Below are 47430 nucleotides of genomic sequence, written 5' to 3'. Positions count from 1 at the left end.
CGGCCCCGGCCGCGAACATCTCCGCTGCGGCCAGCCGCACCTGCTCACGCCGCGCACGCTCCTGGCCGGTCAACCCGCCCCCATCGGGATATCTCATGCCACCGAGGTAACCAATACCCGCCCATCCCAGACCGGCACACTCACCTATGTAACCCCGACGCTTAAAGTCCTCTAGTGTGCCGCGCTCGACACCCCATCCGCCGGCCGGATGCGTCGCGCTTTGCCGGCATGTCGCGCTTTTTCTCTTGACCTGCGACGTCGCGGCCTGGCGTGGGTTTCTGGGGGTCGTTAGGGTGCTGGTGTGGGGAGGATTCTGGTCGGCACCGCCTCTTGGACGGACAAGACGCTGCTCGCGTCGGGGTGGTATCCGCCGGGGGCGAAGACCGCCGAGGAGCGGCTTCGGTATTACGCGACGCGGTTTCCGCTCGTCGAGGTGGACGCGACCTACTACGCGCTGCCCGCCGAGCGGACGGCCGCCCTTTGGAGCGAGCGGACGCCTGCGGGCTTCACCTTCAATGTCAAGGCGTTCTCGCTGCTCACCGGGCATCCCACGCAGCGCGCGAAGTTTCCCAAGGATCTGCGCGACGAGGTGCCGGACAAGCGGAACGTCTATCTCAAGGACGTGCCGGACGAGGTCGCCGCGCAGGTGTGGGGGCGGTTTCTCGGCGCGTTGGGCCCGTTGCACGAGGCGGGCAAGCTGGGGCTCTTGCTGTTCCAGTTTCCTGTGTGGTTCCCGGCCGGACGGCGGAACCGCGAGTACATCCTTTCCGTCAAGGAGCGGTGCGCGCCGTTGCGGATCTGCGTGGAGTTCCGCAACGCGACGTGGATGGACGACGAGCACCGGGAGGAGACGCTCGGCTTTCTGAGCGACCACGACCTTCCTTACGTGGGCGTGGACATGCCGCAGGGCCATCCGTCCTCGATCCCGCCCGTCCTGGCCGCGACCAGCGATGCCGCCGTCGTCCGGTTCCATGGTCACAGCGACAGGTGGAACAGCCGCGACATCTACGAGCGGTTCGCCTACCTGTACGGCGAGGACGAGATGCGCGCCTGGGCGGAGCGGATCGAGGAACTCGCCGCGCGCATCGAGACGACCTATGTCATCTTCAACAACTGCTGCGCCGACCACTCGCAGCGCAACGCCGAACGGCTCGCGGAACTGTTCGAAGAGCGGCGCGCGTAAGCGGCGGCCGGGGCCGTCCCGGGCCCGTGTGGGCTCCAGGACGGCCCCGGCCCGGAATCAGCGTCGCGTCTTGAGGCCGTGGCCATAGGGGAACAGGGGGTCGTAGTTTCGGTCGCCGATGTTGATGGGTTCCTGGGCTTCGCTGCGCGGCCAGGTCACCGGGAGCTTTCCGGTGAAGGGGCGCTTGCCGAACAGGACGTCGGAGACGCCGGCGCCCTCACTGCCGGGCAGCCAGGACATGACGAGCGCGTCCATCTTCGGGAGCAGGTCGGTGACGATCTGCGGGCGGCCCGCGACGTCCAGGACGACGCAGGTCTTGATCGCGCCGCAGACCTTGCCGATGGCGGCCCGGTCGGCGGCGGACAGGTCGAGGGTGTGGCCGTTGCCCACGTCGCCCACGCCCTCGGCGTACGGTTTCTCGCCGACCACGACGACGCCGACGTCGCTGCCCTCGGTCGGCGCCGAGGCGTCGGCGCTGTAGGTGACGTGCGGCGCGTTCTGCCGGATGCCCTTCAGGATCGTCGTGCCGGGGATCGTGGCGCCGGACGAGCCCTGCCAGGTGACCGTCCAGCCGCCCGCCTGGTTGCCGATGTCGTCGGCGTTGGCGCCCGCGACGTAGATACGCTGCGACTTGCTGAGCGGCAGCGCGTGCCCGGAGTTCTTCAGCAGGACCTGCGACTTGGCGACGGCCTCGCGGGCCACCGCGCGGTGGGACGCGGAGCCGATCGTCCTGGCGTTGGAACGGTCGGTGTAGGGGTGCTCGAACAGGCCGAGCTCGAACTTCGCCTTGAGGATCCGGCCGACCGCGTCATCGACGCGGGACATCGGCACGCGGCCCGCCTGCACCTCGGCGAGCAGCGTCCGCTCGAACTGCGGGGCGCTGTAGGGCTCCATGAACATGTCCATGCCCGCGTTCACGGACGTGCGGACCTGGGTGGCGTAGTCGCCGGGGATCTGGTGGATCGCCTCCCAGTCGCTGATGAGGAAGCCGTCGAAGCCGATCTTCTTCTTGAGGACGTCGGTCAGCAACTCCCTGTGGGCGCTCATCTTCAGGGGGTTGCCGACACCGTCCTCCTTCCAGTCGACGCTGGAGAACGACGGCATGATGCTGCCGACGCCGTACTTGCGCACGGCCGTCACGTACGGGGCGAGGTCGATCCTCCCGAACGTCCCGCGGTCGGTGATCGTCACGCCCTGGTCGATGGTGTAGGTGCCGCTGGTGGACGAACCGAACGCGGTGTCGCCGTCACCGGCGAAGTGTTTGGCGGTGGCGAGGACGTGGCGCGGGCCGGAGAGGTCCTTGCCGCGTCCCTGGAAGCCCTCGATTCCGGTCTCCATCTTGATGACGAGGCCGGGGTCCTCGCCGAAGCTCTCGTACGTGCGGCCCCACCGGGCGTCGCGGGTGACGCAGACGCAGGGGGCGAAGACCCACTGCGGGCCCGTCGCCTTCGTCTCCTCCGCAGTGATCTGCTCTTCCCTCTTGACCAGGCCCGGGTCGCGGGTCGCGCCCATCGCCAGGTTGTGCGGGAAGACGGTCGCGCCGACGAGGTTGTTGTGGCCGTGCACCGAGTCGACCCCGTACAGCAACGGGATCTTCAGTCGGGTGGCCAGGGCACGCGCCTGGTAGCCGTCCACCATGTCCGCCCAGCCGGACGGGGTGTTGCGGGCGGGCGTGGAACCGCCGCCGGACAGCAGCGAGCCCAGGTTGAGGGAGGTGATCTGGCCCGGGTCGGCGTCGACGGCGCCGCGCTCGGCCTGCGTCATCTGGCCGATCTTCTCTTGCGGGGTCATGCGGCCGAGCAGGTCGGCGACTCGCTTCGCGACCGGCAGCCCGGGGTTCAGGTACGGCGCGGCGTGCGCGCCGGGCGCGGCGTGCGCGGGCTGCGCGGCGTGCGCGGGCTGCGCGGCGTGCGCGGGCTGCGCGGGCTGCGCCGCGATCACCGGCGGCAGGGCCGCGGCGACCGCGACGGCGGTCATGATTCGCCTGGTCCGGGCGGCGATGGGGGGTCTGTGGGGGTGTCGCAACTCGTCCCTCCTCGGGGAGCGCCTCGACACCGTGCGGCCCCGGCTGGGCCGCGCACCGGCCGGGGTCACGGCACGCCCGGACGGCCATGACCCCCACGCCGGCTCGGCGTCACCAGGAACCTCCCCCGCCCCCGCAGACCTGTCAAGGAACGCGGCCCGCCATGGGGCGGCCTTTCACAGAACGCGGGCCGGGGCAGGGCGCGACCCGGCCGACGGTGGGTGAGCGGTCGGCCGGGCGCGCGGTTCATTTCGGGATCGTCCGGCGCCGCGCGGTCGTCCGGCGCCGGGGCGCGGGGTCAGGACTTGGGGCGGCGGTCGCCTCCCGTCCCGTCGTCGCGCGTGACCTCGATGCGCTCCTTGCGGATCTCGCCGCGGACGGTCTGCTCGTCCCGGACCTGCTCGGTGCGCACCAGGACCCGCTCGACGGGCACGGTCTCCTTGGACAGGACCGGGCGCTCCTCGTACAGGACGATCACGCGGTCGTCCTCGGAGAGCGTCACGTTCTGGGACGGCCGTCCGCCGACGATGGGCTCGCGGTCGATCTTGACCTCCTCGTGCGAGACGGGGATCGTGCGCTCGACCATCTCCGTCTCGACCCATTTGCGGACGTGAACGCGGCCGGACTCGTGCCGTTCCGTGCCGATGCGCAACTGCTCCTCGGACCGGGTGATCTCGGTCATCGGGGCCTCGGCGCCCTCGCGGGCCGACTGGGGAGGCAGGTCCTGGCCGCGCTTGCCCTGCCGGTCGGAGTGCACGGCCATACCGGCCGCCCCCGCCGTGCCCGCGGTGCCGGTCGTGCCGCCCTTGCCGGTCGCGGCCTGGCCCCGCGTGCCCGCCGCGCCCCGGTCGCCGGCGGCCTCGCGCGAGCCGTCCTGCCCGCCGGCCGAGGGGCGGCCGCTCGGGGGACGCACGCCGTAGTGCCGGTAGAGGTCGACGATCTGGGCGTGCGACAGGTGCTCGTCCGCGTCCACGTTCGGGGCGCCCTTGATGGTCTCCTTGTCGTAGGGGACCTGGAGCATGTCCTGGTTGTTCTTGCGCGCGCCGGACAGCGGGACGAAGCTCTCACGCATCCCGAACCACCCGGTGTGGACGGTCACCCACTCCGGGGCGCCGGAGTCGTCGTTGAGGTAGACCTGCTTGATCGTGCCGACCTTGGTGCCGTGGGTGTCGGTCACGCTCATGCCCATCAGTTCCCGCACCTGTGTCTGCGTCTGCACGTTGAACACCTCTGCTCTCGTGTCCGCTTCGGGGTGGCGGGGTGGGGGAGGCGGCCCCGGCGCGCCCTTCGTGGTGTTGATCCCGAGTTGCCTGATTACCCACTGCTTTTCCGGACCGGACCACAGTAAACCCATTTACCGGACTATGGTAAACAATTTACTCGATACTTACGGGCGTCGCGCGCAGCCCACCCACGCACGCCACATATACCCATTGCTGCCCATTTATGAATGGCCAGCGGAGGCGAAATAGAGATCATTTTAGAAAGCGGCGGTTTGCCTTTTCCCCGAACGCGCAAGACTGACGACTGGAGTGCGGAGGAAACGTTCCCACACATCGGAGAACTGGCATGGAGGACTGCTCACCCGAAACGCGCCGGCACCGGCGCGCGGCCGCGATACCGGCGGTGGCCGTCGCGGCCCTGGCGCTCGGGGCACCCCTTTCCGCGGAGGCCGGCGTCCACCGGAAGCCTCCGTCCTGGTGCAAGCCGCGCGGCGCCCTCGCCGCCCGCGCGATGCCGTCGCGGATCAGGCTCGCCGACTGCGACCTGCGCGGCCGGACGGTGCGCGGGGCGAACGGCCTCGCGGCGGTCGTGCCGAAGGACGGCACCTCGGTGACCGCGCACGCGCTGCGGACGGACGGCTCCGCCGAACTGCGCGTCCGCGTGGACCGCCGGGCCAAGACGATCACCATCACGACGCGGGGCGCCCGGGAGCCGCAGGGCAGGCCGCGCCAGTTCCGGGCACCGCTCGATCCCTGCCGGGACGGCGCGTACCGCCTGGAGCCGAGCAAGTGGACGAAGGGCACCACGGTCGAGTGGCGCTACCACCCGGGAACGGGCGGACAGCCCGGCACGAGCGTGTCCACGGGCGTTTCCAGCGTCGTGAACGCCGGCACCGACTGCACAGCGGACCACCGGTTCTCGCCCGCCCCGGCCATCACCGCGCGGTACGCGGGCGAAACGGGCACCGAGCCGAACGTGGACGGGCAGGCCGGCTGCGGGCAGCGGGACCGCGCGAACATCTTCGGCTGGATCCCGCTGCCGGACGCCGAGCCCGAGGTCCTCGCGGCCACCTGCATCTGGTTCAACGGCCCCACGACCGTCGAGACCGACATGGCGCTCCAGACGCAGGGCAAGAAGTGGTGGGCCGGAAAGGCGTCCGGCGGCACGTGCCCGGCGGGGAGCTACGACGCCTCGGCGGTCGCGACGCACGAGGCGGGGCACGTGTTCGGCCTCTCGCACATCGAGGGCTCGCAGCACGCGAAGCTCACCATGGCACCGTCCGTCGCGGCCTGCGACGACGGCCCGGCCACCCTCGGAAAGGGCGACTATGACGGATTGATCGCCCTTTATGGCGGCCGCTGAACGGAATTGCCGTTCCCACTCGGGAAGGGTCTGAAACAAAGGACGTGACGCACGGAGTGTCCCGTGCCCCGGCAATGCGCGGCGGCCTAGGGTCGTACCGTGGTCAGCCATTTCTTCGGGGGATACAGCCGGTGGCAGGAGCGGGGCCGTCCCCCGCTCTTCCGGGATGTCCCGCACGAGCGGCCCGCGCTGCTCGCGCTGCACGGCGTGGCGCGGCGGCTCGCCGGGGTGATCGCCGAGGCCGGGCCCGCGGGGACGTCCGGGCTCGTCCGGCGCGGCGAGCTGTCGCACCTGCTGGCCGGCGTCCGGCACGTCACCGTCGTCGGCGACGCGACGCTGCGGTCCTGGGAACCGGCCGGCCTGCGCCCCGACGAGATCCGCGGCCTGCTGGCCGGCGCCGTCGGCTGCGTCCTGGCCGCCGTCATCGACCGCGACGGCGGCGCCGCCCTGACCCACACCCGCAACATCGAACTCATGGTGGATTGCGGTACCTATTCAATCCCGGCCCTGGGCTGCTCGCCTAGCGGCTCTGTTTAAGCAATCCCGGCCCAAGGCACTCGCCTAGCGGCTCGCACCTTGACCGTGCTTTGGCGAGACGCGGCATCGCTTCGCGATCTTCCCGGGGGATGCTCGCCTTCGGCTTCGCATCCCCCGGTCAGCCCACGCGCTCGCGTGATGATTGCGGCCTGTTCGGAACAGACTCCGGCCCCCGGCCGCGTGCTCAGCGGGTGTGCTTTGTGGTGTGGTGGAGGGTGCCTACTACGACTAGGCGTTGTCGGTCTGAGCCCTTCGGGTGGCAGGTGATCAGCGTGATGTACCGGCCGTGCGGGGTGCTCTCGCGCTTGAACGGCACCGCCTCCAGGGCGCGGCGGTCCGTTGGCCTGATGATGCGCGTGGCCTTGACCTTGTAGACGTAGGACGTGCGGCCCACGCGCAGGACGATCGGGTCGCCGCGCCGCAGCTCGTTGATCCGGCGGAACGGGGCGAGCCAGGTTGTGCGGTGCCCGAGCAGCACCGTGTTGCCCTCCCGTCCTGGAAACGCCGTCCCGGGATAGTGCCCGGCGCCCTTCTGGAGTTGTCCCCGCGAGATCCCCCGCAGGACGCGCGCCTTCAGGCCGATCCGCTTGATGCCGATCTTCCCGATCACCTCCCCCTTCGCCGGCCGGGACGGCGCGGCGGGGGTCGCCGTGACGACGGCCGGACGGGCCGGTTCGGCGTGGGCCTGTGGCGCGCCCGTGGCGGCCAGGCAGCTCGCGGCGGCGGTCACCAGCGCGGGCAGGGATCTACGGTCGAGCATGGTTCGCCTCCAAAGGGCCCGGCGCGGGAAGGAGGCGGCACGTCTGCCGCCCCCTCGTCCCATACGTGGGTCGTTCATGTTGCGTCCGGCCGCGCTAGCGACGGCCGGCGGACGGCGGCGGCATCCGGCCCGCCGCGCACCGTCCGCGCGTCGTCATCGCGTGCGAGGTCAGCCGAGGCCCGGCGCGCCCTTCGGAACCGGCAGTCCCTGCGGCATCAACACCCCCGGACGGACGGCGGCCAGGTCGCCCTGGACGGTGCGCGTGAGCCCGTGCAGGGCGTCCGGCCGCGGACCGGCCGACCGGGTGGTCGAGGGCAGCTTGTGGTGCCCGGCCGCCGGGCGGTGCTTGGACGCCTTGCGCGGCTTGACGGGCTTCGCCGGGTCCTTGGGCGTGGACGGCCGCGGGTCGTGACCGCCGTTGACGACGTGGGCGCCGCCCTTGCACCATGCCTTCGCCAGCCCGACGACGGCGGCGGAGTTGCCGCAGATGCTGACCGGCGCGGAGATCGGGGCGGCGAGCTGGTTGCCGCTGAGGGCACTGGACGTCCCGGAGGTCTGCATTCCGCCGGCTTCGGCCGCCGCGGCGGGGGCGAAGGCGGCTCCGAGGGCGATGAATCCCGCGGCGGCCAGGGCCGCCGCGCGACCGGTGTTCTTTGGCCAGATGCGCATCGTGTTGCTCCTGTCTTGTTTTCTCGGCGATTCGGTGGTGGGAATCGCCGTGCGGCACCGTCCGGTGCGAGCACGGCGGATGGCGATCGTCGGGGCGGGCGCTCACGCCCGTGCCCGGTGTCCCGCGCTCGGCGCGCGGAGCCGGCGGCGTCCTAGTCGGGGACGACCGCGGGGCTGCCCGGCGCGGCCATGTCCGCCAGCGCCGTGCGGTGGAAGACGGCGGGGCCGATGGCCGGCGGTGCCGCGGCGTGCTGGGCCGTCCGGAGGGCCGCGACGGGCCCGAACGGATGGCCGCCGCCCGGCAGGGAGCCGCTGCCGGGGTTGTCCTGCCCGGACGGCAGGACGGGACTGGGCACGCCGGGCAGCGGGTGCTCGCCCCGGCACTGCCGGCAGGAGCCGGTGAGCCCGTGCATGCCCGGCCCTGCGGACGGGACGGAGGCGAGACGGTCACCGCCACCGGACGCCCCGGACGGGACGAGCGGGCCGCCGGTCCAGCCGGGCCGCGATGGCGTGTGCGCCTGGGGCAGCAGGCCACCGTCCAGGACGGGAGGCGACGCGGCCACGTCAAGGACGGGGCGGCCGATGGGCCCGTCAGGGCGGGCGCCGGCGAGCGGCAGGCTGCGGACGCCCGAGGACGCCAGCGTCTTCACGGCGCGGGCGGCGCGGTCCTTGTCGTCGAGGGCGTCGTGCCCGAGTACCCGCACGTACGACATCGGGTGCTCGCCGACCTCGTGCACGTCACCGGCGACGACCGCCGCCGCGCGCCTGACGGGCCGCTCCCTGCCGGGCGCGAAATGCCGGACGGTCGAGAAACGCTCCAGGCGGGCGAGTTTCCCGGCGCTGGGCACCTCTTCCCCGCCGTGGAATCTCTCGGCCGCCGTGCGGCTTATGCGCGAGGCAGGGCCGCCGGGGCCGGGATCGTTACCGGCCGCGAACGCGGTGTCGTGGAAAGCGGCGAGGACGAGCCAGCCCGCGAACGCGAGCCCGGCCACGGCGGCCAGCCGCGCGAGGATGCGGGTATGCCGCTGCCGATCCCGGGGGCTTTGCGCCCCGCTGCGGATCGGTACGGGCTCCATTACCGGATCTCCTTGGCGGCGTCGATCTATTTCGGCCGACACCAGGCCGATTCGTTCGACCGTAGCATCGCGTCGCATGTAATCACGGTTTCATGGTTTCCGGTCGGTGCATGTGCCGATCGTTTACCCGGCCATGAATTCGGGCTTGCCTACCGCCCATTTTCATGGCTACAGATGCGACTTCGCCGGACTTTGATCCCTTTTTCGGGACTTGGCAATTCGCTATGTCCGCAGAGGCGCCGGATGACCGTCTTGCCCCTTGACACCGCCCGCGCGAACCGGACGACCGGATACCTCGGGGAGAAGGATGGCGGACGGTATATTTTACGCTACTGTCAGTGACGAACACTTCGGCGACCAGTGTCCGGAGATGGTCGTCTCCCCGAGGAGCAAGCCGATGCCCGTCCCCTCGTCCGCGATCACGCGTCTGCGGCCGCCGCCGCGAAGCCTCGGCCGCCGCTTCGTCAGCCGTCCCACCGGCCTCACGGGCCTGGCCGGTCTCGCCGGGCCCATCGGCGAGAACCGGCTGTCGCGGCCCTGCTCCGCCTGGCGCTGGACGCTCTACTCCCGCTGGCAGTGGAGCATGGCGACCGCGCGGGCGGAACGCCAGCGCCGCAGGGCCCGCCCGCCCTGGCGGTAGGCGCGGAGCCCGGGATGGGCCAAGGCGCTTCTTATGGGTCTTGTTCGTTGTGAGCGTCGCGCGACAGAACGGAGATCCATAAGAAGCGCCCCAGGTGTCACCGCCCGCCGGCGTCGCTCTCCAGGACGCTCTCCAGCCGCCGCGCGGGCACGCGCGTGCGGGGCGTCCGGCGGATGATGTGGTGCGCGATGCGGCGCCCGGCGAAGTCGGCGCCGTGGACGAAGCGCATGACGGGCCCGAACGTGGCCGCCGCGGCGAGGCCCGCGAAGTACAGGCCCGGCAGCGACGACTCGAAGTCGCGGGTGAGGATCGGCGAGCCGAGCCGAGTGTCCACCCGGACGCGCAGCTCGGGCGAGAGCATCGTCAGCCGCTGCACGTCGGGCACGAACCCGGTGGCGGCGATGACGTGCTCCGCCTCGGTGACGAGGCGCCGCCCGGTGCGGTCGACGGTGGTGACGGCCACGCCGTCGCCCTCCTCGGCCGCCTTGGCCAGGTGCCGGCCCGTCGTCACCTGGACGCGCTCGTCCAGCCGGTCGCGCAGCCACCACGCGCCCGCCGGCGGGAGCGTCTCCCGGACGATCCGCTGCCGCGTCCGCTGCGGCAGGTGCCGCACGAGGCCGGGCCGCTGGGACCACAGCCACGTCCGGTAGCCGGTGCCGAGCCCCGACCTCGGGCCGCCGAGCAGCAGCGACCGCGGTGACCGCCGGGCGCTCGGCACGGTGTTCCAGTCGAGGGCGGCCCGGCGGGCGATGAGGTGCGGGCTGGCGCCGGCGTCGGCCAGCAGCACCGCGGTCTCCAGCGCGGACTGCCCCGCGCCCACCACGGCGACCTCCTTGCCCGCGAACAGGCCCAGGTCGCGGTGGGCGCTGCTGTGCGAGACGAGCCAGGACGGCATCCCCGCCAGCTCGTCCGGGATGTGGGCGAAAGGTCCGACGCCCACGGCGACCACGACCGTGCGGGTCGCGATCGTCTCCCCGGTGGACAGCGTGACGACGTAGCCGGACGGGCCGCCCCGCTCGACGCTCGTCACCTGGCCCGGCTCGGTGCCGGGGACGGCCTCGGCGGCGAACCAGCGGCCGTAGGCGACGAAGGTCTCCAGCGGGATCGGCTGCCCGATCCGCCATTCGGGATGGCGGTCGGTGAAGGCCATGCCCGGCCGGGGCGCCCCCAGGCTGGAGGCGAAGGGCTCGGATTTCAGGAACATGCCCTCCGGCATGTTCTCGTCCCAGAACCGCATCGGCGTGCCGATGACCCTGACCTCCAGGCCCAGGTTCTGCAGGTGGGCGGCTGTCGACAGGCCGTAGGGCCCGGCGCCGACGATCACGACGTCGCTGGACGAGTCGTTCATTCTCGTTCCCCCGTGTGTGTTTCCGTGCTTGCTGGTGGAGCCCCGGTCGGCTGCGGCGGCCCGCCGTCAGCCCCGGCGCCTCGTGCGGATCCGCGCGACGGCGCGGACCACGCTCTGCCGGCCCATGGCGAGGAACGGCGGCAGGTCGTCGCCCGCGTACCAGGCCAGCTCGTCGGCCTCGCGCAGCGGGCGGAGCCGCCCGGCGCGCAGCAACGGCCGTCCGATCGACTGCTGGAGGTAGTGGTTCTCCACCAGCAGGTTGCGCCCGAACGCGGGGCGGGCCCGCGGGACCCGGCGGCCGGACTGGTCCAGGTGCAGGACGTGCGCGAGGTCGAGGCCCTGCCGGTCGGCGAACAGCCGGAACTGCGCCCCGATCCGCGGGTTGAAGTCGAGGAGGTGGTAGTCGCCGGTCGCGGCGTCGAGCCGGAAGTCGAGGTCGACGAGCCCGCGGCAGCCGAGCAGCCGGACGGCCCGCACCGCGAGCCGCTCCAGCTCGGGGTTGGACACCCACTCACCGGAGACCGTGTGCCCGGCCTGCGGCGGATGCGCGAGGTGCTTGCGGCCCGTCCCGCCGAACAGGCAGGTGCGGTCCGCGTCGAAGTAGCCGTGGAAGAACCAGTCGCCGCCGGCCGGCGGGATGCGGCGCTGGAGGACCAGCGGGCCCGCGCCGCCGTCCGGCTCGCGGTCGCCGTCCAGGGCGGCGGCGAACAGGCGGTGCGCGTGCTCGCGGGTGCGCACGAGCGTCGTGCTCCGCCGCCCGGGCCCGAGCCGCCAGGGCCGGGCCCACTTGGCGATCAGCGGCAGGCCCAGCGCGCCCGCGGCGTCGTCGACCTCGGCAGCCGTGGCGGGCGTGCGGCTGTCGGGGCAGGGGACGCCGTGCGCGACGCAGGCGGCGGTGAGGCGCGACTTGTCCGCGACGAGCCGGGGGACGCCCGGGTCCTGCTGGGGGAAGACGAAGTGGGGCGCCAGGGCGTCGGCGTGCTCGGCGACGAAGATGGCGCCCGCGTCGTCCATCGGGACGAGCAGCGCGGGCCCCCCGACCCGCTCCGCGATCACGCGCAGGTGGCTCAGCAGGGCGGACGGGCGCTCGGCGGGCGGCGCCCAGGGGTGGCCCCGGTGGAGGTAACGCGACCGGGACGCGGGGTTGGCGGGCCCTTCGAGGATGGCGTGCACCGGCACCCCGGCGCGGCCGAGGGTCCTGATCATCCCGAGCGTGCCGTGGTGGAGGAAGTTGTGGTTGGTGCGCAGCAGCAGGACGGGAAGCTCCGGATCGAGCCGCGGCGGCGTCCCGCTGCCGTGGGACGTGTCGCGCAGCGTGCTGGGGAACGTGTCGTGGGACATCCGCGTCAGCCGGCCCGTTCCCATGGATTGTGGCGCACAGCAGCCTTTCTAATCGCCGGGTAAAGTTTGCGCTCGGCCGCTTGGCCGATTTGTTCGCGGCGGGCGCCAGAGGGCATACGATACGCATGCGAGCTGCGGATATCCATCCAGCCGTGCGGCCATTCCGGCGGGGCCGTGGAAGGCTCGTTCCCTTCTGCCCGCTCCCTCCCGTTCTGGCCGCCTCCGCGCTCGTGCTCGCGCTCGCCGCGTCCACCATGGCGACCTGGCTCCAGCCCCAGTCGTCGCACAAGACGATGGGTTATGTTCCGTTGGGCGCCTTTCTGGGTTCCGGTGCGGAAGGCGTGGAAAGAGTGGGTCATTTCCAGGAATGGCTGGGCTCCACGGTGACCGTCGGGCGCACCTACCTGCCGGGCGAAGACTGGCGCGACGTCGAGGGCGCGGAGGGCATCCTCGGCCCGTGGGCGCGCTGGCGGAGCGCCGACCCGCGGCGGATGCTGGTGCTCAACGTGCCGATGGTGGTCCCCAATGAGGCGGGGCTGCCGCGTCCCGTCCTGTCCTCGCTGCTGCGGGGCGGCGCCGCGGGCGCGTTCGACTCGCATTACCGGATCCTCGCCGGCCATCTCGTCTCGCTCGGCGCGGCCGACTCGGTCATCGTCCCCGGCTGGGAGATGAACGGCGACATCTACGGCGGCCGCTGCGCCCCGAACCCCGAGGCATGGAAGGCGTACTGGCGGCGCATCGTGGGCGCCATGCGCGCGGTGCCAGGCGCGCGTTTCCGTTTCGATTTCGCGCCGACGCGCGGGGCCGACGCGATTCCCTGGACGGAGTGCTATCCGGGCGACGACGTCGTGGACATCATCGGCTCCGACAGCTACGACCAACCCTCGGGCGCGTCGTTCAACGATTACGTCAACGAGCCGTACGGGCTCAGGGCGCAGGCGGATTTCGCCACGGCCCGGGGAAAGCCCATCTCGTTCCCTGAATGGGGGCTGTTCCGCAACTCCGACAACCCCGAATATATCCGGGGAATGCATGACTGGATGGCGTCCCACGAGGTCGCCTACCAGTCGATCACGGACTACTGCCCGCACGGCGTGTGGGGATGCGACCACAATCCGCGCTCCTCCGACGCCTACCGGGAGCTGTTCGGCGGGGTGACCGCCCCGCCGCCCGGGACGACCTCCGGTCCCCCGCCGGGAACGACCTCCGGCCCCTCGCCCGGGACGACCTCCGGCCCTCCGCCCGGACCGACCGGTCCCCCACCTGGCGCGACGCCCGGCGCGACACCCGCCTCCCCGGCGGGCAGCGGCACGCCGTCCACCACACCGAGCCCGGCGCCCGCGCCCACGCCTGCACCCGCTCCCGCGCCTGCCCCCGCGCCGAGCCCGGCACCGGCTCCCTTCCCGGTGCCGAGGAGCGCACCGGCCACGGCGAGGGGGTCGGGCAGTTCCTCCTCGGCCTCGCCGCGCAGCCCGACGACCTCGCGGGTCACGGCCGCGAGCAGGGCCACGGTGCCCGCGATGTCGAACGCCTCGGCCGCACCGGCCGCCGCGCGCCCCTCCTCCTCGGCGATGCCGGGGACGAGGAGGCGGCACGCCACCTCGTCCGCGAGCGCGCCGGGATCGTCCACGGGCACGAGGGCGCCGACGCCCGGCTGGACGACCTCCGCGATCCCGGGGATGTCCGTCCCGACCAGGGACCGGCCCGTCGCGAGGGCCTCCAGGGCCGTCAGGGGGAGCCCCTCCCACCGCGACGGCAGGACGATGACGTTCGACGCCGACAGCCAGTCGCGAGGGTCCTGAACGGCCGGGACGAACAGCACGCCGGGCGAGGACCGCGCCCGCAGCCGGTCGAGGTCCTCGCCGTCGCCGACGATGGCGAGCCGGGCGGCCGGGCACCGCTCGGTGACGGCCGGCCAGGCCGCGACGAGCACGTCCTGGCCCTTCTGGCGGGTCAGGCGGCCGACGCACACCGCCAGCGGGACCCCGGCGGGCAGGCCGAGCCGCAGCCGCGCCGCCAGCCGCGCGTCGCCGTCGGCGGCCCGGAAGCGGCCGCGGTCGACGCCGTTGCGGACGAGCCGGTACCGGCCCGGCACGCCCGCGCGCATGCCCTCCCGCAGCTCGCCCGCCCCGACGCAGACCAGGGCGTCGGTGCGGCGCGCCGCGTACCGCTCCCACGCCCGGCTGAACGACGCCTGCCGTCCCGTCGCGGCGAGCCACGACCAGCCGTGCGGCTGGAAGATCGTGGGGGTGCGGCGCAGCAGCCGTCCCGCGAGCCCGGCCTTCGAGGAGTGCAGGTGGACGACGTCGGGCTCGAACCCCCGGATCAGGGTGCGCAGGGCGAGGGCCTCCAGCGGCGTCCGCGGGCCGGGGGCGCGGCGGGCGTTCCAGTTGAACCAGGGCACGCCCGCGGCGGCGCAGCGGGCGGGCAGGTCGCCGCCCGGCGGGCAGGCGACCGCCACGTCCCAGCCGCGCCTGCGCTGGTCGCCGGCCGCCTGGCCGACGTACACCGCCACCCCGCCGTCGTTGGGCTGGCTGACGTGCAGGACCCGGATCCGCTCGGGGCCGTCAGCCATGGCCTCTCTGCCCGGCGTCCGGTGCTGGCGGATGGTCGGGCCGGGCGGCGGAATCGAACGCCCTGGCGGCGGCGCGGCGGTGCCGCCGCGCGGCCAGGCGCGCCCGGGTGAGGGCGAGCCCCGCGAACAGCGCGGCGGGCGCGGACCGTCCGAGGACGATCCGCTGGTTCTGGACGGCGTCCGGGCGCCACTTCAGCTTGTAGGGCTCGGTGCCCCGCAGCAGGCTGACGGCCGCCCGGCCGCGTTCCCGCGCGACGGCGAGGTCCTGGCGCAGCATCATCAGCGAGACGTCCACGTCCGCGCGCAGTCCGGGGACGGAGCCGTACAGGTAGGCGCCGACGAACCGGTGGCCGATCAGGACCAGGTCGCCGGCCACGAGCCGCCCGTGCCGGCGGTACTCGATCACCGCGGCCCGGCCGTCCCGCGCCATCGCGCTCGCCGCGCCGGCCAGGTGCCGCCGGAACCGCTCGCGCGTGTGCTCGGGGTTGACCGGACGGTCCCGCCACTGCTGGAGGTGCAGGTCGAGCAGAGCGTGGACGGCCTCCGCCGCGCGCTCGGGCGGGACCTGTTCGGCCGTGACGCCGCATGCGTCGATCCTGCGGAGCTTCGCCCGCATCTTCCCGGCGGTCCGTCCCGGCACGCGTCCGAGGACCTCGCCGATGTCGGCGGCGGGCAGCTCCAGGCAGACGGACGCGGGCATCCGCCACGTCCGTCCCGGCCAGCTCTGGGCGACCAGGTGCGCTGCCGAGCCGGGCCGCACCTCGTCGAGGTCGAGCGCGCACCAGCCCGGCTCGTCCAGGAGGGCGCGGCCGAGGCGCTGGACGGCGCCGTCCAGGTACACCGGATCGAGCAGGAAGTCGATGAAGTCGCTCTGCCCGGTCGCCAGCGGTATCAGGACGGGGAATCCCCAGCGAACGCCCGCCATCAGCGGTGCCGCCGCGACCAGCCGCCCCTGGCACCGGACGAGGACCAGCCGGAGCCGTCCTGGGGTCCCGTAGGAGTCCCACCAGGCGCTCAGCCATTCGTACGTCTGGAAGGGCGTCGCGGCGGGGCTCCTGTCGTACAGGTCGCGCAGTTCGTCGGCCAGCCGGTGGAGCGCGTCCCCGTCACGGTGCGCCTCCACCGTCCACTCACCCGTGGACGCGGCAGGCGCGGGAGCCGTCCCGACCCCATCGGAGAGGATCACGGACCGGCCTCCGCGGCGGGCGCGGCAGGCGCGGCAGGCGCGGCAGGCGTCGGTGCGGGCTCCGGCGTCCGGGGCCGGGGGGTGTTGTGGGCGCCGCGCCCCCGGCGGCCGCTCATGACCGCGGCGCTGAGGCCGGCGAGCAGGATGCCCGACGCGGTGCCGACCGCCAGGTTCAGCGGAAGGTTGGGCGAGGACGGCGACGCCGGTGTCGCGGCCAGGCTCATCAGCGCGACGCGGACCCCGGTGTCGGCGCGATGGGACGTGCCGTACCGGACGAGCGCGTCGGCCGCGGTGTTGGCGAACGCGGCGGCGTCGCCCGGGCTCCCGCCGCTGCCCGTCAGCCGGATCAGCGGCGTGTCCGGCGAGGTGGACGCCTGGATGTGCTCGCGGGTCGTGCCGGGCGCTATCTCGGGCAGCGGGATCGACGAGTAGCCGAGGGTCTCCGGGAGCGGCGCGAGCCGTCCGAACGCCTGGGCGAAGCTCACCGCGGCGGGGCCGGTCTGCCCGTTCTCGCCCTCGTCCACGACGAGGACGAACGCGGTCGCGGTGTAGGTGGTGGGGGTGAACAGGGAGTATCCGAGCCCGCCGAGCAGGCCGGTGAGGACGAACGCGATGGGCAGGCCGAACCGCCTGACGAACCGTCCGGTGAGCCGGGTGAGAGCGGACGCGAGGCGGCGCGCGCGCTGTCCGATGAACGACCCCAACCGACCGGACGACCCAGACGGCGCAGACGGATCGGACGGCCCAGACGGACCGGACGGACTGGGCAGGCCGGGCGGGCCGACCCGTCGGGCGATCGGCGCGGGGGTGGCATCACGCTGCGGCATCATGGGCCCTTTCTCAATTCGGGATGTACTCGTGGGCGGACGGCGACCGCTCGGCGCCGCCGTCCGGTCCGTCCAGGTAGAGCCGGGCGAGCCGCGCGGCCTGCTCGGCGATGGCGTAGCGGCCGACGACCGGCGGCACCCGCTCCCGCCGCCCCGGCCCGCGCGCCGCTCCGCGCGCGCTTGCGGCGAGGCGGCCCAGTTCGGTGCTCCAGGCGTCCACGCGGGTGGGCAGGCGCAGGGCGTTCGGGGCCTCGCCGGGCGGCAGGTCGTCCAGCGCCGGACAGGCGGTGTAGCGGACGGGCAGCCCGGCGGCCAGCGCCTCCAGGACACCGAGGCCGAACGTCTCCTGCGTGGACGGCGCGGCGAGGACGTCCATGGCCGCCAGCGCGCCCGCGACGTCCTCCGTCCCCCCGGCGAAGATCACGCGGCCGGACGCGCCGAGACGCGCGGCGAGCCGTTCGAGCGGGCCGCGCTCGGGTCCGGCGCCGGCCAGGAGCAGGCGCGGCCCGTCCAGCCGCGCGACCGCCTCGATGAGCAGGTCGAACCGCTTGGTCGGGACGAGCCGCCCGACCGCGCCGACGATCCACTCGTCCGGGGCGATGCCGAACCGCAGCCGCGTCCGGGCGCGCCGCGCGGGGTCGAACGCGAAGGCGGCGGCGTCGATCCCGTTCGGTATCACGACGATGCGGCCCGGTGCCACGCCCCAGCCGCGCAGCCGCGCGGCAACGGTCGGCGAGACCGCGACGGTCACCGACCCGAGCCGCTCGGTCGCCAGGTAGAGCGCCCGCACGCCTCGCGTCGCCGGTCGGCCCTCGATCTGCCCCTCGCCAAGCGAGTGCTCGGTGGCGATCACGCGGGGCGTCCCGGCCAGCCGGGCGGCGACGCGGCCGTAGACGCAGGCGCGGTACAGGTGCGTGTGGACGACGTCGTACCCGCCCCGGCGGATCAGCCGGGCGAGCCGCGGCACGGCGGTGAGGTCCCGGTTGCCGCGCATGCCGATCTCATGGACGGCGACGCCGTCGCCCCGGATCGCCTCGGCCAGCGCCCCGCCGCCGGTGAGCGCCGCGACCTCGCACGTCACGGGCAGGTGGCGCAGCAGCAGCGCGAGCTGCCGTTCGGCGCCGCCGTGGTCCAGCCCGGTGATGACGTGCAGGACCCGCGTCACACGCGGCTCCGCCGGCGCAGCTCGTGCCGGACGAGCTTGGCGCGCAGCCGCAGCCACCGGTCCCGCTCCCCGATGTAGGTGCGGGGCAGCGCGTGGCGTCCCGGCTCGTCCGGGCGGATGTCGCACGCGTAGTCGTACCCGGCCGAGCGGACCGCCTCGATCTCGCGGCCCGTCGCGTGCCCGTATGGGTAGGCGAAGCCGCGGACTGGCTGGTCGAGGAGGTCTTCCAGGCTCGTGCGGCTCTCCTCCAGCTCCTCGCGGAGCTCGGTGCCGCCGGTCCCGGGGAGGGACACGTGGTGGCGGCCGTGCGAGGCGACCTCCATGCCCGCGCCCGCCACGGTCCGGAGCTGCTCGACGGTCATCAGGGGCTTGCGCGGCCCGTCGTCCCACGCGTTGTAGGAGCCGATCCGCCCGGACACCACGAACACCGTCGCGCCGAACCCGAACCTCACCAGCGCCGGGACGGCCCTGGTGGCGAAGTCGGCGTAGCCGTCGTCGAAGGTGAGCCCGACCAGGCCGCGCGCCCGCCCGGCGTCCTGCGCGTCCAGCAGCTCGGCCATGCTCACGCCGCGCAGCCCGCGGGCCCGCAGCCACGCCAGCTGGCCCTCGAACCGCTGCGGCGTGACCGTCACCAGGTGCGGATCCTCACGGTAGTGGTCGATCGAGTGGTACATCAGCACCCACGGCGCCGGGCGGATCGCCTCCGCGGGACGAGCCGGACCGGGCACGCGGATCGGACCGGGCAGGCGGATCGGACCGGACAGGCGGGTCGGTTCTTCGGTCGGCTGGGTCACTGGTCTCCCCCGAGTCGGTACGGCCGCGGCGGGCGAGCGCGCCGAGCGGCCCTGGAAAGGTCGATGGAGCGGGCGGTCCCCGGGACGATGGCGTCGCGCCGCGCCAGGGCGATCAGGGCGGCGAACGTCCCGGCGGTCACCGCGCCGCCCGCGACCGGCGGCACGATCGCGGGGACGCCGGAGCCGAACGCGGTGGCGGTCAGCAGGCCCGCCGCGCAGGCGCCCGCCGCGATGAGCGCGAGCCGGGCCACGTCGGCGCCGACGCGGCGCAGCGAGACCGGCGCCACCCGCAGCCGCAGCCCGATCAGCAGCAGGACGGCGGCGACGGTGATCCCGGCGGCGTTCGCGGCGGCCAGCGCGACCGTCCCCGCGACGGCCGCGAACGCGGCGCCCACGGCGGCGGTGACTGCAAGGCCCGTGGCGAGCACGGCGGCGGGCCGCCACGTCGGACGGCCGTGGGCGAAGAACGCGCGGGCCGCGAGCCCGACCGTCGACTGCCCCCACAGCCCCAACGCGTAGACGCGCATGATGACGGCGGTGCTGTGGGTGTCGGCGGACGTGAACGCGCCGTGCTCGAACAGGACCTCGATGATGGCGGGCGCGAACGCGACGAGGTAGGCGGTCGCGCACAGCACCATCCCGCTGACGACGGCGAGGTCCTGCTGGATGCGGCGGGCGATCTGGCGGGTGTCGCCGTCCGCCGAGGCCCGCGCCAGGCGCGGGAACGTCACCGTCACGATGAGCAGCGACAGCACCATCGGGACCTGCGCGACCTTCTGCGCGTAGTTGAGCTGGGAGATGGAGCCCGCGGCGAGCCCGGAGCCGAGGAACCGCTCGACGAACACCTGCGCCTGGCGCGTCACCGTGTAGACGACGATGGGCGCGACGGCGGCGATCCCGAGCCGCACGCTCGCGGCGCTCTCGCGGGGGGCGGGCGCCTCGCGCAGGCACCGGGCGAACGCGGGGGCCTGCACCGCGACCATCAGCACGCTCCCGAAGGCGACGCCGATCGCGGCGCTGGTGATGCCGAGCAGCCCGGACAGCCCCCCGATCAGCGCGAGGATCCCCACGTTGTAGGCGAGGTAGATGGCCGCCGGGGGCCCGAACCTGTGGTGAGCGCGCAGCGTCGCGCTCATGAACCCCGCGATCCCGAACGTCACCACCGTGATCGCCGTCAGCCGGACGCAGTGGACGGCGGGCCCCGGCTCGGTGAGGCCGGGCGCGAACACGCCGACCAGCGCGGGCGCGGCGACGGCGAGGCACAGCGCGACCAGCGCGAGGATCCCCACCAGGCGCGGAAGGGTCGTGCCGACGAACGCGCGCGGCCCGTCCCCCCGGGCGAGCAGGCGCGTGATCGCGGGGACCATGAGCAGGGCCATGGCGTCCTCGATGAGCAGCGGCGAGACCGTCTCGGGGATCGTCCAGGCGACCAGGAACGCGTCGGTGCTGCCGCTGGCGCCGAACAGGTGCGCCATCGCGAGGTCGCGCAGGAACCCGAGCGCGGTGCCGCCCGCGATCAGCACCCCCGACAGCGCGGCGGCGCGGCCGACCGAGGGACCGCGGGCCCCGGTGTCCGAGCCCCGGGCCCCGGTGTCCGGGCCCCGGGCCCCGGTGTCCGGGCCCCGGGCCCCGGTGTCCGGGCCGCGGGGCGCCCCGTCCGGGCTCCGGGGTGCGGTGTCCGCCGCCGTCATCGCCGCTCCGGCACGGACGGCCCCGTACCCGGGCCGAGGGCGCGGGCGGCCGCGACGCCGAGCAGGACGGCCGTGAGGACGCACGTAGGCCCGCCCAGGTCGGCGTACAGGAAGTTGATCAGCAGGAACGCCATGAACGCCGCGCCGATCAGCCAGAACGGGTCGCGGGTGTCGCGGCGCGTCCACAGCCCCCGCAGGATCGCGGCGACCAGGACGGCGAACCCGGCGAAGCCCACCGTGCCCTGCTCGGACAGGACGAGCAGGTACTGGTTGTGCGGCGACAGCAGCGGCTGCCGGACGTAGCCGTTGACCGGGTCCTCGGTCTCGCTGCCGGACGACAGCTCGATCGTGGCGTAGGTGTCGCGGTACGCAGGGAAGTTCTTCACGCCCACGCCGGTGAGGGGGTGGTCCTCCCAGATCCGTCCGGCGGCGGCCCACAGGTTGTACCGGTCGCTGACGGACTGGTCGGGCGCGTTGACGGACCCGGCGATCGACCGCGACCGGGCGACGACGGCCTGGGACCCGCCGCCGAGGCCCGCCAGGGCCACGAGCAGCAGCGCGGCGCAGCACGCCAGCGCCCGGACCGCGACCCACCGGTCGTAGACCACCAGCATGAGGACGACGGCGGCGCCGAGCGCGATCCAGGTGCCGCGGCTCAGCGCCAGCGCGAGCGCGACCGCCAGCACGCCGAGCCCGGCCATCGCCGCGACGACCGCCACGGGCCCATGCGCGGGAGCGGCCAGCGCGAAAGCGGTGAGGACGAGGATCGCGAAGCCCGCGACGATGGACATGGCCATCACGTCCACGGCGCCGAACGTGCCGACCGCCCGGATCGCCTGGCCCCCGATGGACGCGCCCTTCCCGGACGCCGCCTGCCAGATCCCGTACCCGGCCTCCAGCAGCCCGAGTCCGAGCACGGCGGAGCAGGCGATCGCGAGGTCCCTCCGGTCCCGGACGAGCACGACGACGGCCAGCGGCACCAGCACGAAGATCTGGACGTCCCGCAGGTAGCCGGGCAGGCTGGCGACGGTGTCGGTGGAGCACATGGTGGTCACGGCGAGCACCGCCACCAGCGGCCCGAAGGCGATGAGCGCCGCGCGCGGCACCTCGGCCTCGCGCCTGGCCACCAGGAGCACGGCGGCCAGCACCAACAGGACGCTGGCGTAGTCCCCGGCGGTGATCTGCACGCCGGAGCCGAACACGGTCCGTCCGGGCGGGACGCCGACGCAGGCGACCGTCGCCGCCACCAGCCAGACCGGCCGCCTCAGCCAGCTCCCGGCGGCACGATGGGCGCCGCGCACCGTCCAATCGGGGCGGGCGGCGAGCGCGCTCACCCGGCGTCCTTGCACAGGATGGCCCGCACGGTCAGCAGCAGGATGCGGAGGTCGGCGGCGAACGACCAGTGGTCGATGTAGTGGTTGTCCAGGCGCGCGCGCAGTTCGATGGACGTGTCGCCCCGGAACCCGTGGACCTGCGCCCATCCGGTCATGCCCGCCTGGACGCGGTGCCGCAGCATGTAGCCGGGACACGTGCGGGAGAACTGCTCCACGAAGTGCGGGCGCTCGGGACGCGGCCCGACGAGACTCATGTCGCCCCGGACGACGTTCCACAGCTGCGGGAGCTCGTCCAGGGACGACTTGCGCAGGAACCGTCCGACCGGGCCCATCCGGTGGTCGCCGTCGACCGTCCAGCGGGTGTCGGCCTCCTGCTCGTCCGCCGGCTTGAGCGTCCGGAACTTCAGCAGCACGAACTCGTCGCCGCCGAGGCCGATCCGCCGCTGCCGGAACAGCACGCCCGGCCCCCCTTCGAGCCGGACGGCCAGCGCGCAGGCCGCGAGCACCGGCGCCGCCGCGACCAGCAGCATCGAGCCCAGGACGAGGTCGAGCAGGCGCTTGGCGAGCCGGGGCCCGGGCTCGCGGAGCGGCCAGTCGACCCGCGCGCACGGCAGCCCGGCGAGGTACTCCCGCCGCGCCGCCGCCACCGGCACCACGTCCGACGGCGGCTGGACGAGGAGCGTCTCGCACGCGAGCCCGAACGACAGGCGCAGGACGGCGTCCAGGCGGCCCGGGTCGACGTCCTCGGCGACCACCATCACCGTGTCGGCGCCGTACCCCTCGACCAGCGCCGGGAGGTCCGACGCGTCCCCGAGGACGGGCAGCGGCGGCGCGCCCCCCGGCACTCCGGCCGACACCTGCCCGACCGGCGCGAGCCCGAACTCGCCGCGCCGCCGCAGCAGGTCGACCACGTGCTCGGCGGTCGTCCCGGTGCCGACCACCAGGGTCGCGCGCGACCGGGAGCGCCGGCACCGGTAGGCCCTCGTCGCCGCGTTCGCGAACGCGCGCGCGCCCAGCGAAAGGACGCAGGCGACGACCGTGATCCACGCCATCGCGTGCCAGCCGCCGGCCCCGCCCGGCGCGGCGACCAGCGCGCCGACGACGAGCGTCCGGACGAGGAGGGGCCGCAGGTCGGCGAGCAGCGACGGGCTCCGGCGCACCCGGTACAGCCCGCCCGCCGCGTTGAGCCCGGCGACGGCGACCGCCGCCGCGGCGGGCAGCCCGGGCGGGGGCCCCGGGAAGACGGCCGACACCGCGATCGCCATCGCCCAGCCGTCGGCCACGGCGAGGCAGGCCGGATACAGGCCCGTGAGGAGCCGGGGCCGCGCCGTCCCGACGCGGTACGGGAGGTGGTGCGGGACGAGGGCGGCGGCCGAGGGGGAGATGTCCGATCGGGGCGCCTCGGAGTCGATGGAGGCGCTCAGCCCCTGGGCTCTCATCTCGCGCGTCCCTTCAAAGGCAAGAACTCTCTTCCCCTCACCGCCGAATACGAGCGACCGCACGAGCGGCACGATCCAGCCTCTCAGGACCTCTCGCCATGGATCGCCGCTTTTAACGAAGGGCGGCCCATCCTTGAATAGAAGATCGACACGAGATGTAACCCGAGGTCACCGGCACCTGGAAGGGCCGCCGCAACCACCCGTGCGCCCCGCGTCCGAGAGCGATATCCGGCCCGGCATTCCCCTTTGTTAGCCCATTGTCGCAATTGCGCGAATGACCCACTCTCGGGCCTTTCCTGGCGGCTGCGTCGGCGCCCCCCGGACCCGGCCCCGCGACACGGCCGCGAAAGATCCGAAGAACCGCCCACCCGGCCCGAACCTTCGGGGCACCATGGGCGTCACATGTGATCGGACGCGACGACCGGCCGCCCTCCTGCGGCGGGCCGGGAATAAGGGCCGTTCCGTAAGCGATCTTGTTGCGGGCCCGCGCTGCGCGGTGCCGGTGGGCTGATGAGGGAGAACGGTGCGAGGTAGGGCCTTGGTGATGGCGCTGGTCCTTGGGCTGGCGACGGCATGCGGTGGCGGCGACGGAAGTGGCGGGACGACGGCCAAGGGCGGCGAGGACGGCACGCCCAAGGTCTCGATCACCCCGGCGGACGGCGACGGCCGCGCCCGTCCCGACGCGGGGGTGACGGTCACCGCCGCGGGCGGCACGCTCGGCCAGGTCTCGGTCAAGCTCAAGGGCACCGAGGTCCCCGGCACGCTCTCCGCCGACAAGACGAGCTGGCGTTCCGCGTGGACGCTGACGCCGGGCGGCAAGTACCAGGTGTCGGCCACGGCGACGTCCCCCAAGGGCAAGGCCACCACCGCCACCAGCGCCTTCCGCGCCGCCAAGGCCACCGCGCTGACCACCGTCAGCAACGTGATCCCCAACCCGAACGAGACGGTCGGCACCGGGATGCCGATCCTCGTCCAGTTCAACAAGCCCGTCCCCGAGAAGGCCCGCCCCGCCGTGGAGCGCGCCATCGAGATCTCCTCGACCACCCCCACCGAGGGCGCCTGGCGCTGGCTGAGCGCGGGCGAGTCCTTCAACGGCCTGCCCTCGGTGGTCTTCCGTCCGAAGCGCCCGTGGGCGCCCCACCAGAAGGTGACCGTCACCGTCCACTACGCCGGGCTCAAGATCGGCGACAGCGTGTACGGCGACAAGGACGTCACCCGCAGGTTCCGCATCGGCGACTCCCACACCGTCAACATCAACGCCAAGACCCACCGGCTCGTCATCAGGAAGAACGGCAGGATCGTCCGCAAGTGGGGCGTCAGCCTCGGCGCGGGCGGCGACGTCCAGGGCGACGGCGTCGACCACCTGCTCACCACCAGCGGCGTCCACCTGACCATGGACCGCAGCCGCCTGGAGCGCATGCGCCCGCCCGGCAAGAAGAAGGGCGACCCCGGCTGGTACGACGAGCAGGTCCCGTGGGCGACCCGCATCTCCAACAGCGGCGAGTACATCCACCAGAACATGGACGACCCGACCTGCCTCGGAAACCGCAACTGCAGCCACGGCTGCGTACGCTCGCCCGCCGGCGACGCCCAATGGTTCTACAACTGGGCCTACCGCGGCGACCTCGTTACCATCACCGGCACCAAGCGCAACCTCGACTGGACCAACGGCTTCGGCTACTGGCAACTGCCCTTCGCCAAGTGGATGAAGGGCAGCGCCCTAGGCAAGCCCGTCACCACCACCACCCAACCCGCCTAACCCACCAGCCGAACGACTACATTGATCATCCGGCCAGAGGCGGTTCCCAAACGGGTGGGAGGCCGAATCTGGCGAGCAGGCGAGGGCCGCCACCAAAGACGGTGATGCGAGCGATGCCTCCGGGGGTCGTGGTGAGGACGCCGAGGCCGAACGCGCGGTGGGTTCCGTCGGCGTCGTGGAGGTAGGCGGCAGCGGCGGGCTGGCCGTTGGCGATGGCGGGGGTCATTCGCCAGTCCCCGGGTGATCCGCTCACCTGGGCGAGATAGCGCAGGCAGGTCGCAATGCCGGAGAACCAGGTGCGGGTGCCGACCATCTCTATCGCGGCGTCGGTGCGCAGGGCCCGCTCCAGGGCCTTGGTGTCGGCGTTCTCGAAGCCCGCGATGTACTGCTCCAGCAGCGCGCGAGCGTACGGATCGGTTGGCTCGCTGAGCCGCTCGCGTTCCGGGGCGGCCTCGTCGAGACGGGCGCGGGCCCGTTGCAGTGCGCTCTTGATCGCTGGGGTCGTGGTGCCGAGCATGGCCGCGACCTCGGCGGCCGGGAAGCCCAGCACTTCACGCAGAAGGAGCACGGCCCGCTGCCTCGGCGGCAGGTACTGCAGCCCGGCGATGAGCGCCAGCCGTAGGCGCTCGCGCGCGGCGACGATCACGGCGGGATCGTCCGCCTGCGGGGCCACCAGTGAGTCCGGGATCGGCTGCAGCCACGCCACGTCCGGGTCGGCCCCATGTTCGGGCGGAGCATCGGGGTCGTCGGCGGGAGCTCCCAGGCCGGACGGCAACGCCCGCCTGCCGCGGTTGCGCAGTGCTGTCAGGCAGGCGTTGGTGGCGATGCGGTACAGCCAGACCCGCAGCGACGACCGTCCCTCGAAGGTGCCGTAGGAGCGCCAGGCCCGCAGGTAGGTCTCCTGGACAAGGTCTTCGGCTTCGTCCAGCGATCCGAGCATCCGGTAGCAGTGCGCCAACAGCTCGCGCCGGAACGGCTCGGTGCTGCGGGCGAACTCGTGCTCGTCGGGCACCGTCCCCTCCCCCGTGGTCATGGGCCGGTCAGAGGCCGAGTTGAGGACGTACCCATTCGGCCATCCTGCGGATCGCGTCGTTGGCCTCGGGCGCCCTGCCCGCCGCCATCTGGAAGGTGTGCTGCATACCGGGGAACACGTCCAGGCGGACGTCAACGCCGGCCTTGCGCGCGTGCTCATCGAGCATGCGGGCGTCGTCCAGCAGCGCCTCGTCCCCTCCCACCTGGATGTAGATGGGTCCGAGGCCGGCCAGATCGGCGTGCAGCGGGCTCGCCAGCGGGTCACGGGGATCGCCGTCCTCGCCCAGGAACGAGGCGGCGAGCATCCGGACGGTCTCCCGGTCGAAGAAGGGGTCCCTTTCCTGGTTGGTCTCGTAGGATTCCCCGGCGGCCTCCATGTCCGTCCACGGCGAGAACGGCATCGCGGCGGCGGGCAGCGGCAGTCCCCGCTCCCGCGCTCGGAGCTGGGCGGTGATCGACAGTCCGCCACCGGAGGAATCGCCGGTGAAAGCGATCTGGGCGGGGTCGATCCCCTGGTCGAGCAGCCACCGGTAGGCGTCGGTCGCGTCGTCCACCTGCGCCGGATGGGTGTGCGAGGGGACCAGGCGGTAGTCGATGATCAGCGCCCGCACCCCGGCTGCCTTGGCCAGGTGGCCGAACAGCTTGCGGTGCGTGTAGATCGAGCCCCTGACGAACCCGCCGCCGTGCAGGCACAGCAGCACCCGGTCCTGGACGCTGCGTTTCGGCGCCAACCACATCGCGGGCAGGCCGCCCGCCTCGACCTCGACATAGTCCACACCGCGCGGCTCGGCGGTCAGATCGCCCCAGGACTCATCGTCCGGCTGCTCGGCGTCCGGCCGGGTCATCGCCAGCCGTGCCGCCGCCCAGTGCCGCTTGACCGCTTCGGATTGTTCGCTGGTCATCGTCTCTCCTCGTTCAGGCCGCGCGAGGGCACCACGGCCCCCTTGCTGAACACGAGGGCCGCGTCGGTGCCGACGAACCGAACGGCCTGTACCTCGTGGACGGCCTTCGACCCCTCGGCGTACACCTCGTCCAACACCGCGAGCACCTGGCGTTCGGCGGTCATGGTGATCCCCTTTCCGTTCTCGGGACGTGCGCCCTCACCCATACAGACCACCGCCCGCCAAAAAGGAATCGCTCGCGCACCGCTCCCGGCAGCAGCCCCTCAGCCACACCCCCGATCACCCGCTCCGCCAAGCGATGGGCTGCGATGTCCCGTTTCATCGGCCGGCCGTGAGCCGGGAGATGATGGCGGGGGCTTGCTGTTCGAGCCAAGTTGCGGCGCGTGGCAGCCGGACCTTCACTCCGTTGTCCCAGAAACCCCGGAACACCGGATCGGCGTCAGCGGCCGCGCGAGAGGTGAGGTGGAATCGGCGGATCATCCGGATGGCCAGCGGCACCAGGTCATGGCGTTGCCGGTCGGTCATGCCGTAGGCGTCGGCGAACACATTGACCCGGTGCGGGATGTCGGCGTCGGCGAAGGCTGGCGAACGGTCTGCCGGATGGAGCAGGGGTGCCCACCAATAGAGGGCGTTGGCGATGTCGTAGACCCTGGTGGTGGGCTTGGCGAGATCGAAGTCGATGAGTGCCGTGGGAAGGCCGTCGCAGAAGACTACGTTGCCGGGGCAGTAGTCCCGGTGGCTGACCAGTTCGGCTTCGCCGTCCACGGGTGGGACGTGGACGGTGTCGGCGCCGGGGAGGGCTCCCCAGATCGCATCCGCAGGCGGGGTCCAGCCCTGTGCGGCTTGGTGGAGTCGACGGATGAGCCGGGCGAGCGCGATGAGGACGTCCTCCCCTGAGGTCTCGGCAGGAAGTGGTTCTCGTGGGACCTCACCTGGCACGAAGGACAGGACTTCCCTGCCTTGCTGGTCGATGCCGAGAGGTTGCGGGGCGGCGGAGAACCCGGCTTGGTGCAGGTGTGCGAGATACGCCTGGACGGTGAGGGTGAACGGGCGGACCGGGCGGCGGACAGTCTCTCCAATGCGCACGATGCCTTGGGTGACGCCGTCCCCGATGAGCGGCGTCTCGGTTTGATCCACCGGACCTCCTGATCGAACTCGCTGAGACGGGCCAGGTCACCGACCTCCGATTCCGCGCGTTGAAGTAGTCCCGCATCGGGTCCGGGATATCGGGTATCGGGACGCCATACGACGGCCCAAGAAAATCTTGCCTTGAAGGAGGAAAAAGTGTCCGTCCTTCCAGAACCCGGGAGCACGCAGTTCAATGATCTATTAGAGGAAGATGATCAGTTGGAGCGTCCTCCGTGGTCGCTTGATGGCAGGGTCGCCTTGGTCGCGTCGGCCAGTCGCGGGATCGGCCGTGCCATTGCCCAGGAGCTCTCTCAATGCGGTGCCCGCGTAGCGATCACCGCGCGCAACTCTCCGGCCCTTGAACAGGCCGCGGAGGAGATCCAGAAGCAGTCCGGCAATCCGGTGCTGGCGGTGGCGGCTCACAGCCGGAAGGAGCAGGAGCGGCGTGCCGCCGTGGACAAGACCGTCGACGCCTTCGGACGTCTGGACATGCTGGTGTACAACACCGGGATCAATCCTGTCGGCACCACTCCGGCGATCGACCTCGATCTCGACTCCGTCCGCCGGATGTTCGACACCAACGTGCTGGGTGCCCTTGGATACGCCCAGCTCGCCTGGCACGCCTGGATGGAGGAGCACGGCGGGTCGATCCTCATGATCACCACCGTTGGGGCCTCCGGCACATGCCGTCTGGCCGCCTACAGCGCGACCAAGGCCGCGCTGCAACGGCTCACCCTGGACCTGGCCGACCAGCTGGCGCCCAAGGTGCGCGTCAATGCCCTCGCCCCGGCCTTCGTCCAGACCTCGTTCATGGACTCGGTGTCCGAGATGCCGCACTCCACGGTCGCGGCGAGCTACCCCATGAACCGGGTCGGCGAGGTCGCCGACGTCGGCCACGCGGCGGCGTTCCTGCTGTCTCCCCAGGCATCGTGGATCACGGGGACCGTGCTTCCCATCGACGGCGGCAAGAGCGTTGCCACCATCACCCACGACCGGGCTCATCCTCCGATGGACCGTCCCGTCCACTAGAGGCCGGGGTGCAGTCCGGCCCGTCACGCCACAATTGACCGGCGGAACCGGCGGCGAGATGGTCGGCGTAGAGCGCGACCTTCCCCTGGATGACGTCCAGCGCGTCCTGCAATTCGGCCATTTGCCGCCGCACTTTCGTCTCGTGCAGGCGCAGAATCTCGAACCGCTCGGCCTCGTTGCCCGGGCCCTGCCGGACCAGTTGCGCGTACCGGCGAATGTCCGGCAGGGACATCCCCGAAGAGCGCAGCTTCACGCAGACCTTCAACCAGCCGACCTCCCGCTCGGTGAACACCCGCCGCCCCGCGCCGTTGCGCCGCACCGGTGCCGCGAACAGACCCTCCTGCTCGTAGAACCGCAGCGTGTGCGCCGACAGGCCGGTCAGCGCGCTGACGTCGCCGATGGTCAACACCGTCTCTGGAACAGCGGTCATGCGGCTCAGTATAGGAATTTGACTTCGAGTCGACTCGAACTCCTACCGTCGGAGCGATACACCGATGGAAGGAAGCACAGTGGCCAGAACGTGGTTCATCACCGGCACCTCCTCGGGATTCGGACGGCTGCTCACCGCGCGGCTGCTCGACCGGGGCGATCGGGTCGCCGCGACGCTTCGCAGGCCGGAGGCTCTCGACGACCTCCGCAGTGACCGTCTCTGGGTGGCACGGCTCGACGTCACCGACGCGGGCCAGGTCCGGCGCGTCCTGGACGAGGCGTTCGCGGCCCTCGGCACCGTCGATGTGGTGGTCAACAACGCCGGGTTCGGCCTTTTCGCCTCGGTGGAGGAGGCCGCATACGAGCAGGTACGGCAGGTGATCGACACGAATCTGCTCGGCTCGATCCACGTCATCCGCGCCGCGCTGCCCCATCTGCGCGCGCAGGGGCACGGCCGCATCTTGCAGGTCTCCAGCGCCGGTGGCCAGACGACGTATCCGAACTTCAGCTACTACCACGCGGCGAAGTGGGGCATCGAGGGCTTCTGCGAGACCGTCGCCCGCGAGATCGAGCCGTTCGGCATCGGCCTGACCATTGTCGAGCCGGGTGCGACACCGACCGGCTTCGGCAGCGCGCTGGCCACCGCGCCGGCCATGCCCGAGTACGACCAGGGACCGGCCGGCGACACCCGGCGAGCCGTCACGGACGGGACGTTCCCGCTGGTCAACGATCCCGAGAAGATCGTCGACGCGATGATCGACCTCGTCGACCGCCAGGACGTCCCGTTGCGGCTGCCCCTTGGCCCCGACACCTACCAGGACGTCCGCGCATCACTGGCCGCACGTCTCGCCGAACACGACGCACACCGCGAAACCGCCCTGGCCGTGGCTCGCGACGACCTCGTAGCGTCGGAGTAGCCGGGCGATGCGCGTGATCTCGTTCGCGCCGTAGACCGCGCTCGGCGTTCACCGGCCCGATGATCATTTCGCCGGAGGACGGCGGAGGCTGGGACGGATCAGGCCGGTCTCGTAGGCGACGATGACGAGCTGGGCGCGGTCGCGAGCGCCGAGTTTGGCCAGCAGGCGGCTGACGCGGGTCTTCGCCGTCGCCAGGCTGACATGCAGGTTCCCGGCCGCGATCACTCTGATCGCGTTCAGCAGATCGCCGGGCGGGGTGTCCTTGAGCAGGAAGCCGCCGGCCCCGGCGCGCAACGCCGAGAAGACGTACTCGTCCAGGTCGAAGGTGGTGAGGATCAGGATGCGGGTGTAGTCGTTCTGCGGCGACGCGGTGATCCGCCGGGTCGCTTCGATGCCGTCCATGGCGGGCACGCGGATGTCCATCAGCACGACGTCCGGCCGTGTACTGGCGGTGAGTTCCACGGCTTCGGCTCCGGTCGCGGCTCTATCCCGGACGGCGGAACCGCGGACGGAGGCGCGGCGCCCGACGTGCTGAGGCGGCCCCTATGGACCAGCCGCCGGACGAGAATGCCCCGGCGCGGCGGGTTGCCGCGCCGGGGCCGGTAACCGGTCAGGTCGCGGATATCACGCTCTCGATCCATTCACGGTGGACGGTCACGTCGCTGTAAATGCCCAATCCCGTCCTGCAGTCGGGGAAGTCGGGTGGCCCATTGGGGTAGTCGACCCGGCTGAACGCGCCGATGAGGCGCCAGCCGCCGGCGGTCTGGTGCAGCAGCGGCCCGCCGGAGTCAGCGAAGCACGGGCCCGTGCGGGTGTCGGGGTTGCCGGTGCACACCTCGTTGTCGGGGTGGATGGGGGCCGCCACGTTCACGCATGCCGCGGGTTCGCGGACCGCCGAGTCGAGCTGTTGCAGCACCTCGGGGACGTTGGCGTCGCCGCAGCCCGTGTTGGGTCCGGGCGCGGTGCATCCCCAGCCCAGCAGCCGGGTCGGGGTACCGGCGGGCTGCCGGACGTCCAGGGGGACCGGCGCGTTCGGGACCGGCTCGTCGAGCCGGACCAGCCCGACATCGAAGTTGTCCGGGCTGCCGCCGGGATACAGGACGATCTGCTCGGCACCGCGGGCGCTCCCGTCCCGGTCCTTGCGGAGGCTTCCGATGCGGAGCCGGAGGTCCTCGGGCCGCATGCCTTCGTCCACGCAATGCAGCGCGGTGACCACCCATTCGGCGTTGAGCAGGCTGCCCCCGCAGAAGTGCTCTCCCTGGCGGTCTTGCAGGGACGCCATGAACGAATACGGCTCGGTCGCGTCCTTCCCACCGATGATCGCGGTGGAGACCTTGTCGTCCGGTCTGGGCGGGTCGGGTTCGGCCTGCGCGGTCGGCGCGGCGAGGCCGAGCCAGAGCAGCGCCGCGGCCGACGCGGCCAGCGTCAAGTGGAGGTTGCGCACGGTGAAGTCCTCAATCCGTTTGATGATCGTGCGTCTCCGACGCTAGAAGCCCCCGGCACGGCGGACGATCCAGCCACCGCGACGATTCCCGGTACAGAAGCCTGTACCGGCCGCGTCCGACACGGCCCGCGCGACGCTCACCGGCGGGCGCCGCCAAGGTCGCGGCAGAGTCGCTCTACGTGGTCCCGGGTGATGTGCGGCATGGCGACGAAGTGCGTGCGGTCGCCGGAGTCGAGCAGATGCCAGTCCCGCAGCACCCGCTCGGAAGGCCGGTCGAAGCTCACGATGACGGAATGGGGGCAGCGCCGCGGTTCGGCGCCGCCGGCGGCCAGGAGCCGTTCGGCGTACTCGGCGATGTCCAGGCAGTGGCGTGCCCGCTCGGCGAGCCCGTCCCGGCCCAGCCTGCGCAGGGCCCACCAGATCAGCAGCGGGTTCAGGCCGTTGCGCGATCCGGTGAGGGTGTGGTCGTCGGTGTCGACCTGGGGCAGGTAGTGGCGGACGCCCTCCAGCTGCTCGCGCCGGGCCAGCACGATCCCGCTGGGCACCGGGAGCCCGATCATCTTGTGCCCGCTCACCGCGACGCTGTCGGCGCCCGCGTCGAAGGCCCACGGACCGTACCCGTCGATGAAGGGAACGATGAGACCGCCGAAGGCGCCGTCGACGTGCAGGTGCAGACGCTCGACCCCGGCGCGGCGAAGGGCGGGCCGGATCGCGGCCACGTCGTCGGCGGCGCCGGTCATGGTCGTTCCGACGGTGGCCAGGACGACGGCGGGACGGCCGGGATGGCGCCGGCACGCGTCTGCCAGGGCCTCGATGTCCATGCCCCCGTCGGCGCCCACGTCCACCTTGGTCACGTCCATGCTGAACAGCGCCGCGAACTTGTCCACCGAGTAGTGGGCGTCGGCGGACGCGTAGAACACCGCATCGGGATAGCGGCGGATTCCCAGCCGGACACCGAAGATGTTGCTTTCGGTCCCCCCGTTGGTGATGTATCCCTCCACCTCTCCCGGCTCCGCTCCGGCCACGCCGGCGAAGAAGTCCAGGACCGCGCGCTCGAAGGGCTTGGTCGACATCTGATAACCGCTGGGAGTGTACGGGCTGCCGACATTGTTGAGGGAAACGGCCAGGAAATCCGCCAGCGGCCGGTAGTCGAAATCGAGGTTGACGGGAAACCCCACCAGCCACTGCCGTCGCTCGATGCCCCATTCCGCGATGCGGCGCAGTAGTTCGTCATCGCTGCGTCCCGCGCCGGGGGCCGGGCCATCGGTGATCTTCAGGTCCCCGGAGTCCGGCGACAAGGGGGGCGGCATGCCCTCGGTGGCGTAGTCGTCGTGCTCACGGCTGTTCATGACGGCGCTCCATGGGCGGCCGGGTCCAGGCCCGTCCACCCGGCCCGCGGAAGCCCGATCCGTGCTGACTGGATGGAACATCACAGAACATCGGCTGTCAACAACGGCCGATGAATTGGTCATGTCCATTCGGTACACTCTTCCTGCCAACGGTCAGGGTTCACGGGTGGCCTGGCGAGAGGAAATATCACATGGCCGCGGACGTGACCGTGACCGCCGACCGCGCGTGGGACGGTGAATCGGAGAAACTGCGCGGATACACCGAGGTGCGCATCCGCGACGGCCACATCACCCACGTCTTCGGCGAGCGGCAGCGGCGGGACGGGAGAGAGGCCGTCGACCTCGGGGACGTGACGCTGCTTCCCGGCCTGATCGACTGCCATGTCCATCTGGTGACCCAGCACGAGGGTCCGGTCTCGGCGGCGCTGAGAGCGCTTCCGGCCCTTCGCGACCTCCTTCACAACGGCTTCACGACCGTCCGGGACCTGGGATGCCCCATCGAACTGCCGGTCACCATCGAACTGCGCCGCGCGGTGGACGACGGCCTGGTGGAAGGGCCGCGGCTCAGCGTGGCCCCGCAGATGATCTCCGCCAGCGGAGGCCACGGCGACCTCACGCCCGTGGGGTCGGCCCGCCGTCCGCGCGAGGGAGCGGTGGCCGACGGGGAGGCGGAGATCCTGCGCACCGTGCGCGAGCAGGCGCGGGCGGGTGCGGACTGGATCAAATTCGCCGCCAGCGGCGGGTTCACGTCGCCGGTCGACGGCCCACGGGAACTGGGGTTCACCGAGCAGGAGGTCGGGGCCCTGGTCGCGGCGGCCCGCGACCGCGGCCTCCCCACCGCCTGCCACGTCTTCGGCGACGCAGGAGTGCGCCGGGCCGTGACCGCCGGTGTGTCCACGATCGAGCACGCCACGCTGGCCTCGGACGAGACACTCACCCTCATCGCCGACCGGCGCATACCCGTCGTCCCGACCCAGTACGCGGTCAGCCACTTCCTTGAGAGGCTCGACGACGACTCGTTCTGGCGGGACGAGCGGGAACGGGCGAAGTTCAGGACGCACGCCCAGGATCTCCGCGCAGGGCTGACCCGCATCGCGTCCAGTGCCGTCGAAATCGCCTTCGGGACCGATGCCGGGATGTTCGAGTACGCCGCCAACTGGCGCGAGTTCCCCACCCTCGTCCGGTCGGGCGTGAGTCCCCTGCGCGCTCTGCGGGCGGCGACCACGATCGGCGCCCGTGTGCTCGGGCGCGAGGACATCGGCCGCCTCGAACCGGGTTGCCGCGGCGACCTCGTGGCCGTCCCGGGGAACCCGCTCGACGACATCGAGGTGATGGGCGACGTCCGTTTCGTCATGAAGGACGGGACGATCCACCGCTGCCCGGTCCAGACCTCGGGCGGCGGTGGACGTTAGCAGGTCAGGAGGCTCGGGGACGCCTTCTGGGACGGACGGGGCCAGCCGCTCGTACGGGGTGCCGGGCATGGGCGAATGCGCACCTTGTTCGCGGGACGGAGGTGTCGTCAGGTACACCCCCTGCTCGGGCCCTGAGCCCAGTGCCGCCCCCGGGCCGCTCCGGCAGTGTTGATCACGTCAGGCCCGCACCGCCCCTGGAGGCACCCGATGCCACGCATCCGCACCCTGTCCGCCGCCGCTGCCGTCGCCGCCGCGGGCGCCGTGCTCACCACGACCGCCGTCGCCCCCGCCGCGAACGCCGCGCCTTCGCACGGCGGAGGCGGGCTCGACCAGCGCGTCCAGGCCGCGGCGGACCGGCTCGTGGCCGACGGGGCGCCCGGCGTGATGATCATGACCCGCCGGGGCGACCGCGTCTCCCACATCAACGCCGGCGTCTCCGACAAGGCCACGGGCCGTCCCATGGACCACCGGCTCCTGATCCGCGCCGCCAGCGTGACCAAGTCGTTCACCTCGACGATCATGCTCCAGCTCGCCGCCGAGCGGCGGCTCTCGCTGGACGACACCGTCGAGAAGTGGCTTCCCGGCCTCGTCCAGGGCAACAAGAACGACGGCTCCCAGATCACGATCCGCCAAGTGCTCGCGCAGTCCAGCGGCCTGAACGACTACACGCCCGACCCGCGGATCATGACCGACCCGAAGCGCGAATGGAAGCCGGCCGAGCTCGTGGCGATCGCCGTGGAGAAGGAGCGCCTGTACGAGCCCGGCAAGGGCTGGAACTACTCCAACACCAACTACATCCTCGCCGGAATGATCATCGAGAAGGCGACACACCACCGGGTGGGCACCGAGTTCAAGCGCCGGATCTTCGGCCCGCTCAAGCTGCGGCACACGTTCTACCCGACGACGAGCAGCGCCTTCCCCGGCCCGTACGTCCACGGCTACTACGGCGAGTTGGGGGACGTGAGCACGGCGATCAGCACGTCCAGCGCCCGCACGTCCGGCGGCATCATCTCCACCGTGGACGACCTCGCCCGCTTCCACCGGGCCCTGTTCACCGGCCGGATGCTGCCCGCCCGCGAGATGCGCGAGCTCAAGACCGTCCAGCCCGTGAACGACGACGGCACCGTGGAGGACTACGGCCTCGGCGTCGCCCGGATCGCGTTCCCCTGCGGGGACGCGTGGGGCCACGACGGCGGCTTCCCCGGGTACCGCACGTGGACCTACACCAGCGCCGACGGCCGCAGCCAGGCCGTCATCACCTACAACTCGTCCTCGCTGGAGTACGACAAGCGCTTCCGCGCCGACCTCACCAAGGCCGCCGAAACCGCCTTCTGCTCCTAAGTCGACAGTGCCCCCCGCACGGCGCACTTGTCAGCAGCGGCCGCGTTCTGTCGGTATCGAGGTGGCCCACCTGCGCCCCGCCGCCCTGAGCCGAGCAGGGCGGGAGAACTGGGATAATTCCGGGATGAAACACGCTCGGGGGCGCTCGTTCGGCACGGCACTGGCCGCAGTCGCGATCATGATGGCCGGTTGCGATGCGGAACCCGCCGCCGCACCGCCCGCCGCCACACCGTCCGCGACCACACCCTCCCATCTCCTGGGCTTGGACGTGGCACCCGGCGATCCGAACCCGGTGACCCCGCCGCCCTGCTCGCCGGACGGCATCTCGGTGACGGCGCGCGAGCCGGACGCCGCGATGGGCCTGCGCGCCATGGCGGTGACGCTGCTCAACTGCGGGAAGAAGCCGTACCGCCTGAACGGCTACCCGGCGCTGCGCGTCCTCGACGAGAACCGCCAGCCGTTCGATGTGAAGATCGTGCGCGGCCCCACGGAGGTGAAGGACCCCGGCCCGAAGCCACTGACACTGCGCCCCGGCCGCTCCGCGCAGGTGATCGTCGTATGGCGGAACACGGTGACCTACACGGAGACGACCGCGGTGAAGGGCACCTACCTGGAGCTCGTCCCGTCCCCCGGCCGCCCGCCCCAGACCGTCCGTCCGAACGGCTCCCTGGACCTGGGCACAACAGCCCTCCTAAAAACAACAGCCTGGTCCCCCACCACCGCAAGGTAACGAGAGGGAGGTTCGGACGTCGGTCAGGAGTTGGTGTGCGGGGTCAGGTCGGTTTGCGGGCCTCGATCAGGTGGCGGGTCGAGTGGGCGATGAACGGGCCGTCGCGGCGGATCCGCGCGTCCAGCTCGCGCAGCCGGTCGCGGTGGGCCTCCGCGGTGAAGCCGGGGACCATCCAGATCACCTTCCGCAGGAAGTAGACGACCGCGCCGATGTCGAAGAACTCCATGGGCAGCCGCTCAGCCTGGAGGTTCACGATCTCCAGTCCGGCGGCGCGGGCGTCGGCGATCTCGGTGTCGGGGCGGCGGCCCTCGCGGGCCTCGGGCTGAGGCCCGAGGAAGTACTCGACCAGTTCGAAGACGCTGGCCGGGCCGACATGCTGAGCGAAGTACGTCCCGCCGGGCGCCAGGACGCGGGCGATCTCGCTCCACCAGATCGTGGCCGGGTGGCGGCTGGTGACCAGGTCGAACGCCTCGTCGGCGAACGGCAGCGGCGGCTCGTCAGGGTCGGCGACCACGACCACGCCGCGACGATGCAGCAGCCGGGTGGCCTTGGCGACGTTAGGAGGCCACGACTCTGTCGCGGCCATTGTCGGCGGTAGCTCGGCGGCCTCGTTCAGCACCTCCCCACCGCCGGTCTGAATGTCCAGCCCCGCTGTGGCCTGCGCGAACCGCTGGGCCACCTGCCGGGCATACCCCCACGACGGCCGTTGCTCGGTGGCCCGACCGTCCAGCCACGAGAAGTCCCAGCCGTCGACCGAGACGGCCTCCGCCTCGGCCACCAGGTCGTCAAAAGTCCGGTCCATGACACCATCACCCCAGCTCACCGGCACCCCCGGGCAAGCACCTCACCCCATCCATGATCACCATAGCCGACGTACGGCTTTGTGAACTGCACGTATCACCCGGATATCAATTGACATCCGTGACGTCCCACGCCCACTAAGGTGAGCGTGATGGACATTCGGCTTCAGGACGCGTTCCGGCCGGTCGCACATGATCTCGCGGCGGCCGGATACGCGGCCGAACTCGCGAGTGATTCCCTCGGCATGAAAGACGGAATGCTCCGTGCCGACCTGCGCATAGACGGGGAACGGCTCGGCATTGTGGCGGTGGACCCGGCCTGGGATTCGGCCATCTCGACTCGCCAACTCGCCGAACAAGCCCAAGATCTCATTCTGGAGTACGTGCGTCCGGGGCACGGTGCCCCGATGTGGCCCGAATGCCGCCCTGGCCACCCCCATCCCATGACCCTCGCCAGGGAGATCGAATCCGCAACGTGGACTTGTCCAAGGGATCCGGACTATCAAGCGCCCGTGGGGACGCACCCAGGCCTGATTCCCTGAAGTAGGGCGCCCGCGACGATCGCCATGAGGTGCTCCGGACGGGAGTTTCGTCCGAAGAGGCCAGCGTCACGACGCGAGCCCCCGCCGCCGTGGCGGCGGAGGCACCGCTCTCGTGCTATTTGCCGGACAGGGAGAGGAGTGGCGCCGGGTTCTTGAACACGTGCAAGGACGTGTAGTCGCCCGATTCCAGGAGGGTGGCTATGTCTCTTATCTTATTCCCATACCTGCGTGGCGCAAGAGCCTCGGCGCCTACGACAAGCAGCTAAGGGTCCGCCTCATCGACGCCGATTATGATCCACGACTCGGCCTGCGGGCCATACACCGTGACGCGCAAAAGAGATACGAGCCAGGTGAGATCCTGTGATCGTTGCTGATGACGTCGGCGGCGTCCACGTCAAATACCTCTACCATTGCCGCCGCCAACTCTGGCTCTATCTACGCGGCGTCCGACCCGAGCACCTGAGCAGCATCGTGCAACTCGGCGAAGCCGTCCATGAAACCTCATACACGCGCAACACCCCCCATAGACCTCGGTGCCGCAAGGCTCGACTTCATCGACGGTCAACATTGGGTCCACGAAGTCAAGTCATCGACGCGCCCCACCTCCGCCGACCAAGCCCAAGGACGGCATTACTGCTACCGACTCCAACAGATCGGCATCGACGCCCAAGGCGCCATTCTGCACTACCCCAAAACCCACCCAACCCATCGCCACCCCTACACACCAGAAGCCGCCCGCGAAGCGCAGACCGACATCACCGAAGTACTCGCCGTCGCCGCAGCACCCACCTCGCCAGCCCAGCTGGCGCATTCTGCCTGCCGAGGAAGCAGCTTCACCGACTACTGCTGGACGGAATGACATGCCCGCCGCCGCACGCACCTACTGGCTCACCAGCACCTGCCGAATCCGCCGCAAAGACGAGTCACTCGTCATCGAACGCGAATCCGCTGGCAAGGTTCACATTCCCGTCACCGACGTCCGAGACATCGTCGCCTGCGCTGAGACCGACATCAACACCTCCGTTGTCGCACTCCTCAACCGCCACCGAATCAACGTCCACATGCTCAGCTACTACGGCGACTACGCCGGATCACTTTTCACCTCCGAGACCAGCACGTCCGGCGAAACCGTCCTCGCCCAAGCTCGACTTGCCGACAATCACGCAGCCGCGCTACAAATCGGCCGCAGCATCATCGACTCAACTGCCTTCAACGTCCGCCGCATCATCGACCGAAAACTCCTCGCGCGTCCATATGACGTATTGCAGAAGAGTCTCAAATCTGCCACGAACTCCGCTCACCTCATGGGCGTTGAGGGGGCGTTCCGTAGGTCGGCCTGGGAAGTCCTCGACACCAAAGTTCCCGACTGGCTTCAGCTTGGGGGCCGCAGCCGCCGCCCACCAAAGAATGCTGGCAACGCGTTCGTCAGCTACGTGAACGGCATCGTTTACGCCCGAACCCTGACGGCGCTGCGCCTGACACCTTTGCACACCGGCATCGCCTTCCCTGCACAGCAGCATGGAACGCCAGCGCCACTCCCTGGCCCTCGACCTATCGGAGATGTTCAAACCCCTCTTCGCCGAACGTTTGCCCCTGCGGATGGCCTCACGAAACCAACTCAAAGAGCATCACTTCGACAGTGAAGCCAACCAGGCGATGCTCAGCGAAAGCGGTCGCAAGCTCGTCGTCCAGGCCGTGCGCGACGAACTGGCCGTCACCGTTGCCCACCGCGCCCTTGGCCGCCCTGTCGCCTATGACGAACTCCTCTACCTCGACGCACTCGCGCTGACCCGGCGATGCCTCGAAGGCACCCCCTACAAACCATTCCGGATCTGGTGGTGAGAGACACGCCGTGCACGTCATCGTTGTCTACGACACCGCCGTCGAGCGCAACCCCCGTATCCTGCGAACCTGCCGCAAGTACCTGCACCACGTCCAACGAAGCGTCTTCGAAGGCCAGGTCAGCCCGGCCCAACTACGCCGCTTCCAAGCAGAGGTCGAAACCCTCCTGGACCTCAGCTACGACAACGTCATCGTCTACACCTTTCCACCAGGCACAACCCCCATCCGCCACACGTGGGGCGCCGCCGAACCCGCCCCCACAGACATCCTGTAAGCGGCATCAACCCGCGCACTCCATGCGGAATTGATCAAACAGTTTTCAGCGACACACCGGGCTCGTCTGCACTACCGCCGTCCTCATCGCCCCTGCGAGGGTTCGCAAAAGGCCGGCGACGACCCGGAGGGGTACCTGTGGGGGTCCTCATCGCCCCTGCGAGGGGTTCGCAACACCATGGTCCCCGATGGGTGCAGTTCCTTTGCAGGGATCTCCTGCGTGACCATTGATTCGCGGGTCGGCGTCCAGCCGTTCTGTCCCGCCGGCCGAGTCCGGGAGGCGGACCAGGGAGCGCGCGACGGTCGGCCTTGTTCCCGTACTCGTGCGTCACCTGCGTCTTGACCATGGAGCGGTAGGACGGCGGGCCCCGGCGTGCGCCTGGCCCGATCTTCCGCATCCCCAGCTCGGCAGCTCCCTGCAAAAGGAACTACACCCGGGTGGTACGGGCGAGGCCCAGATCAGCTCGCGGTGCGCGGTCGCGGTGCCGATCCCGAACGCGGCCGCCAGGCGGGCAAAGGTGTCGTTGCGGCGCAGGTGCACCAGCACCAGCACCAGCAGCGCCTGGCGGTGGGAGCTCAGCGCCCGCCACCACGACCCGATCCGGGACCGGTGCTCGCGCACCGGATCGGCGACGAAGGTCAGGGTCGGGCGCGACAGATCGAGCGCGGCACGGTAAAACAGCACATGAAGCTCCTGCGCGGACAAGGTTGATCTTGGTCGACAACCTCATCTGGCAGGAGCTTCACTCATTCCACGGTCATACCCATCGCCTGCAATCAGCCCGTGACCTGCACACTCAGGTTGGAATCACCTCAGTCTTTCACGCCTGGAGCTTCCAGAAGGTCCGCGCTCGGGTCGAACTCCGCTGATTCAGGGGACCGCCCACCTCCGTCCGAGTCCTCTCTCTCGATGGCGCGGAAGTCGACATACCTCAGCACTATCAGTGTCAGTAGGACTGGCCCGAGGCCGCCGATGACGAACAGCCACGTACCGAAGTGCCGCGCCCCGCCGATCCCGGCGAGGGTCATGGAGATCGGAACCAGGACGAGCGACCCTAGCCAATCGATACTGATAATTCTGCCGCGCACATTGTCCGGCACACGGGTCTGAACCAGCGTGGACCAGTAGACGTTGCCGGCGGCGGAGAAAAAGCCGAAAACGATGCCGAGCAGCAGCAGGACTAGAATGCTGGGGGCGAACGCCATCCCGGCGAGAGGAAGAGCGCTTATGGTCCACGCGAGCAGCATGAGAAGGGGATATCGTCGAGGCAGTGGCCGGGAGGCCACCCACAGCGAGCTCATCGTCGCGGCCACGCCAAAGGAGATCAGTACGAGCCCATAGGAGCGGGGCCCTCCATGCAGGTCATCGTGGATGAGGAAAGGCAGCAGGACGGAGCGAGGCCCCGTCTGCAACAGCAACAGGAGCCCCGCCCAGGCTATCAAAATCCACAACCACCGCTGCGAAGCAAGGTAGGAAAGCGCCTTTGCGTACGATACCTTCTCGGCATTGTCATCGTCGGCACCGCGGGAGTGCAACGGCACCACTCGGCCCGCGAATACGGCCGCCAGGGCGAAGCTCGCGGCGTTGAGGGCGATAACAGTGAGGGAGCCGAAGACGGCGACGAGCGTTCCTCCGAGAGCGGGTCCGCCCAGTCTCAGCACCACATTGCGCAGTACCGTGTCCAAGGCGTTCGCCGCGTGCAAATCCTTTTCGGGGACGAGGTCGGGAGTCATAGCGTCCAGGGCAGGACCGGAGACGGCGGCGGAGGCGCCGAGGACGAACGCGGCGGCCGTGAGCTGCCATACTTGAAGCTGCGATGCCAGGTGCGCCACGACCAGAAGCGCCAGCGTGACGAACGCCGCCAGATGGGCGAAGACCACCACGCGCGTACGCGGATACCGGTCCGCGAGGGCCCCGCCGGCCAAGACGAACAGCACCAGGCCAACGGACTCCGCACCGACGGCGGCGGCCAGTTCGTCGGGCCCTCCACCGATATCGATGATGATCCATGGGATCGCGACAAGCCATACGCCATCTCCGATCATGCTGATCAGGCCGGAGAAGAAGAGGTTTCGAAAAGGCGCATGTCTGAGAGGTGAGAATGCATTGGACATGGGTGGGCAGTACACCCTTCACGCGCACGGCCGAGGGCCGATCGAACAGTTGCGGGGCTAGGTTCAGGCGTAGGTCCCGGTTCAGACGGCGGCCTTGCTCGGCTTTCTCCGCCGTAGGGCGACGCGGATGAACTTCCCGTCCGGCCCCTGGACCATCATCACCGCCGGGGTGGCGTGCTGATTCGGCATGCTCCGCAACTGCAGTTGGTCAGCGGACTGCTGTTCGTAGAATGCCTTGGGGGCAGGCACCACATTCGGCTCCAGCGCGGGAATCGGCCGCTTCTGCCTGGGCCAGTCGATCACATCGTTTCCCGGTCGGTAATCGGCCTGGTCGACCGGCAGGAAGGTGCGCGGTCGGTTGACCGTGTACACCTTCTCGATGGACTCGAACGCGTGCCCCACCCCGGGCGGGATGAGGAGATAGCGCTGCGGATCGGGAATGAACTCATAAGAGGTCTCCCGGCCGAAGGTCGGTGAGGAGGCACGGGTGTCGATCAGATGGACGGTGACCTTCTGATCGCGCGGGCCGAGGAACGTCAGCCGGTCCTCCTGCCCCAGATGGATGCCGTAGGCGTCGTTGCTGTACCCCTCTTCACCGTGATCGATGAAATAGAGCGGAGACCGCTCGAGCAGTGCACTGAAACCCGACTCCGGGCCATTGTGCACGACCGAGTGCGCGACCCATCCCAGGCCGGGGATGTCCGCCACGGGCTCCCATTGCCGCGTTTCGAGCCGGTTCAGCCGCTTGCGCAGTTCGATCCTCCTAAGGCTCCCGTCCGCCAACTTCACTTCGCGGGTGACGGGGTACTCGTGGCTGATCTGCGGGATCATGGCGCGTTGCTGCGCCGCCACCAGGTCGTACCACAGTTGGCTCGCGGGGTGCTTGTTCGGCGCGAAGAAGGGGAGATCATCGCCCTTGACATCGAGCGGCAGATTGATGATGTCCGCGTCAGGCTGCCACTTCAGTGCGCCCCGGACCCACTCCTGCGGATCGGGGAGGAACATCTCGTAGGTGTTGATGGTGTTGACGAATTCGAGGCCGTCGAAGGTGTGGGCCACGCCCGGCGGAATGTAGAGGGCGCGGGCGGAGGTGGGGTTCCAAGTATGGACCTCCCTGGTTCCAGCGGTGACCGAACCAGCACGAGTGTCGATGAAGTGGCCCGTAATGGTCCCCGAGGACGGCCCCAGGAAGGTGAGCTGATCGGCCTGCCCGAGGTGGATGCCGTAGTGCCCATACGAGAACCTGGTCTCCCCGTGGAAGACGATCGTAGCCGGACGTAGATGCGGGAACGGCACCACGTAGGAGTTCTGTCCGTTATCGATTCGCCAGTTGTCCCGCCAGGTCAGACCGTCGATCGCGAAACTCATGCTTGCCCCTTTTGACTGCTGCCGCTGGATTCTTGCCGCGGGAACGCCGGCCCGAGCGGGCGGGAACCAGGTTGTGCCCGCCCGGCCCGGCGCATTCGGTGGACTCTTCGAGTCAGGCGAGGACTTCGACGTCGTACCCGGCGGCCTCAGCCGCCGCCCGCAACTCCTCGATCGAGGTGGTGGGCAGTTCGTCGAAGATCTCGGCGACCATGAACGCCTTGATGCCGGCCAGAGCAGAGGACAGGCGCTGCGCTTGGTCGGCCTGGCCCTGGAACTTGGAGAAGGCGAGGTTGGTCATCAGCGACTGGAGTGCGGCGTCACCGGAGTCGGCGGCCTGGCGCAGTGCTTGGAGCGTGTCGTCGGTTACCCCCGACCAGTCGGCGTCGTGCTCCGCGCCTTGCGCGTACAAGCCGTCCAGCAGTTCCTTGGCCGGGATGGAGGCGGCAGATTCCGCCATGGGATTCCTCCTGTGGATGAGGCCCTGTGACGGGGAGATGGATCTATTGCACTCCCCGTCCTCGGTCAAGCCGACCCTAGGTCGAGCTCGCGGTATCGGGAAGCCGGTGCCCCTTCCACCAAGACGGTAGATCATTCTTTGCTATTGACAAACAAAATTTGGAATGGTAACTGAAATTGTCAATACCGCTTTTTATGTGACCGCTATTGCACGGTAGGTGACTCGGTCATGGCTTCGATATAGGCCGTGAGCGAGCGCGTGTAACTCGGAAGGTGGCGGACCAGCGCCCCCAGCGCCAGTGCCGCGGCCTCCCGCTCCCTGCCGAGGTCAACAAGCGCCAGCGCAAGGAAGGCGATAACCGCGTCGTCCAGGTCATCGGAGCCGTTCGACCGCTCCGCGAGAAGCATGTCCGCACTGGTCGTCGGGTCGCCGAGCGTGCGCAGGGTACTGGCCATCTGGATGACGGCCTGCCGCCGCCGCCCGTTGCCCAAGCCCCCGGAAAGCGCCATTCGGTAAAGGTCGACCGCCTCCACTCCCATGTCCGTCGCGTCATATGCGGAGGCTTGCTCGAAATGTGCGACCGGATGATCGGCGGGGAGTTCGCTGGTCAGTTCTTTGATCATCGAACGAAAGTCGGCGGGATCGTGGTCGTCGAAGGCGTCCCAAAGAGCCGCACACCGCTGCTCCCATTCCGCGCTCGGGTCGGTGTTCATACTCGCAGCTTCTCAGACTCCGGCATCGCCGGGCGGAGCGTTGGCGAGTCTGACGTCGACACATGACCATCGGTTGACAGGTCCATCTTGATCTTCACGCGGAGGGACGAGGTGGCCGCACCGATTCCGCGGTCGAGTGCCCGGGCCCGCGAGCACCGGTGTCAGACGTGACCGGAAACGGCCATTTCGATGCGCTATCAGGCCGCGAGTACTCGCCGTGCGGACGGGGCTTCGAGTCGACGAATCCGGGTCACCGCCTCATCCCCCGTTTGTGTGCGACGGCACGAGGCTGCTGCCGCGATGCTGGGGGTCGAGCCGGAACCGATCTGCCAGCCGACCGGCCCAGCACCGTTCACGACCGCCAAGAGTCATTCGTCCGGGCGCCATTTCGGCGGTAGGCGAAAAATGGCAGCGTACGAGCGGGCCCGATGCGAGCACCGGTCCCGGATCGGGTCGTGGTGGCGGGCGCTGAGCTCCCACCGCCAGGCGCTGCTGGTGCTGGTGCTGGTGCACCTGCGCCGCAACGACACCTTTGCCCGCCTGGCGGCCGCGTTCGGGATCGGCACCGCGACCGCGCACCGCGAGCTGATCTGGGCCTCGCCCGTACCACCCGGGTGTAGTTCCTTTTGCAGGGAGCTGCCGAGCTGGGGATGCGGAAGATCGGGCCAGGCGCACGCCGGGGCCCGCCGTCCTACCGCTCCATGGTCAAGACGCAGGTGACGCACGAGTACGGGAACAAGGCCGACCGTCGCGCGCTCCCTGGTCCGCCTCCCGGACTCGGCCGGCGGGACAGAACGACTGGACGCCGACCCGCGAATCAATGGTCACGCAGGTGAGGAGATCCCTGCAAAGGAACTGCACCCGTCCCCGATTGGGGACGGAGAGCACGTGTCCTCATCGCCCCTGCGAGGGTTTGAAGTGCCGTGATCTTCTGGGCAGCTCCCCGGCTGGGCTAGCCGTTCATCGCGGCGGTGAACTCTCTGATAGCGCCCATCGAGTTTTGTTCGTCCGGAGAGCCGGTCAGTGCCAGCCGACCGCGTTGAACAGCACGCCGCGGCGGTAGGCGGCCAGCCCTTCGGCGGTGTAGGGGTAGGTTGCTTCGGGGAGGGCGTCGAAGGGGAACCAGTCGATCTGTGCGCATTTGTGTGGTTCGGCGTTGTGGGGCTCGCCTTTCCAGTGCCGTGCGGTGAAGAAGACGCCCATCCGGGCTTCGCCGCGGCTGTTGCGGTAGTGGCACAGGTGGACGAAGTCGAGGTCGTCTTCGGTGATGTGGACGCCGATCTCCTCCAGGCCCTCGCGGACGGTCGCGTGGGTGACGGTCTCGCCTGCTTCGAGCTTGCCGCTGGGCAGGTTCCAGCAGCCGTCGGCATACCCGGTGCCCTGGCGTTGGGCGAGCAGGACCTTGCCGTCGCGGACCAGGATCAGCATGGCGTCCACGACGCAGGTGTAGGGGGCTGGTTTGGCCTGTGCGTCGGCTGGGGTCATAGGCCGGTCAGGCTAGCGCGGGGATCACGCCCTGGGTCGTCAGACGCGCGGAGATCCATCGGACGCGGTCGGCGGTGCTCAGCTTCTCGGGGACGGTGATCGGGTCGAGGCGCGCGGCCGCCAGCTCGGCGCGCAGCAGCTCGTCCAGCTGGTCCTGCTGTCCGGCGACCTTGTCGCGGAACCGGTCGCCGCGCGGGCGGGGGTTGAAGGCGTCGGCGGTGTAGACGACAGCGTCATACAGCTGCGCGGTGGCGCGGCCCAGGTGCGCCATGGCGTCCAGGACGGCCCGGTCCTCGATGGGCAGGAGCATCCGGGCGTAGGCGACGGCGTTGAGCAGGGTCTTGTCGCAAATGAGGAGCTGGTGGTGGCGGGCGGTACGGAGCTGGGCGGTGAGCTGTGCGCCGAGCGCGTCGAGTTCGGCCACGACGTCGAAGGTGCCGACGTGGTGCAGAACGATGTCTTCCATGAAGGGGCTGACACGGGCGGGTTCGCCGGTGCAGGCGACGTGGACGCCGTGTTCGCGGTAGTGGCTGGTAAGGGCGTGCACCAGGGTGGTCTTTCCGCTGGCGTGGGTTCCTTCGATGGCGATGACGGTGCAGTCGCGTATCGGCACCGGGCCTCACAGGGGTGGGGGCTTACAGGAGCGCTTGGAAGGTGGGGGAGGTCAGCCAGCCGATGCCGTGGCCGGCGAGCTGGTCGTGCAGTCGCCGGTTAAGGTTCACCGTGCCGGTCCAGTGCAGGTGGCCGGCGGCGCGGGCGGCGACGTAGGCGGCCGACAGTCCGTGCCGCAGGTTCAGCACGGTGATGGGCTCGCGCGCTTCGGGGTTGTGGTCGGTGAGCCAGCCGTCGCGGTGCAGCGTGGTCATGGAGCGGCGGGCCAGTTCGGGCTGAGTGACCTCCAGGGCGAGTTCGCCGCAGACGTCGACCAGGCGTCGGCTGGTGCCGGTCAGGATGTCGCCGACGTCGTAGCGGGAGTCCACCACCGTGCGGTCGGCCAGGGCGGGGGTGGTCTTGCGGGTGTGCCAGCGGTCCCGCAGGGCTTCGACTGACCGCAGGGGGCGGGTGCTGGCGTTGCGCAGGATGGCCAGGTCGCTGGAGACCTGGTGGCCGATGATCAGATCCGCGGTGTCGAGCATCGCGGCGATGGCGGTGTCGGCGGCGTCGATGAGGTCTTGGGTCTGCCCGGGGC

46 protein-coding genes and 3 pseudogenes are annotated in these 47430 nt (G+C 70.9%); 17 read left to right on the top strand and 32 right to left on the bottom strand.

The annotated features are described in order from the left end of the window. Positions 1–301 precede the first annotated feature (301 nt). Positions 302–1183 carry a DUF72 domain-containing protein gene (locus E1298_RS08270; RefSeq protein WP_131890645.1) on the top strand — a complete coding sequence of 294 codons (882 nt, stop codon included), beginning with the start codon at positions 302–304 and terminating at the stop codon, positions 1181–1183. A gap of 57 nt (positions 1184–1240) precedes the next feature. Here the strand turns inward: E1298_RS08270 and E1298_RS08265 are convergent, their stop codons facing one another. Beyond that, a complete protein-coding gene (locus tag E1298_RS08265) occupies positions 1241–3160 on the bottom strand; it encodes a glycoside hydrolase family 3 protein (protein WP_131890642.1) in 1920 nt (639 codons plus the stop codon). A gap of 344 nt (positions 3161–3504) precedes the next feature. Beyond that, positions 3505–4425, bottom strand: a complete 921-nt coding sequence (locus tag E1298_RS08260; RefSeq protein ID WP_243725449.1) for a DUF2382 domain-containing protein — start codon at positions 4423–4425, stop codon at positions 3505–3507. A 350-nt stretch (positions 4426–4775) separates the two neighbouring features. Here E1298_RS08260 and E1298_RS08255 point away from each other — a divergent pair, with 350 nt between their 5' ends. Together E1298_RS08255 and E1298_RS08250 are read left to right on the top strand one after the other, a co-directional pair. Next, positions 4776–5792, top strand: a complete 1017-nt coding sequence (locus E1298_RS08255; RefSeq protein ID WP_131890639.1) for a matrixin family metalloprotease — start codon at positions 4776–4778, stop codon at positions 5790–5792. Between the two features lie 99 nt (positions 5793–5891). Beyond that, entirely contained in the window at positions 5892–6329 is a 438-nt protein-coding gene (locus E1298_RS08250; protein ID WP_131890636.1) for a hypothetical protein, read from the top strand. Between the two features lie 184 nt (positions 6330–6513). Here E1298_RS08250 and E1298_RS08245 read toward each other — a convergent pair whose 3' ends face one another. From E1298_RS08245 to E1298_RS08235, 3 genes are all read right to left on the bottom strand, one after another. After that, entirely contained in the window at positions 6514–7089 is a 576-nt protein-coding gene (locus tag E1298_RS08245) for a class E sortase (RefSeq protein ID WP_131890634.1), read from the bottom strand. A gap of 168 nt (positions 7090–7257) precedes the next feature. Further along, positions 7258–7758, bottom strand: a complete 501-nt coding sequence (locus tag E1298_RS08240; protein ID WP_131890631.1) for a chaplin — start codon at positions 7756–7758, stop codon at positions 7258–7260. A 152-nt stretch (positions 7759–7910) separates the two neighbouring features. Next, positions 7911–8834 carry a hypothetical protein gene (locus E1298_RS08235; RefSeq protein ID WP_131890629.1) on the bottom strand — a complete coding sequence of 308 codons (924 nt, stop codon included), beginning with the start codon at positions 8832–8834 and terminating at the stop codon, positions 7911–7913. Between the two features lie 397 nt (positions 8835–9231). Between E1298_RS08235 and E1298_RS08230 the strand changes: the two genes are divergently transcribed. Continuing rightward, positions 9232–9474 carry a hypothetical protein gene (locus tag E1298_RS08230; RefSeq protein ID WP_131890626.1) on the top strand — a complete coding sequence of 81 codons (243 nt, stop codon included), beginning with the start codon at positions 9232–9234 and terminating at the stop codon, positions 9472–9474. 97 nt (positions 9475–9571) lie between these two features. Here E1298_RS08230 and E1298_RS08225 read toward each other — a convergent pair whose 3' ends face one another. Further along, a complete protein-coding gene (locus E1298_RS08225; protein WP_131890624.1) occupies positions 9572–10822 on the bottom strand; it encodes an NAD(P)-binding domain-containing protein in 1251 nt (416 codons plus the stop codon). Positions 10823–10888: 66 nt separating this feature from the next. Further along, positions 10889–12163, bottom strand: coding sequence for a carboxylate--amine ligase (locus E1298_RS08220; RefSeq protein WP_243725448.1), 1275 nt, complete (start codon positions 12161–12163; stop codon positions 10889–10891). Between the two features lie 125 nt (positions 12164–12288). On the opposite strand from E1298_RS08220, the pseudogene E1298_RS51520 reads away from it, so the two are divergent. After that, positions 12289–13059, top strand: a pseudogene (locus E1298_RS51520) (glycosyl hydrolase); the annotation flags it as partial. Positions 13060–13295: 236 nt separating this feature from the next. Here the strand turns inward: E1298_RS51520 and E1298_RS08210 are convergent. The 8 genes from E1298_RS08210 to E1298_RS08175 form a co-directional block, all read right to left on the bottom strand. Continuing rightward, positions 13296–14738 (bottom strand): glycosyltransferase, encoded by a 1443-nt coding sequence (locus tag E1298_RS08210; protein WP_131890622.1) that lies wholly within the window; start codon positions 14736–14738, stop codon positions 13296–13298. Continuing rightward, entirely contained in the window at positions 14731–15924 is a 1194-nt protein-coding gene (locus E1298_RS08205) for a GNAT family N-acetyltransferase (protein ID WP_131890619.1), read from the bottom strand. The genes E1298_RS08210 and E1298_RS08205 overlap by 8 nt, the downstream gene beginning before the upstream one ends. Beyond that, positions 15921–16628: a Wzz/FepE/Etk N-terminal domain-containing protein gene (locus E1298_RS08200; protein ID WP_165975366.1), complete on the bottom strand. Its 708-nt coding sequence runs from the start codon at positions 16626–16628 to the stop codon at positions 15921–15923. Before E1298_RS08200 ends, E1298_RS08205 begins: the two co-directional genes overlap by 4 nt. A 136-nt stretch (positions 16629–16764) precedes the next feature. After that, positions 16765–17916: a glycosyltransferase gene (locus E1298_RS08195; RefSeq protein ID WP_131890614.1), complete on the bottom strand. Its 1152-nt coding sequence runs from the start codon at positions 17914–17916 to the stop codon at positions 16765–16767. Continuing rightward, entirely contained in the window at positions 17913–18710 is a 798-nt protein-coding gene (locus E1298_RS08190; protein WP_243725447.1) for a polysaccharide deacetylase family protein, read from the bottom strand. Before E1298_RS08190 ends, E1298_RS08195 begins: the two co-directional genes overlap by 4 nt. Next, positions 18707–20401 (bottom strand): lipid II flippase MurJ, encoded by a 1695-nt coding sequence (locus tag E1298_RS08185; RefSeq protein WP_131890611.1) that lies wholly within the window; start codon positions 20399–20401, stop codon positions 18707–18709. Before E1298_RS08185 ends, E1298_RS08190 begins: the two co-directional genes overlap by 4 nt. Then, on the bottom strand, positions 20398–21735 hold the full coding sequence (locus tag E1298_RS08180) for an O-antigen ligase family protein (RefSeq protein WP_131890608.1): 1338 nt from the start codon (positions 21733–21735) through the stop codon (positions 20398–20400). Before E1298_RS08180 ends, E1298_RS08185 begins: the two co-directional genes overlap by 4 nt. Further along, positions 21732–23174 (bottom strand): sugar transferase, encoded by a 1443-nt coding sequence (locus E1298_RS08175; RefSeq protein ID WP_131890606.1) that lies wholly within the window; start codon positions 23172–23174, stop codon positions 21732–21734. Before E1298_RS08175 ends, E1298_RS08180 begins: the two co-directional genes overlap by 4 nt. A 544-nt stretch (positions 23175–23718) precedes the next feature. Between E1298_RS08175 and E1298_RS08170 the strand changes: the two genes are divergently transcribed. Next, complete coding sequence (locus E1298_RS08170) at positions 23719–24933, top strand: L,D-transpeptidase (protein WP_165975365.1); 1215 nt, start codon at positions 23719–23721, stop codon at positions 24931–24933. 25 nt (positions 24934–24958) lie between these two features. Here the strand turns inward: E1298_RS08170 and E1298_RS08165 are convergent, their stop codons facing one another. The 4 genes from E1298_RS08165 to E1298_RS51765 form a co-directional block, all read right to left on the bottom strand. Then, on the bottom strand, positions 24959–25966 hold the full coding sequence (locus E1298_RS08165; protein ID WP_131890603.1) for a sigma-70 family RNA polymerase sigma factor: 1008 nt from the start codon (positions 25964–25966) through the stop codon (positions 24959–24961). Between the two features lie 7 nt (positions 25967–25973). Next, positions 25974–26867, bottom strand: coding sequence for an alpha/beta hydrolase (locus E1298_RS08160; protein ID WP_131890601.1), 894 nt, complete (start codon positions 26865–26867; stop codon positions 25974–25976). Further along, a complete protein-coding gene (locus tag E1298_RS47925; protein WP_165975364.1) occupies positions 26864–27031 on the bottom strand; it encodes a hypothetical protein in 168 nt (55 codons plus the stop codon). Before E1298_RS47925 ends, E1298_RS08160 begins: the two co-directional genes overlap by 4 nt. Before the next feature lie 154 nt (positions 27032–27185). Next, positions 27186–27632, bottom strand: coding sequence for a phosphotransferase (locus E1298_RS51765; protein WP_424923083.1), 447 nt, complete (start codon positions 27630–27632; stop codon positions 27186–27188). Positions 27633–28151: 519 nt separating this feature from the next. Here E1298_RS51765 and E1298_RS08150 point away from each other — a divergent pair. Next, entirely contained in the window at positions 28152–29024 is an 873-nt protein-coding gene (locus E1298_RS08150; RefSeq protein WP_243725446.1) for an SDR family oxidoreductase, read from the top strand. Here E1298_RS08150 and E1298_RS08145 read toward each other — a convergent pair. Continuing rightward, positions 28978–29454: a MerR family transcriptional regulator gene (locus tag E1298_RS08145; protein ID WP_131890596.1), complete on the bottom strand. Its 477-nt coding sequence runs from the start codon at positions 29452–29454 to the stop codon at positions 28978–28980. The two genes, E1298_RS08150 and E1298_RS08145, sit on opposite strands and share 47 nt — an antisense overlap. Before the next feature lie 79 nt (positions 29455–29533). Here E1298_RS08145 and E1298_RS08140 point away from each other — a divergent pair, with 79 nt between their 5' ends. After that, positions 29534–30370 (top strand): SDR family oxidoreductase, encoded by an 837-nt coding sequence (locus E1298_RS08140; protein WP_131890594.1) that lies wholly within the window; start codon positions 29534–29536, stop codon positions 30368–30370. A 63-nt stretch (positions 30371–30433) separates the two neighbouring features. Here the strand turns inward: E1298_RS08140 and E1298_RS08135 are convergent. The 3 genes and pseudogenes from E1298_RS08135 to E1298_RS08125 form a co-directional block, all read right to left on the bottom strand. After that, a pseudogene (locus tag E1298_RS08135) lies at positions 30434–30853 on the bottom strand (response regulator); the annotation flags it as partial. A 127-nt stretch (positions 30854–30980) separates the two neighbouring features. Then, entirely contained in the window at positions 30981–31814 is an 834-nt protein-coding gene (locus E1298_RS08130; protein WP_131890589.1) for a S1 family peptidase, read from the bottom strand. 137 nt (positions 31815–31951) lie between these two features. Beyond that, positions 31952–33163: a histidine decarboxylase gene (locus E1298_RS08125; RefSeq protein ID WP_165975363.1), complete on the bottom strand. Its 1212-nt coding sequence runs from the start codon at positions 33161–33163 to the stop codon at positions 31952–31954. Between the two features lie 191 nt (positions 33164–33354). On the opposite strand from E1298_RS08125, the gene E1298_RS08120 reads away from it, so the two are divergent. From E1298_RS08120 to E1298_RS08110, 3 genes are all read left to right on the top strand, one after another. Beyond that, positions 33355–34575, top strand: a complete 1221-nt coding sequence (locus E1298_RS08120; protein ID WP_131890584.1) for a metal-dependent hydrolase family protein — start codon at positions 33355–33357, stop codon at positions 34573–34575. Between the two features lie 207 nt (positions 34576–34782). Next, positions 34783–35916, top strand: a complete 1134-nt coding sequence (locus E1298_RS08115) for a serine hydrolase domain-containing protein (RefSeq protein ID WP_131890581.1) — start codon at positions 34783–34785, stop codon at positions 35914–35916. A gap of 124 nt (positions 35917–36040) precedes the next feature. Continuing rightward, entirely contained in the window at positions 36041–36646 is a 606-nt protein-coding gene (locus E1298_RS08110) for a DUF4232 domain-containing protein (protein WP_131890579.1), read from the top strand. Between the two features lie 43 nt (positions 36647–36689). On the opposite strand, the gene E1298_RS08105 is transcribed toward E1298_RS08110, so the two are convergent. Then, positions 36690–37448, bottom strand: a complete 759-nt coding sequence (locus tag E1298_RS08105) for a class I SAM-dependent methyltransferase (RefSeq protein WP_131890576.1) — start codon at positions 37446–37448, stop codon at positions 36690–36692. Positions 37449–37598: 150 nt separating this feature from the next. Between E1298_RS08105 and E1298_RS08100 the strand changes: the two genes are divergently transcribed. The 5 genes and pseudogenes from E1298_RS08100 (at position 37599) to cas2 (ending at position 40104) form a co-directional block, all read left to right on the top strand. Then, positions 37599–37988, top strand: a complete 390-nt coding sequence (locus E1298_RS08100) for a hypothetical protein (protein ID WP_131890573.1) — start codon at positions 37599–37601, stop codon at positions 37986–37988. A gap of 360 nt (positions 37989–38348) precedes the next feature. Continuing rightward, a pseudogene (locus E1298_RS08095) lies at positions 38349–38847 on the top strand (CRISPR-associated protein Cas4). 1 nt (position 38848) lies between these two features. Beyond that, positions 38849–39631, top strand: a complete 783-nt coding sequence (cas1, locus tag E1298_RS08090) for a CRISPR-associated endonuclease Cas1 (RefSeq protein WP_279497952.1) — start codon at positions 38849–38851, stop codon at positions 39629–39631. Further along, the gene (locus tag E1298_RS50230; protein ID WP_279497949.1) at positions 39549–39830 is read left to right on the top strand and encodes a CRISPR-associated endonuclease Cas1; all 282 of its coding nucleotides are present in this window, start codon (positions 39549–39551) and stop codon (positions 39828–39830) included. The genes cas1 and E1298_RS50230 overlap by 83 nt, the downstream gene beginning before the upstream one ends. A 10-nt stretch (positions 39831–39840) precedes the next feature. After that, positions 39841–40104: a CRISPR-associated endonuclease Cas2 gene (gene cas2 / locus E1298_RS08085; RefSeq protein ID WP_131890570.1), complete on the top strand. Its 264-nt coding sequence runs from the start codon at positions 39841–39843 to the stop codon at positions 40102–40104. Between the two features lie 327 nt (positions 40105–40431). On the opposite strand, the gene E1298_RS51760 is transcribed toward cas2, so the two are convergent. The 5 genes from E1298_RS51760 to E1298_RS08060 all read right to left on the bottom strand — a co-directional run bounded on the left by E1298_RS51760 (position 40432) and on the right by E1298_RS08060 (position 44756). Beyond that, on the bottom strand, positions 40432–40788 hold the full coding sequence (locus tag E1298_RS51760) for a transposase family protein (protein ID WP_165975362.1): 357 nt from the start codon (positions 40786–40788) through the stop codon (positions 40432–40434). Between the two features lie 128 nt (positions 40789–40916). Next, on the bottom strand, positions 40917–42218 hold the full coding sequence (locus E1298_RS08075; RefSeq protein ID WP_131890565.1) for an MFS transporter: 1302 nt from the start codon (positions 42216–42218) through the stop codon (positions 40917–40919). 81 nt (positions 42219–42299) lie between these two features. Further along, positions 42300–43586 carry a dTDP-4-dehydrorhamnose 3,5-epimerase family protein gene (locus tag E1298_RS08070; RefSeq protein ID WP_131890562.1) on the bottom strand — a complete coding sequence of 429 codons (1287 nt, stop codon included), beginning with the start codon at positions 43584–43586 and terminating at the stop codon, positions 42300–42302. Between the two features lie 112 nt (positions 43587–43698). Next, complete coding sequence (locus tag E1298_RS08065) at positions 43699–44043, bottom strand: hypothetical protein (RefSeq protein ID WP_131890560.1); 345 nt, start codon at positions 44041–44043, stop codon at positions 43699–43701. 203 nt (positions 44044–44246) lie between these two features. After that, the gene (locus tag E1298_RS08060; protein WP_131890558.1) at positions 44247–44756 is read right to left on the bottom strand and encodes a tetratricopeptide repeat protein; all 510 of its coding nucleotides are present in this window, start codon (positions 44754–44756) and stop codon (positions 44247–44249) included. 405 nt (positions 44757–45161) lie between these two features. Here E1298_RS08060 and E1298_RS51755 point away from each other — a divergent pair, with 405 nt between their 5' ends. Further along, positions 45162–45476 carry a transposase family protein gene (locus tag E1298_RS51755; RefSeq protein WP_165975361.1) on the top strand — a complete coding sequence of 105 codons (315 nt, stop codon included), beginning with the start codon at positions 45162–45164 and terminating at the stop codon, positions 45474–45476. Positions 45477–45776: 300 nt separating this feature from the next. Here E1298_RS51755 and E1298_RS08050 read toward each other — a convergent pair whose 3' ends face one another. From E1298_RS08050 to E1298_RS47915, 3 genes are all read right to left on the bottom strand, one after another. Further along, positions 45777–46241, bottom strand: coding sequence for an NUDIX hydrolase (locus E1298_RS08050; RefSeq protein WP_131890553.1), 465 nt, complete (start codon positions 46239–46241; stop codon positions 45777–45779). A gap of 7 nt (positions 46242–46248) precedes the next feature. Then, the gene (locus E1298_RS08045) at positions 46249–46854 is read right to left on the bottom strand and encodes an AAA family ATPase (protein WP_131890551.1); all 606 of its coding nucleotides are present in this window, start codon (positions 46852–46854) and stop codon (positions 46249–46251) included. A 22-nt stretch (positions 46855–46876) separates the two neighbouring features. Then, positions 46877–47430: hypothetical protein (locus E1298_RS47915; protein WP_165975360.1), on the bottom strand; the 554-nt coding region annotated here is incomplete at its 5' end.

The sequence above is a fragment of the Actinomadura rubrisoli genome (assembly GCF_004349215.1).
GTDB classification, from domain to species: Bacteria; Actinomycetota; Actinomycetes; order Streptosporangiales; family Streptosporangiaceae; genus Spirillospora; species Spirillospora rubrisoli.
The sequence above is the reverse complement of the archived record's forward strand: the minus strand, read 5'-3'. Positions and strand labels throughout refer to the sequence as shown.

What these genes read in the sequence shown, in the direction of transcription:
- E1298_RS08265 (WP_131890642.1), bottom strand. Translation starts at nt 3,160, where the DNA reads ATGACCGCCGTCGCGGTCGCCGCGGCCCTGCCGCCGGTGATCGCGGCG.
- E1298_RS08255 (WP_131890639.1), top strand. Translation starts at nt 4,776, where the DNA reads ATGGAGGACTGCTCACCCGAAACGCGCCGGCACCGGCGCGCGGCCGCG.
- E1298_RS08245 (WP_131890634.1), bottom strand. Translation starts at nt 7,089, where the DNA reads ATGCTCGACCGTAGATCCCTGCCCGCGCTGGTGACCGCCGCCGCGAGC.
- E1298_RS08240 (WP_131890631.1), bottom strand. Translation starts at nt 7,758, where the DNA reads ATGCGCATCTGGCCAAAGAACACCGGTCGCGCGGCGGCCCTGGCCGCC.
- E1298_RS08235 (WP_131890629.1), bottom strand. Translation starts at nt 8,834, where the DNA reads ATGGAGCCCGTACCGATCCGCAGCGGGGCGCAAAGCCCCCGGGATCGG.
- E1298_RS08230 (WP_131890626.1), top strand. Translation starts at nt 9,232, where the DNA reads ATGCCCGTCCCCTCGTCCGCGATCACGCGTCTGCGGCCGCCGCCGCGA.
- E1298_RS08225 (WP_131890624.1), bottom strand. Translation starts at nt 10,822, where the DNA reads ATGAACGACTCGTCCAGCGACGTCGTGATCGTCGGCGCCGGGCCCTAC.
- E1298_RS08220 (WP_243725448.1), bottom strand. Translation starts at nt 12,163, where the DNA reads ATGTCCCACGACACGTTCCCCAGCACGCTGCGCGACACGTCCCACGGC.
- E1298_RS08210 (WP_131890622.1), bottom strand. Translation starts at nt 14,738, where the DNA reads ATGGCTGACGGCCCCGAGCGGATCCGGGTCCTGCACGTCAGCCAGCCC.
- E1298_RS08185 (WP_131890611.1), bottom strand. Translation starts at nt 20,401, where the DNA reads ATGACGGCGGCGGACACCGCACCCCGGAGCCCGGACGGGGCGCCCCGC.
- E1298_RS08175 (WP_131890606.1), bottom strand. Translation starts at nt 23,174, where the DNA reads ATGAGAGCCCAGGGGCTGAGCGCCTCCATCGACTCCGAGGCGCCCCGA.
- E1298_RS08170 (WP_165975365.1), top strand. Translation starts at nt 23,719, where the DNA reads ATGGCGCTGGTCCTTGGGCTGGCGACGGCATGCGGTGGCGGCGACGGA.
- E1298_RS08165 (WP_131890603.1), bottom strand. Translation starts at nt 25,966, where the DNA reads ATGACCACGGGGGAGGGGACGGTGCCCGACGAGCACGAGTTCGCCCGC.
- E1298_RS08160 (WP_131890601.1), bottom strand. Translation starts at nt 26,867, where the DNA reads ATGACCAGCGAACAATCCGAAGCGGTCAAGCGGCACTGGGCGGCGGCA.
- E1298_RS47925 (WP_165975364.1), bottom strand. Translation starts at nt 27,031, where the DNA reads ATGACCGCCGAACGCCAGGTGCTCGCGGTGTTGGACGAGGTGTACGCC.
- E1298_RS08145 (WP_131890596.1), bottom strand. Translation starts at nt 29,454, where the DNA reads ATGACCGCTGTTCCAGAGACGGTGTTGACCATCGGCGACGTCAGCGCG.
- E1298_RS08125 (WP_165975363.1), bottom strand. Translation starts at nt 33,163, where the DNA reads ATGAACAGCCGTGAGCACGACGACTACGCCACCGAGGGCATGCCGCCC.
- E1298_RS08120 (WP_131890584.1), top strand. Translation starts at nt 33,355, where the DNA reads ATGGCCGCGGACGTGACCGTGACCGCCGACCGCGCGTGGGACGGTGAA.
- E1298_RS08115 (WP_131890581.1), top strand. Translation starts at nt 34,783, where the DNA reads ATGCCACGCATCCGCACCCTGTCCGCCGCCGCTGCCGTCGCCGCCGCG.
- E1298_RS08110 (WP_131890579.1), top strand. Translation starts at nt 36,041, where the DNA reads ATGAAACACGCTCGGGGGCGCTCGTTCGGCACGGCACTGGCCGCAGTC.
- E1298_RS08105 (WP_131890576.1), bottom strand. Translation starts at nt 37,448, where the DNA reads ATGGACCGGACTTTTGACGACCTGGTGGCCGAGGCGGAGGCCGTCTCG.
- E1298_RS08100 (WP_131890573.1), top strand. Translation starts at nt 37,599, where the DNA reads ATGGACATTCGGCTTCAGGACGCGTTCCGGCCGGTCGCACATGATCTC.
- cas1 (WP_279497952.1), top strand. Translation starts at nt 38,849, where the DNA reads ATGCCCGCCGCCGCACGCACCTACTGGCTCACCAGCACCTGCCGAATC.
- E1298_RS50230 (WP_279497949.1), top strand. Translation starts at nt 39,549, where the DNA reads ATGTTCAAACCCCTCTTCGCCGAACGTTTGCCCCTGCGGATGGCCTCA.
- E1298_RS08075 (WP_131890565.1), bottom strand. Translation starts at nt 42,218, where the DNA reads ATGTCCAATGCATTCTCACCTCTCAGACATGCGCCTTTTCGAAACCTC.
- E1298_RS08070 (WP_131890562.1), bottom strand. Translation starts at nt 43,586, where the DNA reads ATGAGTTTCGCGATCGACGGTCTGACCTGGCGGGACAACTGGCGAATC.
- E1298_RS08065 (WP_131890560.1), bottom strand. Translation starts at nt 44,043, where the DNA reads ATGGCGGAATCTGCCGCCTCCATCCCGGCCAAGGAACTGCTGGACGGC.
- E1298_RS08060 (WP_131890558.1), bottom strand. Translation starts at nt 44,756, where the DNA reads ATGAACACCGACCCGAGCGCGGAATGGGAGCAGCGGTGTGCGGCTCTT.
- E1298_RS51755 (WP_165975361.1), top strand. Translation starts at nt 45,162, where the DNA reads ATGGCAGCGTACGAGCGGGCCCGATGCGAGCACCGGTCCCGGATCGGG.
- E1298_RS08050 (WP_131890553.1), bottom strand. Translation starts at nt 46,241, where the DNA reads ATGACCCCAGCCGACGCACAGGCCAAACCAGCCCCCTACACCTGCGTC.